Raw genomic sequence first — 52,892 nt, forward strand, 5'->3', positions numbered from 1 at the left:
GAGGCGCGGGAGACTGCGGCGCCCGGGCCGGGGCAAAAAGGAAGGGACACCTGCGGTTTCCCTTCCTCTTTGAACTCCTACCTTTCCCTTGCTTCCCAATCTGGCGCAGATTTCCTATATGTGACCGCTGCGAAATAAAGGAACGGCAGTCGGGTTACTCTTGCGTTTGTTTCGCAAAATATTCGCAGTTCACAGACAGCGTACTGCTACACAGGCGGTTTAGTCAACGCAGGCGCGGCATAACAGTGCCGCACAATTCGTAAGTCTGGAGATTACAGACAGCACCTACGAATTAAGCGTTTGGTGCAAGTTATCCTGCGCAGGCCCTGTCTATCATAACGCGCTCACGAATTGCGCGACACGGGTATGTCGCGCCTGCGTAGAGTAGCTGGTCTGTGTAGCAGAACGGTATCCGACACTGCGAATATGCGGATACATGAGCGCACGCAGTGCGTCTCTGCGGAAGAAAAACTCCTCTGCCGCTCCCCTGCTTCGCAGCGGTCACATGTCGGCAATCTGCGCCGTGCCCTCTAAGGAAATGGGTGATTCTCAAGAGGGTAGAAACCTTGGTGTCTACCCTCTTGTGCGCCTGCCGCGCAGGCAAGAACCGTTCGCCTCGAAGGCGAAAAACCATCGTTTATCAAAAGATTATATCATGATAAAGGAGTCCTAACCTTGACCATCGAAGAAATCCTCAAGCTGCGGCAGGAAGCCGGCGGCTTAAACAAACTGATGCACATGCACGTTGTGACGCTCGACAAGGACGGCGGCGCAACCGTAGAACTCGACCTGACCCCCGAGCTGCTCAATCCGCTCGGCATGGCGCACGGCGGCACGATCTTCACGCTGTGCGATATTGCGGCAGGCTCTGCGGCAGCGTCTCAGGGCACGGTGGCCGTCACGCTCGACAGCACCATCCACTACTACCGTCCGGGTCGCTGCGGCAAAAAGCTGACCGCTGTGGCGTACGAGCGCAAGCGCGGCCGCAAGGTGTCGGTCTACATGGTCGAGGTGCACGACGACGAGGGCAAGCACATTGCCGACGCAACCTTCACCATGTTCTACACCGGCGCTACGCTGGATGACATGAAATATTGAGCGGGGTAAGCAAGGCCATCGTGCAGCCGCTGCTGAGCTGGTATGACGCCGGGCACCGCGACCTGCCGTGGCGGTCTGAGCCTGCTCCCTATCGCGTCTGGGTGAGCGAGATCATGCTGCAGCAGACGCGCGTGGAGGCCGTGCGCGGCTATTTTTCCCGCTGGATGAACGCGCTGCCCGATATTCCCGCTCTCGCGGCGGCGGACGAGGCTGTTTACACCAAGCTCTGGGAGGGGCTCGGCTACTACAGCCGCGTGCGCAACCTGCACCGAGCAGCGGTCCTGCTGTGCGAAGAATACGGCGGCGAACTGCCTGCTGATTACGACAGGCTGCTTGCTCTGCCCGGCGTTGGCGAGTACACGGCAGGCGCGGTGGCGTCTATCGCGTTCGGACTGCCCGTTCCGGCGGTGGACGGCAATGTTCTGCGTGTGGCGGTGCGGCTGGATAACGATTTCACGCCGATCACGGACGCAAAATTCAAAAAGCAGACGCGCGAACGGTTCGCCGCACTCATGCCGTCCGACCGTCCCGGCGACCTCAACCAGTCGCTGATGGAGCTCGGTGCAACCGTCTGTCTGCCGAACGGCGCACCGCGCTGTGACGACTGCCCGATTCAGCATCTCTGCGAGGGCTTTCACCGCGGGAACGCGGCTGTGCTGCCGCTCCGAGCCGCAAAAAAGGCGCGGAGAGTGGAAAACCGCACCGTGCTTGTTGTGCGCTGCGGCGAACTGGTCGGTCTGCGGCAGCGACCGAAAAAGGGTCTGCTTGCCGGTCTGTGGGAGCTGCCCTCGCTGGACGGTCATCTCTCGCCGGACGAGCTGCGCGCGGCGCTCACCGAAATGGGATGGAGCGTGCGAAAGCTGCTCTCTCTGCGGCCTGCCAAGCATATTTTCACCCATGTGGAGTGGCACATGAACGGCGTGTATGTCGAACTGGACGCACCTGCACCCGCTCTCACCTTTGTCACACCTGCCGAGCTGCGCGACGCTTATGCGCTGCCGAGCGCGTTCCGCAGCTTTGTTTCCGTACTGGAGGACTGATCCATGCAACTGCAAACCATCGTTCACACCATTCCGCCGCTGTACGACAGCGAGTCGCGCGTGCTGCTGCTCGGCTCGATTCCAAGCCCGAAATCCCGCGAGGTCGGGTTCTTTTACGGCCACCCGCAGAACCGGTTCTGGCGCGTGCTGGCGGCTGTGCTTGGCGAGGAGGTGCCGGTCTCCATCGAGGACAAGCGCGCGATGTGCCTGCGGCATCATGTGGCGCTGTGGGACACCATCGCCAAATGCGATATTGCGGGCGCGTCCGACACGTCTATCCGCAACGCCGAGCCGAACGACATAGGCCGCCTGCTCCGCGAGAGCAAAATTACGCGCATTTTTGCCACCGGCGGCAAGTCGGCGCAGCTGTACCGCAGGCTGATCGAGCCGAAAACCGGCGTTCCCATCACGCAGCTGCCCTCCACCAGTCCGGCGAACGCCGCATGGTCGCTCGAACGGCTGATAGAAGCGTACCGCGTTATTCTTTGATTCGAGGTGTATTTTTTACGAGTAAAGAGTTATTTCCCAATGCCGCACTCAAAAAGCTGATTTTGCCGCTCGTTATCGAGCAGGTGCTCGCCATCACGGTCGGTCTGGCCGACACGATGATGGTCTCCTCGGTCGGTGAAGCGGCGGTCTCCGGCGTATCGCTGGTCGATATGCTCAACGTGCTCATCATCAACATCTTTTCCGCACTGGCGACTGGCGGCGCTGTCGTGGTCGCGCAGCTGCTCGGCGCGAGAAAGAACGACCGTGCATGCGACGCCTCCAAGCAGCTGTACTTAGTTGTGACGGTCATTGCGCTGATCATCTCGGCACTCGTCATGCTGTTCCGCGCACCACTGCTGCGGCTGCTGTTCGGCACCATCGAGGACAGCGTGATGGACAGTGCGCTCACCTATCTGACGGTCAGCGTGTTCTCCTACCCCGTTCTGGCGATTTACAACGCAGGTGCGGCGCTGTTCCGCGCACAGGGCAACTCGCGTATCTCCATGCTGATTGCGGGACTGATCAACATCGTCAACCTCATCGGCAACTCGCTGTTCATTTTCGTGTTCAAGTGGGGCGTCGGAGGCGCAGCGCTTTCGTCCGTGCTGTCGCGCGGCACGGCGGCTGTCGCTATCACGATTCTGCTGCTGAACCCCGAGCACACGGTCTCCCTGCGGCGCGGACAGCGGTTTCGACCGGATAAGGAGCTTATCCGCCGCATTCTGCAGATCGGTGTGCCGAACGGTCTGGAAAACAGCCTGTTTCAGCTTGGCCGCGTGCTCGTCGTGAGCATGATCTCGCTGTTCGGCACGACGCAGATTACCGCAAATGCGCTTGCGAACAATCTGGACGCCGTAGCCGTCATTCCGGGTCAGGCGATGAGCCTGTCGATGATCACGGTTATCGGGCAGTGCATCGGCTCGGGCGACGAGCCGCAGACGCGCCGCATGGCGAAAAAGCTGATGGTCATCACCTACGCCGTTACCGCGAGCACCTGCCTTGTCACGATTGCGTGCACGCCGCTTATCCTCAAGATTTACAGCGTGTCTGCGGAGGCGCTTGCGCTTGGCATGACGCTGATTATGATCCACAACGGCTGCGCGATCTTCCTGTGGCCGACCTCGTTCGCCATGCCGAATATCCTGCGTGCGGCGAATGACGTAAGGTATCCGATGGTGTGCTCGATTATCTCCATGCTGGGATTGCGGCTTGTCGCGGGATATATTCTCGCGGTGCACTTCGGCATGGGCGCGATCGGCATCTGGATTGCCATGATCGGTGACTGGCTGTGCCGGTCGATCTGCTTCTTCCTGCGGCTCAAGAGCGGGAAATGGCTGAGGTATGCGCCGGGATTACGGGTAGCCGCCGGACAAAAATAATGCACCGGCTTCTGTGCAAAATCCCTTTACAAGCCGTGAATATCTGTTAATATATAGATATAAGCCGTAAACTCCCCGAGGTGAAAATTACCGTTATAACTGAGGAGGGAAATCATATGACACCTAAACAGAGATGGTATTGTTTCTGGGTGATAATCGTAGTGACTGTCCTTTTAACGGCGGGCTTTGTATGGATTGCCATTCACAATCCGCAGGCGTCATTCGAGGACTTGCTTTACGCTCTTTGGAAAGGTATTGTAACCCTTGTTAACGGATAACTGAATAACAGTGCCCCGGCTCTGTCGCTTGACAAAACCGGGGCACTGCGTTATAATGGTATCAACAACGATGGCTCTCTGCGAAAGAGCGGTCGTTCCTAAAAAACTTGGTTAATTGAGGAAACGCCGCTCCTTTTCAGGGGCGGTTATCTTCTATGTTTCAGACATAGACTGATGATAGCAACGATCAGAAGACCGAACTGGAACAGATCGGAATAAGTGACCATGTCATCACCTCCCTTATGTTGGGAGGAACAACCTGTTTCACATCGTTGTTGACATTCTGAGTATAGCATATATTGCAATAGCTTGTCAATCAACCGCCTTTTATGGCGGTTTTTGTTTTATCTGCATACAAAAGGCGAACCTTACGGTTCGCCTTTTTGTCTTACGTTTTTTCGGTAATCAGGAGAAAATCCACTCCTGCTCCTGCTCCTCGCCGCAGTACTTCTGCAGCGTCTCGCGGACAGCGTGCGGGCCGCGGTTCATCTCACCAAACATGCGGACAACGGTCTCGCCTACGCCGATCTCAAACAGGTTGACACCGAAGTAGTAGCGGTTTGCCAGCAGCGGATACAGCTGAGCCTCGCTTACGTCATCGCCCAGCTTCGGGTTGCCCATCAGCGCGCGGACATGCTCGATATTCGCGTCGGGGCTGAGGGTGAACTCGCTGCCGTTATCGTCCACACCTTCCAGATAGCGCAGCCAGCCGGCCAGTACCAGCGGAATGTAAATCAGCCTGGTGGCACGGTGTGCGGGCAGCATGGAGTTATAGTAAGCGTACAGCGTGGTGCCGAAGCGCGGCGCAATCTTACGCGAGGTATCGGTTGCGGTACGCTGCGGGGAATCCTGCAGGAACGGGTTCGGATAACGTTCGCCGAGAACCTCGTGCAGGAATGCCTCCGGGTCGATAACGCCCGGGTCGGCTACCATCGGCATTGCCTCCTGCTCGCTCAGGCGCGTGATGAGGTTGACCAGCTCGGTGTCCTTCATCTCGTCGCTGATGCGGGTGTAGCCGAGCATGCAGCCGAATACGCCGAGGGCGGTATCCATCGGGTTCATGCAGGTGCTTACCTTCATCATCGCAGACTTCTCAACGATGTCGCGGCGGGTGATGATAACGCCGCACTGCTCGAGAGCCGGATGACCGTTCGGGAATGCGTTCTCGATGAGCAGGTAGTGCGGGCTTTCGGAGTTGACGTAAACAGCCGCGTGCGTGCCCTTTTCGGTTACGAACGGCTTTGCGTTCTCCAGACCGTCAGCCGCCAGCTTGTCTGCGATGCGGTTATCCGGATGCGGGGTAATCTTATCAATCATGGACAGCGGGAAGGTATTCTTTTTGAGCAGGAAGTAATACTCATCCTCGGTGATGAAGCCGTTTCTCTGCCATGCGCGTGCCATGTGACGGACAGCACGCTCCAGACGGGTGCCGTTATCCGAGCAGTTATCCAGCGAAACAAGTGCCAGCGGAGGCAGACCGGCGCGGCAGCGAGCGAGGCACAGTGCGGTCAGCTTGCCGAAAAAGGACTGGCAGCCTTCCGGACCGTTCTCGCGGTCATGCTTGTAGTCCGGCAGGAACTCACGGGTGTCGTCCTGGATGATATAGCCCTTCTCGGTCAGCGTAAAGCTGATCATCTGCAGGCTCGGCGCCAGGAAAATGTCCTTCAGGCGCAGCATGTCCTCGCTCAGCTTGAGGCTTTCGGTAACGGACGCAACCACTTCCTTGTTGATCGTGCCGTTGGAATACAGGGTGACAACCAGCGACAGATGATCGCAGGCGCGGTAGCAGCGGTCGATCAGCTCCTCATCGTAGCCGTCGCAGCAGATAATGCCGGTGTCGGACAGACCGGCGGTCAGCAGGCGCTGCGCCAGTACAGCCGGGAAGGCGCGGAACAGGTTGCCGGCGCCGAAATGCAGCCAAGTCGGTGCCTTGTGGGTGTTTTCGCGCACAGCGTCAATGTCGTACTGCGGCAGACGATAACCCTTCCATGCCACGTTATGTTTAATACTCTCTTTTGTAAGTTTCATAAAGAGGTCACTCCCTTTCAGCGAACGGACTGTACCGTTCTTCTCCAATCATATATAGTATAACAAAAAATCAGCCGTTTGCATAGGGAAAAACAGAATTATTCACAAAAAGCTGAAAGCATGCTGCCAATGTTTTCAAATAAAACAAAAACCGCCCGAAAAGGCGGCTGATTGACTTTATTCGGTGTTATATGCTATAATCATTGCGGACACTGTTACATAAGGCGGTCAGACCCTCTTTTCCTTTCCCGCAGTCCGCGGCAGGAAGGAGGTGGCGCAAGTGCAGAAGAAAGCATTTCAGCTTTTTGTATGTGCGGTCATTGTACTGTACATTTTCTGTATAAAAGCGCGATGACCGTCCGGCTGGTACCCGAAACGGTCATCAAAATTTAACTGATGAAAGTACAAGGGCCTGACTGCTGTAACAGTGTCCCTTTGGCTTTATTATAGCATATCCCCCGGTTTTGTCAAGCGACAGGCCGAGGGACTGTTTTTATCTTACGGATCATTCTCCATTTTCAATTCTCGATTTCCGTCGCCGCTTTTCCATTCGGCAGCGCGCCATAGATACGGTTGACCAGCTTCATGCCGAAGTAGACCAGCACGATCTCGATCGGCAGCAGAATAAGGTTCTTCGGCACGCGCGTAACGAGCAGCACGCTCATCGCCTTGCCGCCGGTGACGGTCAGCCACAGGGTGTTCAGGCAGATATTGCAGAACAGGTTGATGCAGGTCTTTGCGCCGATGGCACGCCATACGGTGATCTTGCGCGGATACAGCCACAGACCCCAGATCAGACCGCCGACAACGGCTGTCAGCGTATAGCCCGGGAAATACGCGCCCATGGACAGGTTGCCCGCAAAGTAGCCGAGCACGTCGGTGCACACGCCGGCCATCATGCCGACGACCGGGCCGAACAGCATGCCGATCGACGCATTGCACAGGAAGCCGAAGCCGATACGCAGGTTGGGCGGCAGCTTGATCGACAGACCGAGCAGATCCAGCGTGACGTTGATCGCAATGAGCAGCGCCGTGACCGCCAGACAGCGGGTGGACTTCAGCTCACGCAGCGAGCGGACAAAGATATTCGGAGTTTTAGACATAGAAAAAGACACCTCCTAATCAAATTCATCTGTTGCCACAGCGATTTAGGAAAGTGCCTAAACAGTTGCAGCAGCGGGATGCGACCACAATACCGCAAGGAAAAGGCTCCCTTTCGTCCGCCGAACAACTCCCCGTTTCAGCGGCACTTAACGCATTGTGCTCTACTCTGCTTTTTCTGTTATAATTGTACCACGGTTTGAGCAGGTGTCAATACAGAAAATCTGTGTTCTGTCGGCTTGGTTTTGGTGCATTCTGTGGAATTGGGTGAAATGGCAGACAATCTGTTAGACAAGGGGATTGGACAGCCTCCTCCCTGCTCCGGCGGGTTTTCCGGAAAGTACAGAAAAAGAGCTCCAAACATAAGTTTGAAGCTCTTTAACTTGGTGCGGATGGGGGGACTTGAACCCCCACGTCCTTGCGAACACTAGCACCTGAAGCTAGCGCGTCTGCCATTCCGCCACATCCGCATATTTGGTTGTTGAAAGAAGGTGGTGCGAGTGACGGGACTTGAACCCGTACGTCGATCGACACACGCCCCTCAAACGTGCCTGTCTACCAGTTCCAGCACACTCGCATTGATCTCTCGCGGTGAACCGCTTGTCTCTCAGCGACAAGATATATTATAGCAGGGGTATCCCCCTTTGTCAACAAAATTTTCGAAAAAATTTGAGAAATTTTCAAACGCTGAAAATTATTTTCAAAACAGGCGAAAATCGACACTTTTCCGCGCTTTGTCTTCGGCTTTTGGCGGCATGAAAAACTGCCGCCCTTCGGGAAATTCCGTCAGCCGGCAGAAATTTTTTATTTTTTTACAGAGATGTTACGCAAGCACCTCATGCACTCTGCCCCGCCCATCCCTCCGTATGGAGCGGGCGCTGAGATCTGGGCGGTGGGATTCCATTTGCTGCGGCAAGCAACCATTAAATATTTCAGAGGTTGTCGGCCTGCGGGCTCCCACGGCGGTAGCAGAGTGCCGCCGGCACTCTGCTAAGAGCCGCCTTTCGAATCCCACCTCGGAGTAAAAAATAAGGACCATCCGGATGGATGGTCTTTATTTTGGCGGAGAAGGTGGGATTCGAACCCACGTGGCGTGTTACCGCCAACTCGATTTCGAGTCGAGCTCGTTATGACCACTTCGATACTTCTCCGTATCGCGCCTGTCTTACAGGCGCTTATTTATTCTATCATGCAATGACGGAAAATACAAGTGCTTTTTCCGAAATCGTGATAATTTTTATTTCACCAGAAAGGCATCCGGCAGATAACGGCCTTCCTCATTCTGGGAAAGCGTAGTCGGACTGGTGATCTCGCGGCCGCGGTAGACCATAACGGAGGACGAACCGCCGTCCAGCATGGATGCCTGATATGCGCCGTACTGCTCCATGATCTCGCCGCAGCGCTCGATCGAAATGCCGAACGAGTGCATCTGACGGCCGTCAACGACCATCATGATAACCGTGCCGTCCTTCGCCTGACCGATGGCCGTGCGCGGCTGCTGCTCGTTCAGGCCGGTGCCTGCGACCAGATTCTCGCCGTTGATGATGAGCGCCGGGTGGAACTCCACCGCGTCGCGCAGACTGGAGGTATCGTTGAACGCACCGACCTGCAGATGATCCTCATTGTCAAAGCCGATGATCTTCCAGCCGTTGCCCACTGCGTCCTGATACTTCTCTCCCTGGCTTTTCAGAAAGCCGTACACGGTGCCGCCCGTGCCGTTGCCGTCAAAATCGGCAAAGCCGGAGGCGTTGATGCCCAGAACGGCGTCATAATCTCTCACCATATCGGATACGAACGAGCCGTAATCGCCAAGGCCCTCGCTCGTGCCGACAAAGATATTCTCAGGCTTTTTGCAGAGCGCGATCTTGCCCGCGTACTCCATGCCGAGCGTGTCCTCGCCGGTCTGCTCGACGATCAGAATGCCGTGCTCGGCGTTGACCGCCAACACCGTGTCGCCCTGCTTCGTCTTGAGGCCGGTGTCGTAGTGTGTCTGGCTCGGCTCACCGATCAGATCGATGTTGATCTCGTCGTAGCCGTTTTCCAGATACTCCGGATTATCCGCCAGAAAGCTCTCAAATTCGCTCTCGTTCAGCTCACTGAACATGGCATAGAATTTGTCCTTCGGCGTTTCGGCGGTGTCCTTCTCCTCCCATGCGCCGTCCCAGTTGCTGACGATACCCTCCTGCTTCTGGTTCATCAGGTAGCGCTTGGTCATCACCTCGTTGATGATGTTCTCCGGGATGAACCAGGTGGCCAGCCACTGGTGCGTCATGGTGCCCATTGCGGTTTCGATGTACCACTCACGCCAGCGAGTGACGAACGCGTTCGGTGTGTACAGCAGAAACGGATACACAACCGTGATGCCGATCAGAAAAAAGCAGGTCAGTCCCAGTGCGAAGCGGTGTTTTGCGCCGTTCATTCGTGTTGCTCCTTCTCTCTCAATCCGGGAACCGCGGGATACGGTTCGGGTTTGTCTCTATCACTATCTCTTAACCTTTACGGTTATTATTGGGTGCTCTGCGGGAATGATGACGGCGGTGATTGGTCGTCTTGCTCTGTGCCGTCTTGCTCTGTGCCGTCTTGTTCTGCTGCTGTGCGGGCTTCTGCGCAGACTTGCTGCCGTGTCCTCTGCCCTTCTTCTCCTGCTGCGGAGCGGCCTTGCCGTCCGCCTTTGCGGCACGAGCGGCCAGTGCGGCCTCGACCTTCCTGCGGATGCGCGCGGCAGCCTCATCGCTGAGCGCATACGCGCGGCTCGGCGTGTGAGCGTCTACGCGCGGCTCGTTCTTCTCGAAGCGGGCGTACGGGTCGCTGCGGCGGCCTCTGCGGCTCGAATCATTTCGGTCGTTTCTGCCCTTGCGAGAGCGCGGCGCGGCTGCCTTCGCCTGCTGCTCGGTCTGCTTCTCGGCGGCCTTCTCGCGGCGGGACGGACGCTTGGCATTCGCTCTCGCCTGACGCGCCTTCTTCTTGGCTTCCTTCTCACGAGCAACGTCTGCGGCGACCTCCTCGGCGGTGGCGTTCTCGGAGACCGGCTTGCGGCGGGAGCGCTTGTTGGTCATCCTGCGCTGACCGGACTCGCGCTTCTCCTCCTCCTTTTCCTCGTGCGGAATCTCACCGGCAACCGGAATGCGCTTGCCGATCAGCTTTTCGATATCCTTGAGGTACGGACGCTCGGAGCGGTCGCAGAAGGAAATCGCGGTGCCCTCCTGACCGGCACGGCCGGTGCGGCCGATACGGTGCACATAGGTTTCCGGAATGTTCGGCAAGTCAAAGTTGATAACGAGCGGCAGGTCGTTGATGTCGATGCCGCGTGCGGCAATGTCGGTCGCAACCAGAACCGCGATCTTGCACTCCTTAAAGTCCGCGAGCGCACGCTGACGCTGATTCTGCGACTTGTCGCCGTGGATGGACTTGGTCTTGATGCCCGCACGGTTGAGGTCGCGTGCGACCCTGTCTGCGCCGTGCTTGGTGCGGGTGAACACCAGAACCTGGTGTACATTGCTTTGACGGATGATATCCGGCAGAAGTTCCCGCTTTTCCTGCTTTTCTACAAAATAAAGCTGCTGCTCGATCTTGTCCGCCGGTTTTGCACTCGGCGTTACCGAGATATGCTCCGGCTCATGCAGCATTTTCTCTGCCAGATCGGCAATCTCTGCCGGAATGGTAGCCGAGAACAGCAGGGTCTGGCGCTTTTTCGGCAGGAACTTGACGATGCGCTTGACATCCGGGAAAAAGCCCATATCGAGCATGCGGTCGGCCTCGTCGAGCACGAAAAACTCTGCCTTGTCCAGCTTTACGATCTTCTGACCCATCAGATCCCACAGACGGCCCGGCGTGGCAATGAGAATATCCACACCGCGTTCGATCGCCTCGACCTGCGGCACCTGCGATACGCCGCCGAAGATGACCGCCGCACTGCACGGCATGTAGCGCGCGTACTGGCACACGTTTTCGTAAATCTGCAGCGCAAGCTCGCGCGTCGGCGTGAGGATGAGCGCACGGATGGTGCCCTTTCCGCCCTCGTTCTTTGCCAGGCGCTGGATGATCGGCACTGCGAACGCACAGGTCTTGCCCGTGCCGGTCTGGGCGCAGCCCATCAGGTCGCGGCCCTCGAGCACCGGCGGGATCGCCTGCTGCTGAATGGGCGTCGGCTCGGAATAGCCCGCCTCCTTCAGTGCTTTGAGGATGTTTTTCTCCAACTTGAGTTCGTTAAATTTCATGGTAAATATTCGATTCCTTTTGCTATCTTTGGTATGCAGTCCGACAAATCCCGCTTGCCTGTGGACTGGGTTCTGTGCTATACTTATTATAATTGTCTCTGAGACAATACGAATGTTATCAACCCACAGATCAACTATGAGGTGACCTATTTGTTAGAAATTATCCATCACGTTCTGCCGGAAGCATTTTTCGATGTACTCAAGACCGTACCGCTGCTGCTTATCGTGTACGCACTGCTGTACTACATTGAAAACCGGCTGACCAACACGCCGGAGCTGCTCTCACGTGCGGCGCAGTTCGGTCCGGTGGTCGGCGCGCTCGCCGGCTCTATTCCCCAGTGCGGATTTTCCGCAGCAGCGTCCGCGCTGTTCTCGGCAGGCTTTCTTGCACCGGCAACGCTGGTTGCCGTGTTCCTTGCCACCTCGGATGAGGCGGTGCCCATCATGCTGGCAGGCGGCGCAAGCGTACAGCAGGTCGTGCTGCTGCTCGTGGTCAAGTTTGCGATCGCGGTCATCGGCGGCTATATTCTGCGCTGCACCGTGTTCCGTAAGCACAAGTCCGGAACCGACGGCCCGCTCGAGATCGAGATGGGCGACTGCGGCTGTGAGACCTCGCCGGTGGCGAACATCCTGTCCCACACCATCAAGACCACCATCTTCCTGTTTGTCGTGCTGTTCGCGCTCAACATGGTCGTACACGGCATCGGTGAGGAGCGTGTCGCTTCCCTCATGCTGACCAACAGCATCTTCCAGCCGCTGCTGTGCGCAGTGCTCGGTCTGATCCCGAGCTGTGCGATGAGCGTGCTGCTCAGCGAGCTGTTTGTCGGCGGCACGATCAGCTTCGGCGCTCTGGTTGCCGGCCTTTCCACCGGCGCAGGCTTCGGCTACATCGTTCTGCTCGAGGAGAAGGAAGGCCGTCATCGCGCCCTGCCGGTCATCGCGGCAACGTTTGCCACCGCCGTGATCGGCGGTACGCTGGTGCAGCTGCTTATCGGCTGAGAATGAAAAAATCTAAGGCAATGCCGCATAATTGAACAAGATCAATTTGTGAACAAATTGTGCGGTGTTGCCCTAAGGATGTGTCAAAACGGCACATCCTTTTTTATGCCCTGCGGAGAAGGCAAGCCGTCAGCCCATCTCGTGCAGCAGCTCGAGTGCCTGATGCGCCCACGTCATATCAATGCGCGAGAACTCGCCGCCCGGCGTGTACAGATAGGTCTCCACATCCGCGTGCAGGCGCTGATACGCCGCGCCCGGCATAGCGGCATACTGCTCCGCGCCGTCGGAAAGCACGGCCACGAAGCGGAAATCGCCCGTGCGCTCGTCTAATTCATGGAAGAGCAATTCGACAACATCGAGGTCGCGGTTCAGCTGTGCGAACAGCAGCAGCTTCATGATCTCGATGGTACGGTCGTCCAGACCACGCTCGAGGATGTTGATCTTCTCACGGAAGGTGTTGAGGCTGTCGGTCACGCGCAGGGTGTAGCCTGCCAGCGGATCGAACTCCGCCTTGGGAACCTGACCGTCCTCGGTCCACAGCCATACCATAAACTGGTTTGCCATGTCATGGTACAGGCACGGGTGTACGGCGAGCAGTGTCTCGCCGCAGTTTGGACATTTTACACGAAAGACAGACAGATCCTGTACCTTTGCCCGCAGCTCGGGATTTCGGTCGATATTGATATGGTCGATCACCTTGTGTTCGGTTTCCATATGACAGTGCGGACATTCGATCATCATAACAGTGATTCCTCCCTTGTGTTTGTCCAATTAAACTTTATTATAACACATTTATATAGCTGTAAGCAAGTTCGGATCATCAGTAATTCGGAATTAGCAGTTAGGAATTGTCGCTATCCTTGCGCGAGTTCCGTCTGCGCTGCGTCGAGTAATCGCCGGCTTTACCGCAGGGGCGAACAGTGTTCGCCCGCAAACCATTCAATCTCGGTATCAAAAGAAAGCACCTGCCGACCGCAGGTGCTCCTTGTCTATTCCGCCTTGTAAATGCTGCCTTGTGCGACCGCAATACTCGAACCATTCATCGTGCCGCTGTATGAATCGTACCAGCGCGGAATCTCCTTGCCGTTTTTATCATAAAAACGGAACATATCCTCCGACGGGAGCAACTCATCCGGCATGTATCCGGTCAGATCGGTGCAGAGCAGAAAATACGGCTTTGCACTCTCATTCGTCATCTCATAGGTCTGTCCATACCAGTTGAGCGTCACCTTTGCAACCTGCTGTTCCGGTTCCTTGCCGCTCAGCAGCAAAAAATTGTGTCCGCCGCAGCAGGTGATATCGTAGTTAATGCCGGAATCGCCGGAGCCCATACTGTAAAATTTCCATGTACCGAGCCAGCTGCGTTTCGCAGTCATTTCGCCCAGAAAGCATTCCTGCTCGATGCCCTCCTGCGTCATTACATAATACGCCGTGTCACCGATCACGATACCATCGTATATCGTTACACCGGAAAACATCGTCAGATTGTTCTCCTTGAGCATCTGCACCTGCTGTGCAAGCGTGTCCTCATCCAGTCGGTACGGTTTTACCGCGTAACTCGATTTGCCCGCCGCCCACACACAGACTGCTGTCACAGCCGCCATCACAAGGATTCGTTTTCCCAGTCCTTTCATAAAATACACCTCCCTATCCTGCCTCAAGTATAACAAATTTTTTCGGCGCAGAATATGGAAAAAGCGACAAAATGCAACGGCAGTTTTATAGAAGTGTACTATCTATCCCGTAGGGGCACAGTGTGCGCCCGCACTATGGTTAAACGTATGCTTGGCCGTTCCTTGCACAGGCTCCGGTTGTGCTGCGGGCGAACAATGTTCGCCCCTACGGTTACACATCTGCAGAAGGTAAAAGAAAAGCACCGCAGAAAAATCTGCGGTGCTATGGCATGACTGGTGCGTAAGCCGGGTTCTGTCGTGGACGGTCATCTATCTCGAATGCACGTTGCCGTGCATCTCAAGCCGCCAGTCGGGACGATCGGGCAAATCATAGTCCCAGTCGGCGTTGCTGCGGATAGAGTTTACAGACCTCCCATGTTGCCATGGGACGTGGTGAGCTCTTACCTCGCCTTTCCACCCTTACCGTTCAAAAAACGGCGGTATATCTCTGTTGCACTATTCCTAAGGTCACCCTCGGCGGACGTTATCCGTTATCCTTGCCCTGTGCAGCCCGGACTTTCCTCATGCCCGAAGGCACGCGACCGTCTGCACCAGTCATAAATAGCATTATACCGTAAAAATCGCCTGCCGTCAAACCGGACTTGCAAAATCGTGAAAAATCATGTATACTGTTCCTCGTACAAAGGCGGTGTTACGCATTTATGACAGCATTAGAACAATACCTCGGCGGCCTGTCGGATAAGCGGGTCGGCGTAATCGGCGCGGGCGTGAGCAATATGCCGCTCATCCGTATGCTGCGCGCTGCAGGCGTGCGCGTTACCGTGCATGACAAAAAAGAACCCACCGAGCTTGGCGACGGCTATGCTACCCTCGCTACCCTCGGCGTAGACTTCGTTCTCGGCCCGCATTACCTTGATGCGCTCGATGAGGACGTTATCTTCCGTACTCCGGGTGTTCACCCGCGTTTTCTTGAGAAGGCGCGCGCAAACGGCTCGGAGATCACCAGCGAGATGGAGCTTTTCTTCGCGGTCTGCCCGTGTCCGATCATCGGCATCACCGGCTCGGACGGCAAGACCACGACCACCACGCTCGTCAGCGAGATTTTGAAGCACGCGGGCTATACCGTGCATCTCGGCGGCAATATCGGCACGCCCCTGCTCCCCCGCGTGGACACGATGACCGAAAACGACCTTGCAGTTGTCGAGCTGTCCTCGTTCCAGCTGATGGGCATGAAGCACTCTCCGCACATTGCGGCGATCACCAATCTGACGCCCAATCATCTGGACTACCACAAGGATTTTGACGAGTATGTGCAGGCCAAGACTGCCATTTACCGCAATCAGGGCGAGAACGACAAGCTGATCCTCAATCTCGACGACGAGGTCACCCGTTCGCTCAAGGCATCCGGCAACCTGTTCTGCACCAGCAAAACGCAGGAGCTGGCCAACGGCGTGTTCCTCAAGGACGACGTTATCTACATCGCGGACGGCGGCGTGCGCCGTGAGCTGATGCCCGCATCCGACATCCGCATTCCGGGCGCGCACAACGTGTACAACATGATGATGGCGGCTGCTGTCGTGCAGGGTTACGCCTCTGACGACGATATCCGCGCCGTGGCGACCACGTTCGGCGGCGTTGAGCATCGCATCGAGTTCGTGCGCGAGAAGGACGGCGTGAAGTACTATAACGACTCCATCGCCTCCAGTCCGACGAGAACCATCGCAGGACTGAATTCCTTCCAGCAGAAGGTCATCCTGATCGCAGGCGGCTACGACAAGCATATCCCGTATGACGTGCTCGGTCAGCCTATCTGCGACCATGTAAAGCTGCTGCTGCTCACCGGCGCTACTGCACCCAAGATTCGCGAGTGCGTGGAGAATATCGAGGGCGAGCATCCCCCGATTATCGAGGTGGAAAACCTCGAAACAGCCGTGCAGGAGGCCGCTGCCCACGCAGAAAGCGGCGATGTTGTTATCATGAGTCCAGCCAGCGCGTCGTTCGACCGCTTTAAGAATTTCATGGAACGCGGCAAGCTGTTTAAGGCGCTTGTGGAAGAGCTGTAAGGTTAACAGGATAAACGCTTGCATTATTTCGCAATCAGTGCTATACTATAAGCAACGATATGAATTAGTTCACTTGGCGAAAACCCCCGGAGAGTACCAGTCTCCGGGGGTTTTCTATTCCGTTTTTCGGTGGCTTAAGCCGGGGCTGATGTTGCCTTACTTCTGCTCATCCAGCCACTTGCAAATGTAGTGTGCAATTACATTTGCCATAATGGAGCAGATTAACGATACGGTGAAGTTCACTTGGCGCACCTCCTTCCCGTTGCCGGGAATAAGTAGGGCAACACCAGTATTATACCATACAGATGAAATCCTGTTAAGCGAAAGACGTGCAATGCACGTCTTTTTCGCTGTTTTATGGCACATTATACAGTTTTACAGATTGATTATTGTTAAAAAAGGGCGGACACATTGGTCCGCCCCTACGGTAATCTGCACCTTCGAGGAAAACTCCTGCCTCGCACAATTACTAATTCTTAATGATGTACTTCCGCGCCCAGACGAGTGCGGCGACCGCCGTGACCAGCTCCACCATCGGGAACGTCAGCCAGACGCCATCGACGCCGAGCACCCACGCAAGTGGGAACAGGATCGGCGGCACAGCAATCACGCCGCGCAGCAGCGAAATGGCAAAGCCCTGCACGGTCTTATCCGACGCGCTGAAAAACGCGGCCGTGACCATGTTCACGCCCGCGAACAAAAAGCCTGTGAAGTAGATCCGCAGGCCGCTCTCCGCGTAAGCGGCAAGCTCCGGGTCATGCTCACTGTTGAACACCGCCGTCAGCGGCTCCGCGCCGAGGAAAACCGACACGCACAGCACGGCTGCAATCCCGAGCGCGGTGCAGATGCCCCAGCGGAACAGCCGCCGCAGCTGTTCCCTGTCACCGAGACCCGAGCTGCGGCTGACCAGCGGCTGTATGCCGGTGCACAGTCCGGTAAAGACAGCGATTCCCACCAGAGCAAGATTTGCCACCACGCCGTAAGCCGCCACGCCGGTATTGCCGCTGAGGCGCAGCAGCACCAGATTGAACAGCAGCAGCACCACACCGGAGGCGATTTCACCGATGAGCGAGGACAGACCGGGCGCGCACAGGCTCGGCACACGGCTGACGCGCAGCGGCGTTTTGACGAGATGGAAGCCGCGGGACGGTCTCCGCAGGTGCGTCAGCAGCACCAGAATGCTGACAAACGGCGAGAAGCCGGTCGCAAGCGCCGCACCGAACATGCCCAGTCCGCACGGGAAAATGAAAATGTAATCGAACACGATGTTGAACAGGCTGCCCGCGACCATGCCGCACATGGCAACGGTCGGCGCACCGTCATTGCGCGTGAACGCCAGCAGCACGTTGTTCATCACAAAGAACGGCCCGAAGCACCACAGCATGCGCAGGTAGGTTGTCGTCATGCCGAGTGTATGCGCGTCCGCGCCGAGCAGCCGCGCGATCGGCTGCGCAAAGCACAGTCCGCCGAGCAGGAACAGCACGCCGAGCAGCAGCCCGAGTGCCGCCGCGTGCGTGAATACGCTGTCCGCCTGTCTCTGATCGTTCTGCGCCCGCGCGATCATGTACTGCGTTGCCGCGCCCACGCCGAGCATCAGGCCGATGCCGTTCATCAGGTTGTACGCCGGTATGGCGATGTTGAGCGCCGCCAATCCGAGCGAGCCCGTGCCCTGTGCGACAAAAAATGTATCCGCGAGAATGTAGCACGAAATGCCGATCATCCCCAGGATGTTCATCGCGGCATAGTGCCCGAATTCGCGCAAAGCTCCCTGTTTGTGCAATTCCTTCTCCCCCTCAAATTTTTATATAAAAAGTGATCGACCCTTCCCGGAATACACCGAAAAGGGCCGATCCGCAATGCTATCGACGGAAAACATTGCTTATTTACGAAGCAGTTATAATATACCATCTTCCCATAGAAATGTCAAGTGGCTTATTCGGTCGGAAAAGCACTTTTGGGGTCGGATGCTGCAAAACAGTCCAGTCCGTGCCACATCAACCCCATCAAAAGCGATACGACCTGCTCGGTCGGCGTGTCCTGCGCTCTGGTCGCCCAGGTGGACAGCATGGATACCATGCCCGAAATGATATACGAAAACACAAGCAGCTTCCGCTGCTCGCTCATTTCCGGCATCATGTGCATATCCCAGCCGTCGAGGAAGGCTTCATACGTCATGGTCTGCAGCTTGCGTACAAAATACGGGTCTCCCTGCTCGCTGCACAGCACCTGAATCACCTTCATTATGCGCGGATTGCTCCGGATCTGCTCCAGAAAGTCGATAAAGAATCCCTTGATCTCCTGCAGATCGCGGCACTCCCGTTCGTGCATCGGCGCATGCTCGTGCATGTGCTCGATGATCTCGTCCTCGGTCGTGCGAAGGATGTCGGTCACGTCCTTGAAATGCAGGTAGAAGGTCGAGCGGTTGATGTCCGCTCTCGCGCAGATATCCTTGACCGTGATAGAGACCAGCGGCTTCTCCAGAATCAGGTCAATCAGGGCTTCACGCAGCGCAGACCGTGTAAAGCGCACTCTGCGGTTGTTTTTGGCTTCGGGCATGAGCATTTTCCTCCTTGGTGCTCATCAGGACGGTTTTCTGTGGATGGTACTTATTTTATCAGCGTTGTGTCCGCAAGTCAATACCGTGTCGAAAATCAAATGTTACCAAAGTGTTAAAAAACCAGCAGGGAAACCTGCTGGTTTCAGTCTGTCGATAAAGTCAATCTATCGTTTTTATTTTTCGTGCGGCAGCACGCATAAAATAGAATTTGCACAGCAAATTCATAATTCCCGGGGGCGTGTACCTCGGGAATTATACAAGGGACGAAAAATTGTGCCCGTAGGGCGCGGCTTTTCGTCAAGATTCGATTGAAAGCGTGGTTTCAATCGAGAGGATGCTCGAAAAACGGAGTTTTTCGACAGCCTCAAACCAGCAGGGAAACCTGCTGGTTTTCTTATGCTGCAAGCGAAAGCACCTCATCCGTGCCGAAGATACGGTGCAGGTCGGAACGTCCCTGCTTCATTCGGTCATATACCGACCGGTTTACAACCGACGTATCCCCCTGCTCAAAATCCTGCATGGATTTCCGAATATCCAGCAGGCGGTAGCGTCCCTCGTTGGAGTCGCTTGCGTGCAGCATGAACATGGGCGCGTACTCCGCGCCGGAAACCGTCACCTGTCCGGTCTCGCCGCTTCTGGTGAGTGTCAGCGTGACAGCTGCCGTCAGGTTGGTGTACGGGTCAAACTGGTTGGAGATCAGGTTGCCGAGACAGTAGCACAGATAGCCGGTGCGTCCGTCCGGCAGCGTCCGCAGCTCCATCGGCTGCGGCACATGCGCATGCCCGCCGAGCACCAATGTCGCGCCGTGCGCAAACAGGTAGTCCGCCAGCTGCTCCTGCTGCTCGGACGGCTCGGTGTGGTACTCGTTGCCCCAGTGTACATACACGGCGATCGCATCCGCACCGGACTGCCCCGCCTTGTCCAGATCCGACTGGATGAGGTCGTAATCCACCACACTGCAGTCGGTCATGTAGTCGGTCGTGTAGACGCTGACGCAGTACGGGTGCTCGCTGTCCACCGGCAGACCGTTTGTGCTGAAGGTATACGCCAGCATGGCCAGTTTGATGCCGCCCACGTCGATGATCTTCACCGTGTCGCGCTCCTGCTGTGTGCGGTAAGTGCCGACGTGCTCCAGACCGGCGGCGTCCAGCACATCCAGTGTGCGAACAAGACCGCTGTACCAGGTATCCATGCTGTGGTTGCTCGCCGTGGAGAGCAGGTTAAACCCGACCGTTTTCAGACCGTAGGCCAGCGCATCCGGTGCGCAGAACTGCGGATAGCCCGAATACGGCGGACCGTTGAACGTGGTCTCCAAACAGGCCGTTGTGTAATCCGCAGCCTCGTAATACGGTCTTGCGTCCGCAAATAGGTGCGTAAAATCATACGCTTCGCCGTTCCACGCATCCGCGACAAGCGGCATGTGCGCCACAATATCGCCCGCCACGCACAGGGTCGCTGTGGTGTCCGGCTGCACCTCCGGCTCCTGCCGAACGGTCTCCTCCGGCTCCTGCAGGCGCGGTGCCGCCTCCGGCAGATTCCGCCAGATCAGCACGCCCGCTCCCGCCAGCAGCACCACCAGCACGCCTGCCAGAATTTTGGTACCGATGTGCTTCATGCTCATCCCTTCGGCGCCTTGCGCGAGGCCTCAAACGACTCCGCGCGCACGCGCATCACCTCAGTGACGGACAGAGCCGCGTCCGTGTATGTCCAGCCGCCCCTGCCGGTCTGGTGCTGCATGATAACGTCCAAGCCCTGCCGTTTCTCCTCATTGTCCTTTGCAAATTTCACCTTGCCGTACCCCACGATGGACGAGAACGCATAGCTGTACCGGCAGGCCAAGTCGCCCTCGCCGGTCAGACCCTCCTCACAGTCCATCTCGAAGCACACGCGTGAGTCGGCTTTCAGCGAATCGATCTTCTTGCCCTTCACGCCGCCGTGAAAGTAGAGCGTCAGCCCGTCCTCATCCCAGGTGTAGCCAAAGTTCATCGGAATGACGTACGGCCAGCCGTCCGTGCCGGTCATGGCGACGCGGCAGACCTTGCAGGCCTGCAGGATCGGCTCGATATTCTCTCGGCCGGTGATTTCTCTGTCTTTTCTGCGCATGAATTTCACCTCTGTTCAAGTATTTGTATCATCATATCATATTCCCGCCAACAATACAACAAACCCTGTGCAAAATATGCACAGGGCTGTCTTATGCTGTCAGCTATCAGGTATTGTGGTCGGAAACGTGGAATTTCTTCAGGTTGCCGATCTTCTGGGCGCGGATGTCCATTTCCTTGCAGACATCCTCCATGGTCACGCCGCACTCGTTCATCATTACCATCATGTGGTAGAATACGTCGTTGATCTCACCGACCAGCTCGGCCTTGTCGCCGTTCTTGGCTGCAATGATGGTCTCGGCGCACTCCTCACCGACCTTCTTGAGAATCTTGTCAATGCCCTTCTCGAACAGATAGCAGGTGTATGAGCCTTCCTGCGGCTCGGCGCGGCGCTGCGCGATAACGGCTTCCATTTGCTCAAACGAATTCATAATACTGCTCTCCTTTTACTTTTCTTCCGGCTTCTCCCACAGCGTGGTGAAAAAGCAGGTGCGGTGTCCGGTGTGGCAGACCGGACCCTTGGGCGTGCCGACATAGATGAGCGTGTCATCGTCGCAGTCGGACAGAATCCTGCTGACAAAGATAAAATTGCCCGAGGTCTCGCCCTTGTTCCACAGCTTCTGGCGCGAGCGCGAGAAAAACCACGCCGTGCCGGTGTCCATCGTCAGCTGCAGGGCCTCCTCGTTCGCGTAGCCGAGCATCAGGACTTCGCCGTTTCGCTCGTCCTGGCAGATAATCGGCACCAGAGGAGCCTTTTTGAAAAATTTAGATAATTCCATTGTATTCACCTTTTAATTGAGAATGGAGAATGGAAAATGAATGTGCCGCGCAAAGCGCGGAATTTAATGCGGTGCTTCGCACCGTTCCTTAATTCTCAATTCTCCATTTTCAATTCTCAATTACTTCACCGTCTTACAGGAATGTTACGTTCCTGCAAATGTTCCTTCACCTCGCCCACGGTCAATTCCCGATAATGGAACAGGCTGGCCGCGAGAGCGGCATCACACCCGGTTTTCTCGAACACCTCGGAGAAATGCTCGAGCGAGCCGCAGCCGCCGGACGCGATGACCGGAATGCCGACCACCTCCACGACCGCCTTGGTCAGCTTTAGGTCAAAGCCGGACTTGGTGCCGTCCTTGTCCATCGAGGTCAGCAGGATCTCGCCTGCGCCGCGCTCGTAAACCTCTTTCGCCCACGCGACCGCGTCCTTGCCGGTCGGGGTGCGGCCGCCTGCAACGTAAACCTCAAAGCCGGACGGCATTTCGGCGTTCGCACGCGCGTCGATCGCGACCACAACGCACTGGCTGCCGTACTTCTCCGCAGCGGCATTCACCAGATCGGGATTCTTGACCGCCGAGGAATTGATGGAAATTTTATCTGCACCGGCGCGTAAAATCTCGCGGAAATCGTCCACGGTGCGAATGCCGCCGCCGACCGTGACCGGCACGAATACCTCACGGCAGGTGCGGCGCACAACGTCGGCAATGGTGTCGCGGTTGTCGCTCGTGGCGGTGATGTCGAGGAACACGATCTCGTCCGCGCCCTCCTGCGAGTAGAACTTCGCCAGCTCGACCGGGTCGCCCGCGTCGCGCAGCCCGACAAAGTTCACGCCCTTTACCACGCGCCCGTCCTTTACGTCCAGACAGGGATGATGCGTTTTGCTAACAAGTTTTTCACTCCGTTCAAATCGAGGTCAATCGTAACCGTAGGGCGGTTACTTGGCCTGTTCGATAGCCTTTGCCAAATCGAGGGTGCCGGTATACACCGCCTTGCCTGCGATAGCACCGTCGATGCCGAGCTTTTTCAGGCCGGCAATATCCTCGAGGGTGGACACGCCGCCGGACGCGATGATCTCGCAGGAGACCGAGGCGCGCAGCGCCGCCAGCTGGTCAAAGTTCGGACCTGCGAGCATGCCGTCCTTGTCAATGTCGGTGAAGATGATGTGGCGCACGCCGATGGACTCCATGCGCTCCGCGAACGCGATGTAGTTCTCGCCGCTGTCGCCCAGCCAGCCGTCCGTGCGGACGGTCTCGCTCCTGGCGTCGATGCCGACAACGATCTTGTCGCCGTACTTTTTTACAGCCTCGGCTACGAATTCCGGGTCGCGGACAGCCGCCGAGCCGATGATAACGCGCGAAACGCCCAGTGCAAGCACGGTCTCCACATCCTGCATGGAGCGGATGCCGCCGCCAAGCTCCACGGTCGCGCCGGTCTCGCGGATGACCTGCTCCACCACGCCGTAGTTCGCGTGCGAGCCGTCCTTAGCGGCGTCAAGGTCAACCATGTGTACAAGGTCTGCACCGGCATCGAGGAACCGCTGTGCGGTCTCGACCGGGTTTTCTGCTACTTTATGTGCAGTGCCGTAGTCGCCTTTCTGCAGGCGCACGCACTGACCGTCTTTCAAATCAATCGCGGGGATAACTCTCATTTTCCCACCTCCGTCAGTTTTGCAAAGTTGCGAAGCATCACAAGTCCCACTTCACCGCTCTTTTCCGGGTGAAACTGGCAGCCGAACAGGTTCCCTCGTGCCACCATAGCAGGCACGCGCGTGCCGTAATCCGTCACGGCGGCAAGGTCGTTTTCGTCCGCCGGATGCGCCATGAAGCTGTGCACGAAATACACATAGCTGCCGTTTTCCAGACCCTCGGTCATGGCATTCGGACGCAGAATGTCCAGCGCATTCCAGCCGATCTGCGGCAGCTTGAGCGCCGTTTCAATGCGCTCAATGCGTCCCGGCAGCAACCCCAGACCCTTGCACGGACGCACCTCGTCCGATTCCTCGAACAGCATCTGCATACCAAGGCAGATGCCGAGGAACGGTTTTTCCTTTGCAGCCTTCAGCACCGTCTCCGTCAAACCGGAGTGCTCCAAAGCCGCCATCGCATCCGGAAACGCGCCGACACCGGGCAGGATAACGCCCGCCGCATTCTCGATCACGTCCGCCGAAGCCGCGATTTTATTTTCATAACCCAGGTAATCGAGCGTGTTGTGTACGCTCATCAGATTGCCTGCGCCATAATCTACGATTGCAATATAACTCATGTTGTACCTCTCGGAATCTGTTCCGCAGGGCGGGATGACCTCATCCTGCCGTAACGGTTGGCACCATGTTTATGAAATTCAGAGAACACCCTTCGCACTCAAAACGCCGCCGCCGGTAACCGCAACGGCCTGCTTGAGCGCGCGTGCAAGCGCCTTGAACAGCGCCTCTGTGATATGGTGCGCGTTCTCGCCGTACTCGCACTTGAGGTGCAGCGTCAGTCCGGCGTGTACCGCCAGCGCACGCATGAACTCGACCGTCAGGCAGGTGTCGTACTGACCGCACATCGGCTGCGGCATGGATGCGTCGAACACGAGGTACGGGCGGCCGGAAATATCCAGCGCGCAGAAGCCGAGCGCCTCATCCATCGGCACGAACGCCTGTCCGAAACGCGCGATACCCGCCTTGTCACCGACGCACTGTGCCAGTGCCTGACCGAGCGCGATGCCGCAGTCCTCGACCGAATGGTGACCGTCCACCTCGAGGTCGCCCTTGCAGGTCAGTTCCAGACCGAAGCCGGAATGCACAGCAAAGCTGTTCAGCATATGGTCGAAAAAGCCGATGCCGGTGTCGATCTTGCGGTCGCCGCCCTCGAGCGTCAGCTTAAGCGAAATGTCGGTTTCCTTGGTCTTTCGTTTGATTTCAGCGGTTCTCATTGTCGTTTTCCTCCGCAAAGCGCACCGCGATGGAGTTTGCGTGCGCGTCCAAGTGCTCGCTCTGCGCGAGCGCGATAATATCCTGTGCATAGCTTTCGAGCGCGTCCCGCGTGTACTCGATAACGCTGGTTTTCTTCAAAAACGTGTCGGTAGACAGCGGCGAGAAGAATCTTGCCGTGCCCGAGGTCGGCAGAACGTGACACGGGCCTGCCATGTAGTCACCGAGCGGCTCCGGCGCGTACTGACCGAGGAAGATCGCGCCTGCGTTGTGCAGGTACGGCAGCAGCTCACGCGGAGCGGCGGTTACGATCTCCAGATGCTCGGGTGCGACCACATCAGCCATCCTGCAGGCGTCCTTCAGGTCGTCAAACACGATAGCGCAGCCGTAGTTCGCCACGCTCTCCTTGATGATGTCCCAGCGCGGGAGCTGCTTTGCCTGCCGCTCCATCTCGCACGAAATCGCCTGCGCCTGCGCCATGGAATCGGTCAGCAGGACGGCGGAAGCCAGCTTGTCGTGCTCGGCCTGACTGAGCAGGTCGGCGGCAACGTAGGTCGGGTTGGCGGTGTGATCGGCAATGACCAGCACCTCGGACGGACCGGCGATCATGTCGATATCGACTGTGCCGAACGCCAGCTTCTTGGCTGCCGCAACAAAGGCGTTGCCCGGGCCGACGATCTTATCCACCTGCGGGATAAAGCCCGCGCCGTAGGTCAGCGCGGCAATCGCCTGCGTGCCGCCGATGGCAATAACGGTATCCACACCGGCGATCTTTGCCGCCGCAAGCACTTCGTTGGACATGTTCTCGGTCGGCGGCGTGACCATAATCAACTCACCGACACCGGCAACCTTGGCCGGAATGGCGTTCATCAGCACGCTTGACGGGTATGCTGCCGTGCCGCCCGGCACATAAATGCCGACGCGAGAAAGCCCGCGCACGGTCTGGCCGAGCGTTTCGCCTTTGGAGCGATTCCACTCCCACGTTTTGACGAGCATCTGCTCGTGGTAGTCGCGGATGTTCGCCGCCGCCTTTTCCAGCGCCGCGATCAGCTTCGGGTCGCAGGCGTTGTACGCATCGTCAAGCACCTTCGGCTCGACAATGTACGGCGCCTTGCCGTCAAACCGCTCGGCGTACTCCACGACCGCGTCCCAGCCGCGCTGCTGTACGTCCGCCATCACACCGCGGACAATCTGCTCAATATCGCCGCGCGCACCAGCCGCACGGGCTTTCATTTCGCGGATGACCTGCTGCTCTGCCTGTCCGTCCGCGAGAACTGTTTTCATAAACATTGTGGTATTCCCCTTTTGTGTCAACCGTTTTCGTCCACCGGCATTGGTATAAATATTCCGCAGGGCACCCCGCCCTATGGATATGATTTATATTATATATGTATTGGCTTACTTCTCCAGGCCACTTTCCAGTTCGGCAATAACCTTCTGAATCGCTGCCTTCTTCATCTTGGCGCTTGCGAGATTGACGATAACTCTTGCCGAGATGGGCGCTACATTCTCAACGACCTCGAGGCCGTTCTCCTTGAGCGTCGTGCCGGTCTCCACGATATCCACAATGCCGTCCGCCAGCTCGAGCAGCGGCGCCAGCTCGACCGAGCCCTCGATCTTGATGGTCTCAACGTCCATATTCTTCTTATTGAAAAAGGCCTTGGTGACCGCCGGATACTTGGTAGCGATAACCGGGGTCTTATAGCCGCCGTACACGTCCTTGCCCTTCTTGGTAGCGAGGGCGAAGCGGCATTTGCCGAAGCCGAGGTCTACCATTTCGTAGAAGCTGCCGCCCTTTTCCATGATGGTATCCTTGCCGACCACGCCCATGTCGCACACGCCGTGCTCAACGTAGGTAATTACGTCCGCGGCCTTGGAAAGCACGATCTCCACGCCGCTGTCCGGCAGGGTGAAGATGAGCTTGCGCGTTCCGGCCTCCAGCTCGGAGATATCGTAGCCTGCGGCCTTGAGCAGCGCGAGCGTTTTCTTCTCCAGACGGCCCTTGGTCAGTGCGATACGCACGGTATCCCGGCGGGTTGCGACCTCGGGACGGCTCGCGCCTGCAAGGCTCTCCGCGACGCTCTCCACGTCAATGCCGAAGCCGCCCGCGGGCATATCCTTGCCGAACTTGGCGCACAGCGCGTTGTAACGGCCGCCTGCGAGAATCGCCGCGCCCGCACCGCCGATATAGCCGCGGAACATGATGCCGGTGTAGTAATCCATCTCGTGGACAAGACCGAGGTCGATCATGATGCGGTCGCCGTAGCCTGCCTCATCCAGTGCCTGATACAGTCGGCGCAGATAAGCGGTCGCGCCGAGCACGCGCACGTTGCCGGTGAGCGACTCGACCTCGTCAAGCACCTCGATACCGCCGAACAGATTCGGCATAGCGCCGAGCGCCTTTGCGGCGGGCTTGCCCTTAAACGGCTCGAGCGCGTCACCGAGCGCGGCAAACGACTTGTTTTCGATCAGGCGGCGGATGCCCTCGGCGGACTGTGCATCCGCGCCAAGCTCATCCATCAGCGCCTTGTAGATCTCGGCGTGGCCGAGCTCTACGCGGAAGTTGTCCGCGCCGGTCTTGCTGAGTGCGGCAAACGCAGCCGTGAGAATGTCCTTGTCGGCCTCCAGACCGTCCGCGCCGATAAATTCCGCGCCGACCTGCAGGAACTCGCCCTTGTGGCCGTGGTCGCCGGACACCGAACGGAACACCTTCTGGCTGTAATACAGGCGGACCGGCAGCGCCGCGTCATCCAGTCGGGTGGCTGCGATACGCGCGATCGGCGTGGTGTTATCCGGACGCGCCACGCAAATGCGGCCGGACTTGTCGATGATCTTCAGCATCTGATCCTGATCCAGCTCGGGGTTTGCCTGCGCAAATACATCAAAATACTCAACCGCCGGGGTGATGATCTCGCTGTAGCCGCGCTCCTCCAGCGCGTCGCGCACAGCGTTTTCCGTCTGCCGCAGCGCACGGCACGAGGAAAATAACAGATCTCGGGTACCCTCCGGGGTGGAAATACGAAAACGGTTCATTGCTCCGCCGCTCCTTTATCACTTTATCATGATGAAATCATACCATAGTTCCCTATATACTGTCAAGACCCTTTTTAGAGAGCGGAGCCTACACAGTGGGCAGCCTTTTCCGCTTCGAACTCCCGTTTTTGAGTGAAAAAGAAAGAGTGAAGAGCGGAGATGAAGCAGAGGCGGCTTTTTTCTCTCCGCCCTCCCGCTTCCTCCCATCTCTTCACTCTCAACTCCTCACTCTACTCTCTTTTTATAGTTTTCCACGATCGGCACCAGCTTTTCCAGAAAGCTCTCCTCGCCGAGGGTATTGAGCTTGAAGAACACGGCCGAACTGCCACCTGAAGTGATGGCGGAGAAAAACAGGTCGCGGTCGTTGCCGACCAGAGTGACATTCATGCTGACGCGGTTGCCGCCCATGTAGCTGTAACGCTCGAACACGCGCACCGCGCAGCGGACCGTGCCGTTTGTCCAATCCGAGCCGTCCTCGTAGGACGCAGACATGCTGCCGTTCAGCACGCCGTCCGTTACAAGCTCCAGCAGCTCGTCAAAATTTCCCGTCAGATGCTTTTCGTACTTTGCCACAATCGTCACACCTTTCTAAAAGAGGGTCATCTGCGTTGTTTTCGGCATGGAGCCAAGCGCGCCGATCTGCTCGAGCAGCTCGACGACCGCCTTGGACGCCTTCGGGCACCGGACGATCAGCTCTTCTGCCGAGAGGAACTTACCGTTCTTTCTCTCCTCCACGATGCTGAGCGCCGCCTGCTCACCGATGCCCGGCATGGATGTAAACGGCGGAATCAAACCGGTTTCCGTCACGAGAAAGCGCGTTGCGTCCGATTTGTAAACATCCATCGGCTCAAACGTAAATCCGCGCCGGTAAAACTCGTGGCAGACCTCAAGGGTCGTCATCATATCCTTTTCCGCCGCTGAAATCGTCTTATCGCGCTCCTTGCCGCGCAGCTCGGTCATCTTGTCCAGACAAACCTTATCGCCCTTGATCATACAGGACGCATCAAAGCCTTTCGCGCGGATGGAAAAGTACGCCGAATAGAACGCAAGCGGACGGTGCACCTTGAACCACGCGATACGGAACGCCATCATGACATACGCGACCGCGTGCGCCTTCGGGAACATATACTTGATCTTCTTGCACGAGTCGATGTACCACTCGGGCACATGCTGCTCGTTCATGGCGGCTTCCATTTCCTCAGTCAGTCCCTTGCCCTTTCGGACGGACTCCATCGTCTTGAACGACAGCTTGGGCTTGACGCCCTGCAGGATCAGGTAGTTCATAATATCGTCTCGGCAGCAGATACAGCCGGACAGCGGAATGCCCTTGCGGACCAGCTCTGCGGCATTGCCGAGCCAAACGTCCGTGCCGTGCGACAGGCCGGAAATCGAAACCAGCTCCGCGAACGTAGATGGGTGCGTCTCCTTTACCATGCCGCGCACGAACTTGGTGCCGAACTCGGGCACCGCCACACAGCCGAGGTCACCGAGGATCGGGTCGGTATCCGGGTTTTCGCCCTTGTACTTAAGCGCCTTGCACGAGTGGAACAGGCTCATGGTCTCCGGGTCGTCAAGCGGGATCTCCTGCGCGTTCACGCCGGTGAGGTTCTCCAGATGCTTGATAATGGTCGGATCATCGTGTCCCAGCTCGTCCAGCTTGAGCAGGTTCGCGTCAATGGAGTGATACTCGAAATGGGTGGTGATGATGTCGGAATCCGGGTCGTCTGCCGGATGCTGAATCGGACAGACGTCGTAAATCTCAATCTCCTTGGGCACAACGACAACGCCGCCCGGGTGCTGACCCGAGGTGCGGCGCACGCCCGTGCAGCCTGCGGCAAGGCGGTTTTCCTCCGCGCGGGAGCACTCAACGCCGCGCTCCTCCATGTACTTTTTGACGTAGCCGAACGCGGTTTTTTCGGCAACCGTGCCGATGGTGCCCGCTCGGAACACATGGTCGTGTCCGAAGATCTCGCCGGTGTACCAGTGGATGCGCGACTGATACTCGCCCGCAAAGTTCAGGTCGATATCCGGCACCTTGTCGCCCTCAAAGCCGAGGAAGGTCTCGAACGGAATGTTGAAGCCCTGTTTGGTGAGCGGCTTGCCGCATTTCGGGCAGATCTTATCGGGTAGATCGACACCGCAGGAGTAATCCTCGTGCCACTCGAGATATTTGTCGTCCGGGCACAGATAGTGCGGGGCGAGCGAATTAACCTCGGTGATATCCGACATGAACGCCGCGAGCGACGAGCCGACCGAACCACGCGAGCCGACCAGATAGCCGTCCGCAAGGGACTTGGTAACCAGCTTCTGCGCGATGATGTACATAACCGCGTAGCCGTTGCCGATGATGGAGCCAAGCTCACGGTCAAGCCGCGCCTGCACCGGCTCGGGCAGCGGATCGCCGTAGATACGCTTGGCCTTGTCGTAGCACATGTTGCGCAGGTCGTCCTCACAGCCGTCGATGTGCGGCGGGTAGTTTTCCCTCGGCACCGGACGAATCACGTCACACATATCGGCGATCATGTTGGTGTTCTTCACGACCACCTCATACGCCCGGTCCTCCCCGAGATAGGAGAACTCCTTCAGCATTTCATCCGTGCTCTTAAAGTACAGCGGCGCCTGATTGTCCGCATCGGAGAAGCCCTGACCCGCCATCAGAATACGGCGGAACGCCTCGTCCTCGGGCTCAAGGAAGTGTACGTCACCGGTGGCGCAGCACGGTTTCCCCAATTCATCCGCCAGACGGAGAATATCGCGGTTCCAGTCGCGCAGCTGCTCCTCGTCCTTCGCCATACCCTTTGCGATCATGAAGTTGTTGTTGCCGATCGGCTGAATCTCCAGATAGTCGTAGAACGACGCCAGCCGCTTGATTTCCTCCCACGGCTCGCCCTTGGTCAATGCGCGGAATACCTCGCCCGCCTCACACGCGGAGCCGAAAATCAGTCCCTCACGGTGACGGATGAGTTCGCTGCGCGGCATAATGGGGCGCTTGTTGTAATATTCCAGAAAGCTCTTGGAAATCAGCTGATACAGGTTGCGCAGTCCCGCCTGGTTCTTCACCAGAATGATAAAGTGATAGCGCGGCAGGTTTTTCAGCTTGTTCTTGCGGTCGGTCGTCGCCGCCAGCACCGGATTGATATCCGCAGTCGTAACCGCGTGCATCTCCTCCCTGAGCCTTTTCAGCAGCTTGACGTAAATGCGGCCGAGCACGGCGGCATCCTCGCTCGCGCGGTGGTGCTCGAACGGGCCGACCTGCAGCTCCTTCGCCAGAATGTTCAGCTTGAATTTGTGCATATGCGGCAGCATCAGGCGGCTCATCTCGAGGGTATCAATGCTCGTAAACTCCCGCTCGATACCCAGTCTCTGGCAGGCCGTCCGCAGGAAGCCCATATCGAAGCCTGCGTTGTGCGCCACGAGCGGGTACTGTCCCTCGCCTGCCCATGCGAGGAATTCCGGCACGGCTTTGTCGAGGTCGGGCGCGTCCGCTACCGTCTCGTCCGAAATGCCGGTCAGCTCGGTGATTTCCGCCGGAATCGGCTTGTGCGGGTTGACATAGGTCTGGAAGGAATCGCGAATCTCGCCCTCCACAACGCGCACAGCGGCAATCTCGGTGATCTCCTCGCTCGCCGGATTGAGTCCGGTGGTCTCAAGGTCGAATACGATGAACGTACCGTCGAGCGGCTCGGCGCTCCTGCCGCGCACGACCGAAATGCTGTTCTCGTCATTGATGTAGTACGCCTCGATGCCATAAATAATCTTCATGTCACCGATGGTGTCCTTCTGCTTGCCCTCCTGCGCGTGCAGCGCTTCGGGGAACGCCTGCGCCACACCGTGTCGGTGATCGCCATCGCGCGGTGTCCCCACTTGGCGGCGCGGCACAGCAGAGACGCGGTGCTGCTCATGCCGTCCATCGCGCTCATGTTGGTGTGCAGATGGAGTTCCACGCGCTTCATGCCCTCGTAGGTGTCCTTTCGCTCCGGCTTTTTCGCCTTGACGATGCCGGTTGGCTCGAGCACCATCTCCTTGGCAAAGGTGTCGTACACCATCTTGCCCTGCACGGTGCAGTAGAGTCCCTTCTTGATTTTAGATGCCGTATCGCCCGCCTTATCCGCCGCAAGGAACTTGGAAACGCGCACGGAATTGGTGCGGTCGGTCATGTCAAACGCAATCTTGACGTAATCCTTGCCGGTTTTCTTGCTGTGAATGTCCTTGTTGTCGGTGAAGAACACCTCGCCCTGAATCGTCACCATATCATAGGCGGCAATCGCCTCGTTGACCGAAACAATGGGGTCCTGAATCAGCTTGCCGAAGATGAGGTCGTCCTCGCGCACCTTTTCGGCACGCGGGCGCTGATAGCCGGTGTGCTGCTGCGGCGCCGGACGCGGCTTTTTCGGCTTGGGCGTTTCCGCTGCGGCTGCCGCTGCCTGCTCCACAGCCTTGTGCAGAATTTCCTCGCGGCTCTCCTCCTGCTCGGGTGCGGGTGCAAAATCCTGTGCGTCCGCGCGTACTGCATGCACCGGACAGCTGCGGCCCAGCTCCCGCTGAATACGCGCCTCCAGATGCCGCAGTGCGTTTGCGAAATGCTTTTCGCTCACCTCGTCCATCGGGATTTGGAGCGCACCGTCCGCAAATTCCCACTTGGTGTGATCGAGCAGACCCTTGGCTGACGGCATGCGGTACGCCATGTCGTCATACAGCGACTTGATGTACGCGTTCGACAGCTCACCCGGCATGTTGTAGCGCGGCTCGATCATCACGCGGTCAAGACCGTAGGTGTCCGCGATCTGCTTTTCCGCCTTGGCAATCACCTTGCGGCTGACAACCTCGTGCAGATTGAGTTCCACGACCATCACCGTGTTATTATCCCCAAATGCCAGAGAACGCACCTCGCCTGCGGCAAGGTGCTTCTCCTCATTTACACATTTGCAGTTTTGAAAAATATCAATCAGCTTTCCAGCCACGATTATTCTCCTTCATAATGTGCGATTTCGTCCATCAGTGCATCCACAAGCTGCTCCTGCGGCACCTTTTTGATGATCTCGCCGCGGCGGAAGATCAGGCCGACGCCGTCGCCGCCCGCAATGCCGAGATCGGCTTCACGCGCTTCGCCCGGACCGTTTACCACGCAGCCCATAACAGCTACCTTCATCTTCTTGCCGCGAATGCTCTGGCAGCGCTGCTCGACCTCTTTGGCAATGTCGATGAGGTTGATGCGCGTGCGGCCGCAGGTCGGGCAGGAAACCACGTTGATGCCCTCTTCCGCTCTGCCGACAGCCTTGAGAATCGCCTTTGCCGCGTAGACCTCCTTGACCGGATCATCGGTCAGGCTCACACGAATGGTGTCGCCCACACCGAGCGCCAGCAGACCGCCGATGCCCGCCGCCGACTTGATCGTGCCCATGTACTCGGTGCCCGCCTCGGTCACGCCGAGGTGCAGCGGATAATCGGTCTTTTCGCTCGCCAGCAGGTAGGCCTGCATGGTGTTCGGCACCGAGGATGACTTGATGGAAATGCAGATGTCGTCAAAATCGCAGTCGTTGAGCAGACCAACATGGTACAGCGCACTTTCCACCATTGCCTCAGGTGTCGGCCCGCCGAATTTCTCGAGAATGTGCTTCTCCACCGAGCCGGAGTTTACGCCGATGCGGATTGGCAGATGGCGTGCCTTTGCCGCCTTCACAACCGCCTGTACGCGGTCTGCGCCGCCGATGTTGCCCGGATTCAGGCGAATCTTGTCCACGCCGGACTCGATCGCCGCCAGCGCGAGACGGTAGTCAAAATGAATGTCCGCCACCACCGGCAGCGGCGAGTTCGCGCAGATTTCGCGCAGCGCCTCCGCCGCCTGCATATCCGGCACGGCACAGCGAACAATGTCGCAGCCCGCGTCCGCCAGTGCGCGAATCTGTGCCAGAGTAGCCTGCGCGTCGCGCGTATCCGTGTTGGTCATGGACTGCACCGCGATGGGGGCGCCGCCGCCAACCAATACGTCCCTTATCTTGATTTGCTTTGTTATTTTCATAGCTCTAACCTCTCACAAATGGAAAATGGAGAATTGTGGTATCGCACTTTACGCCGCACATTCATTTTCCATTTTCCATTCTCAATTCTCAATTACTGCGCATAAAAATGCGCAGTACGTCCTGCCCGGTCACATACACCATCAGCATAAGCAGCAGCATGAGTCCTGCCGCGTGCACATAGCCCTCGTACTTGGGCGGCACGGGCTTGCGGCGGATGCCCTCGATGATGAGGAACACGAGCCGACCGCCGTCCAGTGCAGGCAGCGGCAGTAAGTTCATCACGCCGAGGTTGATCGAGATAAATGCCACAAGCTGGAAGAACGAAATCATGCTGTACTTGGCGGTATCCGCCATGACCTCGGCCACGCCGACCGGACCGGAAAGCTGATCCACGCCGACCTGTCCGCTGACGAGCATGCCCACGCTCGACCAGACGAGCCGCGCGTAGTTGACGGCGGTGCGCACGCTCATGCTGAGGTGCATGCCAAGGCTGTCGGGCAGCTCCGCAAAGGTGATGCCGATGCGCTTGTTGCCGTTCGCATCGGTGACTGTCGCCTCCAGCTTGACGGATGGCAGCGTCACCTTTTCGCCGTTGCGGCGCACGGTAATTTCATGCGTGGTCGAACCGGTTCGCGCAAGCGCGGTATCGAAATCCGTCCGCACGAGGATGTGGTAGCCGTCGATTTTCAGAATCTCGTCGCCTGCCTCCAGACCGCCGTCTGCGGCGGCGGTGCTCGCCGGATTGACCTCGCTGATGGTGGAGACGATATAGCCGCCGTTCGGTCCGTTCGGACGCATGACCGCCAGCACGATGAGGAATCCCACGAGGAAATTCATCAGCGCACCCGCGCACACGATGAGCATGCGGCGCGGCAGCTTCGCCTTGCCGAAGGCGTGCTCGTTTTCACTTTCACCGTCCTCGCCCTCCATAACGCACGCGCCGCCGAACGGCAGCAGCTTGAGACAGTACAGCGTGCCGTGGTACTCGTGCTTGAGGAGGGTCGGACCCATGCCGATCCAGAATTCGTTGACCTGCACACCGCCGCGCTTGGCGGTGATGAAATGTCCGAACTCATGCACGATGACCAGCACACCGAAGGCGAGGATTGCCAGAATGATTTGCAGCAAAGCGTAGCTCCTTTCGGTCAGCCGAGCACGATCTCGCGCGCGGCTTTGTCCGCCGCCAGAACGTCGTCCAGCGTGATGTCCTTCTTGTACGGAATGGTATCGAGTGCGTATGCAACGCGCTCTGCGATGTCGGTAAAACCGATCTTACCATTCAAAAACAGACCGACTGCGGCCTCATTTGCACCGTTGAGCACAGCGCCGCGGTCGCCCTTGAGGGAGGCGGCGTGCTTGGCGAGGTTCAGCGCCGGAAACGCCTCATAGTCGGGTGCGTAGAACGTCAGCTTTGCGACCTCCGCGAGCGACATGCGCGGCACCTTGCACGGCACACGCTGCGGCCATGTCAGCGCCAGCTGGATCGGCAGACGCATATCCGGCAGACCAAGCTGCGCGATTACCGCTCCGTCCGCAAACTCCACCGCCGAGTGCACAATGCTCTCGCGGTGGACAACAATTTCAATGTCCTCCGGCGGCAGATCATACAACCACATGGCTTCGATCAGCTCCAGACCCTTGTTCATCATAGTCGCAGAGTCGATCGTGATTTTTGCACCCATGCTCCAGTTCGGGTGTGCAAGCGCCTGCTCGCGCGTCATGCCGCGCATTTCCTCGAACTTTTTGCCGAAGAACGGACCGCCGGACGCGGTCAGCAGAATTTTATCAATCGGGTTGCCGTTTGCCGCCTGCACGCACTGGAAGATCGCCGAATGCTCGGAATCCACCGGCAGGATGCGCACGCCGTACTGCTTTGCAGCGCTCATCACCAGACCGCCCGCACACACGAGCGTCTCCTTGTTCGCCAGCGCAATGTCCTTGCCCGCCTTGATGGCCGCCATCGTCGGCAGCAGGCCGACCATGCCGACAACCGCCGTTACCACGATGTCCGCGCCGCTCTCCGCGGCACAGGCGATCAGACCGTCCATACCGGTCAGAACCTCAATATTGGTGTCTGCCAGCTTGATTTTCAGCTCTTTGGCTGCGTTTTCGTCCATCGCGCAGACCATTTTCGGATGCAGGGCACGCGCCTGCTCCTCCAATAAGTTTATGCGCCGGTTGGTCGTCAATGCGACGACTTCGGCGTCGATCGAAGGCAGAATATCGACCGTTTGCGTGCCGATCGAACCCGTTGAACCTAAAATCGCAATCTTCTTCATTATTTTTCTCCTGTTAAACGATTTGGGATAATGGAGAATTGAAAATGGAAAATTGAAAATTATGGTGCCGCCCAAAGGGCGGAATTTAATCATCGCGCAAAGCACGATACCACAATTCCCCATTCTCCATTCTCAATTTTCAATTACCAAATGACTCTAAAGAGCAGCTCCGCGAAAGGCGCTACGAACAGCACGCTGTCGAAGCGATCCAGCACTCCTCCGTGGCCCGGGAAAATATGTCCGTAATCCTTAATGCCGGTCTGGCGCTTGATGACCGAGAACGACAGGTCGCCAATCTCTCCGAGCACCGCGCCGACTGCGCCGAGCACGACCGCCGACCAGAGCGGCATTTCAAGGCCGAGCGTCCGGTTCATAATCAAAGCCGCAATCAGCACGAGGACAGCACCGCCGACCACGCCGCCGACTGCGCCCTCTACCGTCTTTTTCGGGCTGACGACCGGCGCCAGCTTATGCTTGCCGAACAGCATGCCCGAGAACAGAGCGCAGGTGTCCGCGCCCCAGGCAGCAAGCAGCGGCAGCAGCACGATGAACGAACCGTGGTGGTAGTGCATCTGGAAAATACGCAGCAGACTGAGCAGCAGGTACGGCACGGCAAGTCCGCCGAAAAATGCCCACGAGACCTGCGAAGCCTTCATGACGTCGTGATATTTCAGCTCAATCGCAAACGAGCCGAACAGCAGCACCAGCACCAGTCCCTGCATTATGCTCTCGAGCCGCAGCGGCAGGATGCTGAAATGACCGACAGCCAGTCCCAGCGAGACGGCCATTGCGAGCAGCAGTTCCAAGTGGTTGCGCACCAGTTTTGTCGAGCCGAGCACCTCATAGGTAGCGAACACGCACAGCGCCGCCACGACAAGCTCCAGCACGATCGGCGGGAACACATACAGCGCCAGCAGCACAAAGGCAAAGCCGAACACGCCAAACAATACTCTTGCTTTCATACGTTTATCACCCTAATTGGATATTATACGCCGCCGAAACGACGGTTTCTGTTGTTAAAATTGTCGATTGCCGCATCCAGATCGGTGGTTTTGAAGTCCGGCCACAGCACATCGGTGAAGTAATACTCCGAGTAGGCAGACTGCCACAGCAGGAAGTTGGACGTGCGGATCTCGCCCGAAGGACGGATGATGAGGTCGGGATCGGGCATATGCGCGGTATACAGGTTGGCGGTGATGGTGTCCTCGGTGATATCCTCGGGTGCCAGTTCGCCGGCTTTCACCTGCTCCGCGATGGCACGGACGGCGTTTTTGATCTCATCACGGCCGCCGTAGTTGATGCACAGCGAAGCTGTTGCCGCGTCCGGACCAAGCCGATCGGCAATCTCATCCACCTCCGCGATCTGCGCGCGGATATCCTCCGGCAGAACGGTCAGGTCGCCCAGCACGCGCACGGCTACGCCGCGCTCGAACATGGTTTCCGCCGCTTCCTTCAGATAGGAGCGGAACAGGTTCATCAGCGCGTCCACCTCGTCCTGCGGACGCTTCCAGTTTTCGGTAGAGAATGCATAGACCGTGAAATACTGCACGCCAATGTCCTTGCAGTAGGTGGCAATGGTGCGGAACGTCTCCGCGCCGACCTTGTGACCGGCCTTGCGCGGCAGACCGCGTTTCTTGGCCCAGCGGCCGTTACCGTCCATGATGACCGCAATATGACGCGGCACCGGACGGTTTTCGGGCGCGTTATCCTTCTTTTTTCGTGTGAACAGACCCAACCTGTTTCCTCCCTGTTTATCCCTCTTGCGGCAGGTTTTCCTGCCAATTTCATGCAAAAGGGCGACGAATCCGCCGCCCCCAATGTCGCTTCGCTCCTCGACCGAAAACACGTTTTCGGTCGATCGGAACGTACCGAGCATACGCTCGGATACGTCCTGCGAGCACATCTGCGCGCCGCTTTGCGGCACACAGCTATGCTCCCTTGTGTAAAAAGCGAGATACATGCTCCCGCTTTTTACGGATTTTCTGCGAAAATCCGATTTTATGCCGCTGCAAGCAGCGGACTTCCCCCTGGATTAAACCTCTGCGAGTTCTTTAGACTTTTTCGCTACCATAGCGTCGATTTCCTTGACGTACTTATCGGTCAGCTTCTGCATCTTGTCCTCGCCGTCGTGCAGCTCGTCCTCGGTGATCTCGCTCTTCTTCTGCGCTGCCTTGAACTTATCCAGTGCATCGCGGCGGATGTTGCGGAGCGCAACCTTTGCCTCCTCACCGGTCTTGGAAACGCCCTTGATAAGCTCCTTGCGGCGCTCCTCGGTCAGCGGCGGGAAGTTCAGACGAATCTGCTTGCCGTCGTTCTGCGGGTTGATGCCGAGGTCGGAGACCTGGATCGCCTTCTCGATGGCCTTGAGCACCGAGCCGTCCCACGGCTGGATGGCCAGCGTGCGCGGGTCGGGAGTAGAAATTGCCGCAACCTGATTCAGCGGGGTCGGTGCACCGTAATACTCAACGGTGATCTTATCGAGAACCGCCGGGTTTGCGCGGCCTGCGCGGACTGCTGCCAGCTCCTTGGAGAGCACGTCCAGCGTTTTCTGCATTTTTGCCTCGTGGGACTTGATCTGTTCCTTCATTTTTTTACCTCCTCAACGATCGTGCCGATCTTTTCGCCGTTAACAGCGCGGTGAATATTTTCGGGGTCGGAAAGCGCGAATACCAGAATCGGGATATGGTTATCCATAGACAGCGAGGTTGCCGTGGAATCCATAACGCCGAGACCCTGATTGAGCACGTCCATGTAGCTCAGCTGGTCGTACTTCTTGGCATCCGGATTGACAGCCGGATCGGAATCGTACACGCCGTCTACGTTCTTTGCCAGCAGGATAACATCCGCGCCGATCTCTGCCGCACGCAGAACCGCTGCGGTGTCGGTCGAGAAGAACGGGCAGCCGGTGCCGCAGCCGAAGATAACGACACGGCCCTTTTCCAGATGGCGGGTCGCGCGAGAACGGATGTACGGCTCAGCGATCTTGTTCATCTCGATAGCGGTCTGCACGCGAACGTCCACGCCGCGCTGCTCCAGTGCATCCTGCAGAGCCAGTGCGTTGATGGTGGTTGCCAGCATGCCCATGTGGTCCGCGCGGGTGCGCTCCATCTTGCCGCCGCCGTCCTTTACGCCGCGCCAGAAGTTGCCGCCGCCGACAACAATGCCGATCTCGCAGCCCTCTTCGTTGCATTTTTTGATCACATCGCATACCGGACCGATGACATCAAAGTTCAGGCCGAAATGCTTATCGCCCGCAAGGCTTCGCCGCTGATCTTGATCAGTACGCGCTTATATTTCTGTGCTTCCATGCTCCACACTCCTTATTCTATTCCTGTTTACTATTCTACCCTATTTTCGGAGAATTTGCAACGATTTATATAGCGGCAAATGAATAAAAGGCGAAGCGGTTTGCGCCCTCCGGACGGTTGCAAGCCCCCCTGAAAGGGGAGCTGGCGCAGCTTGCTGCGACTGAGGGGTTTCGGCACCGGTTTTCGGGGCATCCGAACCGCGCAGGCGGTTCACCACTTCCGGGCGAAGAGTTGTGCCGTAGACTGCGGCGGGGATTGCCGCTACGCGCGGCATAACAGTGCCGCGCAACTCGTTTTCCGGCACAAACCGGCTGCAATCGCAGGATTTGGATAATCTGCACAGGTAAAAATGTTGCGCGGCACGGGTATGCCGCGCCTGCGTAGACTAAACCGTATGTGTAGCAGAAAGGTATCTGACATTGCGTATAGGTAAAGAAATGGGCAGACACATTGGTCTGCCCTACGGAACGGTAACCCGACTGCCGTTCCCCTTTTTCATGCTTACGCAGTCTACCATCTGCACCCAAGCCTTGCGGGAAAAGGGGTGATTCACAAGAGGGTGGAAAACCGCAGGTTGTCTACCCTCTTGTGCACCCGCCGCGCGCAGCGGCAACATTCCCGCACGCCGCAGCGTGCGAAATCCTCTGCCGTGGGTACGGCAAACCCCTCCACCGCCGTTCGGCGGTTCCCCTCTCCTTTCAGGGGAGGCTTCCGGTCGGTGCAAACGGTTCTTAACGACATATATCCTTTGGGGAACGCAAAAAACCGAGGGCAAATGCCCTCGGTTTCGTGTTTTATTGCGCGATATGCGAAGAATTACTTCTTCAGAACAACCTCGCCGCCCAGACCGGTGTGTGCAGTGATGTACTCACGGCCCATCTTAGCGTACTCGAACGGATTAGCCTTAGCCGGATCCTGCTCAGCCTCTACCATGATCCAGCCGGTGTAGCCAGCCTTGTCAAGCAGATCGAATACAGCGTCGAACTCTACACAGCCGTCCGGATCGCCCGGTACGGTGAATGCGCCTGCGCGAACTGCATCCAGGAAGGACCAGTGCTCAGCGCGAGCCTTCTCAACCAGCGGCATACGCATGTTCTTCAGATGAACGTGGCCAACACGGTCAGCAAACTTCTCGAGCATCTTTACCGGATCCTCGCCAGCGAAAGTGAAGTGGCCGGTATCGAAGCACAGGAATACATACTTCGGATCGGTGTTCTCCATCAGGCGGGTAGTCTCCTCAACGGTCTGGCATACGGTGCCCATGTGATGATGGAAGCAGGTGCGGATGCCGTACTTCTCCATGGACAGCTTGCCCAGCTTGTTCAGGCCGGTGGTGAAGCGATCCCACTCCTCGTCGGTCAGAACGCGCTTCTTGTCGTCCAGAACCGGGGTGTCCAGCTGGCCCTGGATAGAACCGGACTGCTCGGATACGTTGATTGCGGTAGCGCCAACGTAGGACAGGTAATCCAGCTCCTTGATGAACTCAGCCTCTACCTCTTCGTACGGCTTGTCAACCAGGAAAGAGGAGAACCACTTGGAAGCGATGGTCAGGTTGCGTGCGTCCAGCATGTGCTTGAGGACAGTCTTGTCCTCCGGATACTTGTGACCTACTTCGCAGCCGTCAAAACCAGCGAGCTTCATCTCAGAGATGCACTGCTGGAAGGTGTTCTCGTCGCCGAGATCCCACATATCATCATTGGACCAGCCGATCGGGCAGATACCCAGTCTTACTTTCTTCGGATCTAACATAGTTATTCCCTCCATAATCTTCTCTCTGCGTCTGCGCAGAACAAACGCATTTTTGTTATTCTTATTGTACCCTTATGCACTGTAAATGTCAAACGCATTTTTTCACAAAGCCGAGTTGTGCAATCCGCTGTTTTTGTCATTCCGCGAACTTGTGCGTGTGCGTGCACGCACTTTTGCGCAAAAACCGCGCGAGATTGTTCCCGCGCGGTTGATTTTGTCTTATCTGTAACTTTTCGTCTGCTGCGCTCAGATACGGGCCACACCGGAATCGCGGGCAGCCTGTGCAACGGCATCGGCTACCGAACGGATGACCTTTTTGTCGAACGCCATCGGCATGATATACTCCGCGTTCAGCTCCTCATCGGAAACGCAGGCCGCGATCGCCTTAGCCGCTGCCAGCTTCATCTCCTCATTGATGTCGCTTGCGCGAACATCGAGTGCGCCGCGGAAAATGCCCGGGAACGCAAGCACGTTGTTGATCTGGTTCGGGTAGTCCGAACGGCCGGTGCCGACAACGGCAGCGCCGCCCTTCTTTGCGTCCTCCGGCCAGATTTCGGGCACCGGATTTGCCATAGCGAATACCATCGGGTCCTTGGCCATGGTGGAGACCATCTCTGCAGTAAGCACCTGCGGAGCGGACATGCCGAAGAATACATCCGCACCCTTGACAGCATCGGCCAGCGTGCCGGTCATGTGCTCGCGGTTGGTGACCTTGGCCATCTCCTGCTGTGCCGGATTCAGGCGCTCATCGCCCTCGCAGACGATGCCGAAGCGCTCAACCATCGTGATGTGCTTGACACCGAGGAACATCAGGAACTTGGTAACGGCGATAGCAGCCGCGCCGCAGCCGTTGACAACCATCTTGATCTCATCCACCTTGCGGCCGGTCAGGCGGCAGGCGTTGAGCAGAGCCGCACCGCAGCAGACAGCCGTGCCGTGCTGGTCATCGTGGAATACCGGAATGTCGCAGACCTCTTTCAGACGGCGCTCGATCTCAAAGCAGCGCGGAGCCGCGATGTCCTCGAGGTTGATGCCGCCGAACGAGCCGGAGATCAGCTGAATGGTGCGGACGATCTCGTCCACATCCTTGGAAGCCACACAGAGCGGGAACGCGTCCACGTCAGCGAACGCCTTGAACAGCGCGCACTTGCCCTCCATAACCGGCATGCCGGCAATCGGACCGATATCGCCCAGACCGAGCACCGCGGTGCCGTCCGTGATGACCGCAACCAGATTGTGGCGGCGCGTATAGGTGTAGCTGAGAGACGGATCGTCCTTGATCTTGAGGCACGGCTCGGCAACACCCGGCGTGTACGCGATCGACAGATCGTCCTTGCTGTTTACCTCACAGCGGGCCACGACCTCAATCTTGCCGCCCCATTTTTCGTGTGCCTGCAGTGCACGTTCCTTAACGTCCATGTTCTGTTCCTCCGTTATCGTTCTTGTTCCGTTCGACGGAAAGAGTTTTCTATCTTACTTTATTATACAGAGTGAAAATGCGTTCGTAAAGAGGTAGTTTGTACAAAGAGTGGAGAGTAATCGAGCATGAAAAATGGAGGATGGAGGATGAACATGAAGAAGGTTAAGGCAACACACACTCTTCACTCTGCTTGCAGCACTGTTTTCTGACCAGCTTCGGCAAGAGGAACATGGCCGCGCAGCCGGAGAACACCGCCGACACGACATCGGACAGCGGCTCGGAAAACATAACGGCTGTTGCCCCGAAAATCGGCGGCAGGACGAACACGCTGACGAGGAAAATACCCTTGCGGATCATGGAAAACGTCAGTCCCCATTTGACAAGGCCCATGCCGGTCATGCCGTCCACGAACGGGTACTGGATGGTCAGTCCGAGCACGCCGAGCGAGTAGGTGCGGATCATATACGCCGCCATATCAATATACGCCGGGTCTTTGGTGAAGATTTTGACAAAAGCACCCGAGACCGTCTGCGCGAGCAGGAACATGATACCGCAGAACACGAGGCACAGCAGCACAATGCACCGAAACGCCTTCATGACGCGTTTTTCGTCGCACGCACCGTAGTTATAGCCGAGAATGGACTGCGTGCCCGCCGTCATTCCGCCGAGCGGCATGGTGATGATGAGCATGAAGCTCTGCATGATGGCGGCACACGCGATGAGCATATCGCTGTCTGCGCCGCCGTATTTTCGCAGCATGACGTTGATGGAGATGAGCAGCACGTTATCAAGCGCGATGATGAGCGCAGGCGACAGACCGACCTGCACGATACGGCGCATCCAGCCGAAATTGATCGGCTGACGGGTAATGCGGACGGCGGCTCTGTCACTCATCAGAAAACGCAGGATGTACGCCGTCGAGCACGCCTGCGACAGCACGGTTGCAAGAGCCGCTCCGCGCACGCCCATGTGCAGCGCAAAAATGAACACCGGGTCAAGTGCGATATTTACGGCCGCTCCGAGCATAACCGACCGCATTGCGGTACCGGAAAATCCCTGACTCATTGTAATTTGATTGAGTCCGTAGCTCAGCAATGCGAACACCGTGCCGGAAACGTAGGTCGTAAAATACGCCTGCGCGTAATCCCACAGGACCTCGCTGCACCCGAAAGCGAACAGGATCTGCCGCTTGAAAATAAGCAGCGGCACGGTCGCCAGCACGCTCAGCGCCAGCAAAAGGTAGAAGCTGTTCGTAATGATCTGACGGGCGCCGTCCATGTCGCGCCGCCCCATGCGGATGCTCATCAGCGGTCCGCCGCCGAAGCCAATGAGCGCACCGATGGCGGTTATCATGGTCACCACAGGCGCGCACACGCCGACACCAGCCAGCGCCGCATCGCCCGCACCCGCGATATGGCCGACATACATACGATCGACCACGCTGTATAGAATATTGACAAACTGTGCCAGCATCGCCGGTATCGCAAGCTGCAGAACCAGCTTGCCGACCGGTGCTGTGCCCAGTGGGCTGTCTGTTTGGGACATGGTTCTCTCCCCTTTCCGCTCCCTCTATTATAGTGAAATTCGCGGTTGGCGTAAAGAGAAAAATGCCCTGACGAGAGGTCAGGGCATTTCGCGTTTACAGATTATCGTTCTTTACAAATTTTACGGTATATGCCTCCGCATAGCTGCTGTATTTGACCGCCGCGCTGTTTTCCGGGTCAGTGAATGCATCAATCGCCACCAGAACCTGCGTTCCATCTGTGCGGAACGTGCGTACAAGCAGTGGAATCTCTACATCGAGCGCCAGATCGTCAATCTTTTCCTCCTGCATGGCCACTGCCGAGGTCAGCCACTCCGTCGGTAGACCGCTCAGCGCAGGAGATTCCGCAAACTGTATAGAATTTCCCGATTCCGGTGTCTGCGCATCAATGATAACGATATATTCCGCATTGAGTACATCACTCTCCGGCTGAAATCGAATCGTTCCCTCGTTTTCTTCGACTTTATCCAAATTAACGGTAAACGTCCCGCCCTCGTTCTCCCATGCGCTGCCGTCCCAGATGTAACGCCGGAACTCCATTCCGTTTACATCCGCATGATTGCCGGCGAAATCGTACTTCACCGCCATATCCATCTGCGGTCCATTGGTTTTCCGCTCCACCGGCGTGATGGAAATCGTATTATCCGCCGGCTGTGTCTTCGCCTGTCCGCACCCGCTCAAAATCCCCACAAGAGCTAGCGCCAGTCCTGCTGCGTATCGTTTTTTCATGTGGTACACCTCCGTTTCAGCATTTACATTTCATAACAGAAAATTACAGTGTACGCTTCCGCATACACGCTTTTCTGTACGGCTTTGCTGTTTTCCGGTTCCGAAAACGCATCAATAGATACCGGAATGATCGTACCGTCCGTGCGGAACACACGCACGAGCAACGGAATTTCCGTGTCGACTGCCAAGCCATTGACAGGTTCCTCCCATGCAGCAACAGTTGCCGTCAATCCCTCCATCGGCAGACTGTTTCTCTCGGGCGAATCCATAACCTGTGCATATCCGCCAAGCTGTGGCGAATCCATTCCAATCTTATAGTTCGCATTCGCCGCATCGCCGTCACGCTCGAATTTGATCGTGCCCTTGCCGCTGCCCAGTGTCGCCGAACAACGCAACCCAAACGTGGCATCCTCATCTTTCTGCCATGTGCTGCCATCCCATATATAACAGCCAAACAATACGCCCTCGGCTTCGCTCCTGTGGCCGGAAAAATTATACTCAATCAGTCTGCCACTCTGGTCTGCGGTCGTTTCCTCCACCGGTGTAAGGCTGATTGTGTTGTCTGCCGCCGGCTGTCCGCACACGCTCAAAATCCCCACAAGAGCCAGTGCCAGTCCTGCCGCGTACCGTTTTTTCATGCGGTACACCTCCTCCTTTTACTGTTGTGCTTACAGTGTAGCAGATTTGGGTGATATTGTCTATTTCCAGACCATGCAAAATCTGCGTTTGCTTCTGTGCAATGTAACGACAAAAAAGCGTTCCGACATACGTCGGAACGCTTTTCGATGCAATTTTACTTCGCGTATCTGCGGGAAAACTTAGCCGTTCTTGCGAGCGATAGCCTTCTTAGCAGCCTCTACGATGTGAGCAGCGGTCAGACCGTACTCCTCGCGCAGGAAGGACTCAGCGCCTACCTGGCCGAAGCGATCCTCAACGCCTACCATCTCCATCGGAACCGGGTTGTTCTTGATAACAACGTTAGCAACAGCAGAACCCAGACCAACCTTTACCTGATGGTTCTCAGCGGTTACGATAGCGCCGCACTCAGCAGCGGAATCGAGGATGAGCTGCTCGTCGAGCGGCTTCCAGGTGAACATATCGATAACCTTGGCAGAGATACCCTCAGCAGCCAGCTGCTCCTGAGCCTTCAGTGCCTCGTCTACCATGATGCCGGAAGCGATGATAGCTACGTCCTTGCCTTCCTTCAGGGTAACGCCCTTGCCGATCTCGAAGTCAGAGCCATCGCCGTAAACGGTGGTGAAGCCCTTGCGGATCATGCGCATGTAGGAGAACTTGCCGGATGCTGCCAGCTTCTTGGTCAGGCAGTTGATCTGAGCGTAGTCAACCGGGTCGATGACAACTGCTTCCGGTACGGACATGTACAGAGCGCAGTCCTCGAACGGCATGTGGGTACCGCCGTTGTATGCAGCGCATACGCCGGGGTCGGAACCGATAACGTGTACCGGCAGCTTAGCGTAAGCTGCGGACATGAATGCCTGGTCAAATGCACGGCGGGAAGCGAAGCAGCCGAAGGAGTGCATGAATACGGTGCGGCCGGTAGCAACCAGACCTGCAGCAACGCCCATAGCGTTAGCCTCTGCGATACCTGCGTTTACGGTCTGCTCCGGGAAAGCCTTAGCCAGCTTGCCGGTATTGATGCAGTTCTCGAGGTCGCAGTCAACGTGCATAACCTTGCTGTCCTTCTCCATCAGGTCCAGCATAGCGGTAACAAAACCGTCACGGTTGTTACGAGAATCCTTCTCGTGCTTGCCAATCAAAGTAAAGCTCATGTTCAATACCCTCCCTTACTGTGCCTTGATCTCAGCGAGCTTCTTCTCAGCAGCAGCAATGGCTTCATCCCACTGCTCCTTAGTCGGCTGAGAGGAGTGCGCGCCAGTGCCTTCAGCAAAGGTGGCGCCCAGGCCCTTAACGGTGTTCAGGACGATGCAAGTCGGTACGCCCTTGGTGTCGTAAGCGAGCTGAACAGCGTCGTAGATCTGCTCTACGTCATTGCCGTCCTGCAGCTCGATAACGTTCCAGCCAAATGCTGCGAACTTAGCACCGATGCCCTTGCCGTGGCTCATAACCTTGTCAACAGCACCGTCGAGCTGGTACTTGTTGTCGTCTACGAAGCAAACGAGGTTGTCCAGCTTGTAGTGAGCTGCGAACTGAGCAGCCTCCCAAACCTGGCCCTCATCGCACTCGCCGTCGCCAACGAATACGAATACGTGGCTGTCGCGGCCGTCGAGCTTGTTGCCCAGAGCAGCACCGGTAGCGGTGGACATGCCCTGACCGAGAGAACCGGTCGTCAGGTCAACACCGGGGGTCTTGGTACGGTCGGTATGGGACGGGAAGTTGGTGTGCGGCTGATTGAGGGTATAAGCGTCCTCAACCGGGTAGAAACCCTTCAGACCGAGGGTAGCGTACATAGCCGGACCAGCGTGGCCCTTGGACAGTACGCACCAGTCACGATCTTCCCAATGCGGGTTCTTCGGATCAACCTTCATTACTTCGCCGTACAGAACTGCCAGCGCATCAATAACGGACATTGCACCCGGAACGTGGCCGAAGCCAAGCGAACCGACGGTCTTCAGGGTCTCCACACGGATTTCCTGAGCAAATACACGAAGCTCCTGCATCTTTTCTGCTTTCTGCATTGCATACACCTGCCTAATTCAAAATATAATTTTCTCTCCGCGGAACAGGTTCCAGCGTACAGCGGCACAATGCCACTGTTTTACGAATACAAGTGTATCACCAAACCGCCGAAATTTCAACCGAAATTCCTGCATTTGTTCGCAAAATTCCAATTTCATTCAAACGTCTTATAAAAAATATCCAATTTATTTCGAGTAAAATTAGGTAATTTGTTGGTTATCTGCTGGTTATATGTATTTATTTTGTTGGTAAACCTCTTGCAAACGGTGAAAAATATATTTTCAAAAGGGGTATCCCGCCCTGTTTCCGCCGTTTATCTGCGTATCTCTTCCCCCGAAGCCGGGTTGCCGCTCCTCTCCCCGCTCACTGCCAGAAATTATTTTCGAGAGGCGGTTTTACGGATTTCGCTTACTTTTCATCGTTCTTCGCCGAGGGTTTTCATATATTTTCGACCTTTTTCGCCAAATCCATGCCGTTTTACCATTCTTCGGAGCGGTGGACATCTGGTTACAAATTTGATAAACTAAAGAAAACATTGTGGATACATTCGGATACTACTGGGCGGATATATTATATAGTGGGAGCTGTGAATATGAAAGTCAGCCGTCTCAATTCGATAGAGCAATATGTCATCTCGCGCGAGACCGTCAGCATTGACGAGCTGTGCGAGGTTTTTGGCGTGTCCAAGAATACCATCCGCCGCGACCTGAACGAGCTTGAGCAGCGCGGCCACATCACCAAGGTATACGGCGGCGTGACCGCTACGGTTCCCTCGGGTGCCGTGCCGACGCCCATCCGTTCGGGTCTTAACCAGATCGACAAGTCTCTCATCGGCCGTCTGGCCGCCGAGGAGGTCGCGGACGGTGATACCATCTTTATCGACTCCGGCACGACCACCCTGTGTCTGCTGCGGTTTCTCGTGGCAAAAAAGCGGATTACGATCATTACCCACTCGCTCGGTGCGCTGAGTGAGGCCTCCAAGTACGATAACCTCAATATTATCTCGCTCGGCGGCATTTACAGCCCGACTACGGATTCGTTCGTCGGCCTGTCCGCGATCGAAGCGCTGTCCTCCATGCGTATTAACAAGGCGTTCATGGGCGCGACCGGCGTATCGCTGACCGCAGGCATGACCAACACCACCTTCCTTGAAGCCGAGATCAAGCGTGCCGTTGTCCACCGCGCGGATAACATCTACGGCATGGTCGATTCGTCCAAGATCGGCAAGGAAGCGATCGTCACGTTCTGCCACCTCAAGGACCTGACCGCCTTCATCACCGACTGCGAACCGCCGAAGGAGTACGTTGATCTGTGCAATGCAGAAAACGTAAAGCTGAGATATGAGTAACATAAAGGGAGCAAATCACACGATTTGCTCCCTTTTTATTTTTCCAAACGTATCATCTTAGCAGCTCGCACGTCAGTGCATATTCAATAGAATTTGCCGTGCAAATTCATAAAAACCGTGAGCATGTATCGGCGCAGCGCGTCCAAGAAACCGCGCAAGGATAGCGCAGGTTTTTATACCCTAAGAGGGAGAAAGTTTCCGCATGGGAACTTTCGGACGACTTTGGAACGGCCTACGGTCCGTTCCTGCTTGTCGGCGGAACTGTAGTTCCGCGACAGCCTCGTAAAGGGAGCAAATCACACAATTTGCTCCCTTTTATTTATTCAGGAACCAGACACCGGCATTGAGATACGCCGCGTATATCAGCCAGGCCAAGTACGGCACAAGAAGCCATCCCGCCTGCTTGTCAATACGGTAAAACGCCCTTGCTGTGACAAGCACAAGCGCCAGCAGCAGAATCAGCCACCAGAACGCCGTTCCGTACAGTCCAACGCGAAAAAACAGCAGCGGCCACACGAAATTCACTGTAAGCTGCGTGTAATACAGCGCAAGTGCGTTCTTATGCTCCGGCGAGCCGGACTGCCGCACGCGCAGGCTCGCCCAGCCCATGAGCACATAGAGAATCGTCCACGCAATGGGGAATATCCATGCCGGCGGTGCAAGCGGCGGCTGCACCAGCGCCGCATACTGCGACATGCTGCCCATCGTCAGCCACGCCGCAAGTCCGCCGACCGCCAGAGGCAGTGTAAAACTGAAAATCTTCAATCTCCGTCCCTCCCGTTCCTATTTATATGGAGCGAGAGGGATTTTATGCATTTACAGCTCTCTTTTCCGGTAAATGCCCACACCGATGCGCCAGCATACCGCGTACACGATGGCCCCGACGATCAACAGTCCGCCGAAGAACGCCGCAAGCTGTCCGACCGGCCAGCTGTCCATGCCGCCGACCGCCTGTACGAGCTTGCCGAACGCCGGATGCTTTTTGACAACGGTCAGCAGGAGGATCGGCACCCACACCACGCCAATGAGGAAATACCGACCGCGCTCCGGACCAAACCGTAAAACGAGTACAATTTCAATACCCATCAGCGTCAGGCCGACCGCCTCACAGGCCAGCATGCCCATCATATCCTCCGCCATTGCATCACCGCCGAAGGCATTCATGCCCGCAATACATATCATGCCCAGTGCCACAACCGTCAGATTGACCAGCAGGCTGATTGCAAATTTGCTGCTCACCACATCGCGCCGAGAGACCGGAAGCGACAGACTCAGCTTATCCCATCCGTAGGCATAATCGCTGCTCATAAGCGTTGCGGGCACCATAAGCGACAGCATGCACAGCATAGCCGGCACAAACGACAGCCCGTTTCCGGAGACGATCGAGGCCAGCGCAATTACAACTGTTGCGATCACCATTGCCTTCATCGACCGGCGCAGATTCATCCAGTCCGCATACAGCATTGCTTTCATCTTGCGTCCTCCCCTCTCGTCAGGAACAGCATGATCTGTTCGATGTTGACCGGCTCGACCGACCAGTTCGCCGGTACGCCGTCGCGTCTTACCAATGCCTCACAGCCAAACGCACCCACGCGCTTCGCCCGCACGGCGGACGGGTCAAGGGCATCCAGCTGATCGGCGGTACAGCGCAGTATACCGCAGGTGTCGAGCAGTTCGTCGCGCGGCTCGCTCAGCAGCACCTCTCCCTTGTGGATGAAGGTGATCTCGTCCGCGATTTTGTCCAAATCGCTCGTGATGTGGCTGGACAGCAGGATCGCGTGATTTTCGTCCTGCATGAAGTCGTACAGCAGATCGAGCACCTCATCCCGCACGACCGGGTCAAGGCCACTCGTCGGCTCGTCAAGCAGCAGCAGCTCCGCGCCATGCGACAGCGCCGCCGCGATATTCAGCTTGGTTTTCATGCCCTTGGAGTAGTCCCTGATGGCCTTCTCTCGGTCAATGCCGAATTTTTCGATGTACGACGCAAACTGCTCCGCATTCCAGTTTTTGTACGCTCTGCCGAGCAGCGTGCTCACCTGTGCGGCGCTCATCGCGCTCGGGAAACCGCCGTCCTCGAGCACCACGCCGATTTTTTCACGGACGGACGGATTCGAGCCGTGTTCCCCCAGCACGGTAATCTCGCCGCTGTCCGGCCGGATGAGGTCGAGCACCGCCTTGATGGTCGTTGTCTTTCCGGCACCGTTTTCTCCTATTAAACCCATTACCGTGCCTCTCGGCAGGGTAAATCCCACATTGTGGAGCGCAAATCCGCCGTATTTCTTGCAGACGCCGTGCAGCTCCAGTGCATTCTCTCTCATAATCCTTCCTCCTCAAACAGTGTCCGTGCCAACTCTGCAAACTCGTCCGCAGACAGTCCGGCCAGTCTCGCCGCTTGCACAGCGTCCGTCAGGTGCTGCTCTGCCGTGCGAAGCTGCGCTTCCCGCAAACGTTCGCTGCTGACCGGTGCAACAAAGCTGCCGCGTCCGGTCTGGCTGGTGATCAAGCCCTCGCGCTCAAGCTCCTCATACGCACGCTTGGTCGTGATAACGCTGATGCGCAGTTCCTTCGCCAGCAGGCGCATAGACGGCAGCGCCTCCCCCGGCTGCAGCTCTCCGCCGAGGATTTTCGCCTTGATCTGACGTGTGATCTGCTCGTAGATCGGCGTGCTGTCCATGTTGGATACTATGATGTCCATGCCGTCCCTCCCTCTTTTATTGTATATACTCATTATATACAATATGAGCAATATGTCAAGGGATAGATTTCCACCAGACGCGATTTTTCACAAACGAAGCGGTTTGAGAGACGGCGGTTTTTCACACGCTCAACGCAAAGCACAATTCCCGCCGAAAAATTTTATAGTATTTTCATACAAACTGCCGAACATTTTTTCTTGCATTTTGACGAAAACCACGCTATACTGTAATTGTTCAAAGAAAGTGCTTAAAAACAGCACAAACACTGTAAAACACAGCTTTACTAATTGACTATCTCTCTTTTTCCTTTCTTTTTTACTCTTTTCTTCTTTGTGATCGGATCACACCTCCCGATCACAGCAAAGCAGGCTCGGTTTATCCGAGCCTGTTTTGTTTTTGTCTGAAATTTTATTTCCCGTGTTGCAAACGGAGAATTGAAAACAGAAAATAAATGATGAATATACTGGTAAACCTCGTGAAAACGGCACCCGTTCTACATACTCCGTAGGGTTGAGTGCCCTCAGAGGGTGAATCGCCCAAAATGCAAGAGACCACTCCGGAGCGCCCCGCCATTTGTCAATTCATTTGCAAACACCTAACCGTAGAGGCACCCAAAACACCGTTAACCGGGCGCGTTCGGTCGTGCTATGGGCGCACACTGTACTCCCATACGATACACCCTGCACAAACCAGAAAGAAACTGCGTTCATTTTCCATTCTCAATTCTCCATTCTCAATTACACACAAAAAGAACCCGAAACCAAGGCTTAACAGTCGTAAGGAACTATAAGTCTTGCGGTTGGGGCAGAGAACGGTGTGACCGTGAAGGTCACGCCGTTTTTCTGCGTCCAAGGGTAGATTCTGCGATCATGGGTCTGCCAGCACGGGGATCCCCACATCGTCCACGAAGTTGAAGAAAATCTCAACCTTCTGTCGGCGCTTGCCGTCAGACTTATCCGGTGCGTGAATGATGATCTTCTTGATATACTCGTTGACAATCGTCTGCGTCAGCTCCGTGACATCCACATACTTTTTCGTCAGCGCAATGAAAGCGTCCAGATCATCGCCCATTGCCTGCCGCTGCTCGACCCATTCTTCCGTTGTTTCAATTTCGAGCTTTAACCGTTCCTGCTCCGCTTCATAATCAGCCGTCATTTTCTTATACTTCTCCTTGCCGATCTCACCGAGAGCATAATCCTCATAGAGCCGGGACATGACCACATCAAGATTGGCAAGGCGTTTTATTGCCTGCTCCACGCGCTTCTGATCTTCCCGGATGTCTCATTCCTGATCGGCGCGGCGGTAATGCAGCCACTCCTCTTGAAAGCCCTCCACATCGCTGCGGATATACGCATTGACCGCCTGAATCCGTTCCTGTACCAGTTCCCGCAGTACATCTTCCCGGATATAGTGTGCGCTGCATTCGCCCC

The 52,892-nt window shown here is 56.8% G+C and carries 47 protein-coding genes, 3 tRNA genes, 1 other RNA gene, 2 pseudogenes and 1 riboswitch; of the genes and pseudogenes, 7 read left to right on the forward strand and 46 right to left on the reverse strand.

All coding sequences use genetic code 11. From position 1 onward, the window contains the following. Positions 1–675: 675 nt before the first annotated feature. The 4 genes from DXB00_RS11685 to DXB00_RS11700 are packed head-to-tail and all read left to right on the forward strand — an operon-like array spanning position 676 to position 4,006. Entirely contained in the window at positions 676–1,098 is a 423-nt protein-coding gene (locus DXB00_RS11685) for a PaaI family thioesterase (RefSeq protein WP_110436509.1), read from the forward strand. Next, positions 1,095–2,138, forward strand: a complete 1,044-nt coding sequence (locus DXB00_RS11690) for an A/G-specific adenine glycosylase (protein WP_119214966.1) — start codon at positions 1,095–1,097, stop codon at positions 2,136–2,138. Before DXB00_RS11685 ends, DXB00_RS11690 begins: the two co-directional genes overlap by 4 nt. A gap of 3 nt (positions 2,139–2,141) precedes the next feature. Continuing rightward, positions 2,142–2,627: a DNA-deoxyinosine glycosylase gene (locus DXB00_RS11695; RefSeq protein ID WP_119214967.1), complete on the forward strand. Its 486-nt coding sequence runs from the start codon at positions 2,142–2,144 to the stop codon at positions 2,625–2,627. Next, positions 2,582–4,006 carry an MATE family efflux transporter gene (locus DXB00_RS11700; protein WP_119214968.1) on the forward strand — a complete coding sequence of 475 codons (1,425 nt, stop codon included), beginning with the start codon at positions 2,582–2,584 and terminating at the stop codon, positions 4,004–4,006. The genes DXB00_RS11695 and DXB00_RS11700 overlap by 46 nt, the downstream gene beginning before the upstream one ends. Before the next feature lie 424 nt (positions 4,007–4,430). Here the strand turns inward: DXB00_RS11700 and DXB00_RS18280 are convergent, their stop codons facing one another. The 8 genes from DXB00_RS18280 to DXB00_RS11735 form a co-directional block, all read right to left on the reverse strand. Further along, a complete protein-coding gene (locus DXB00_RS18280) occupies positions 4,431–4,580 on the reverse strand; it encodes a putative holin-like toxin (protein WP_413814495.1) in 150 nt (49 codons plus the stop codon). Positions 4,581–4,689: 109 nt separating this feature from the next. Then, positions 4,690–6,312, reverse strand: coding sequence for a mannitol dehydrogenase family protein (locus DXB00_RS11705; RefSeq protein ID WP_119214969.1), 1,623 nt, complete (start codon positions 6,310–6,312; stop codon positions 4,690–4,692). 518 nt (positions 6,313–6,830) lie between these two features. Next, positions 6,831–7,415 (reverse strand): folate family ECF transporter S component, encoded by a 585-nt coding sequence (locus DXB00_RS11710; protein ID WP_110436503.1) that lies wholly within the window; start codon positions 7,413–7,415, stop codon positions 6,831–6,833. A gap of 69 nt (positions 7,416–7,484) precedes the next feature. Further along, positions 7,485–7,587, reverse strand: a riboswitch (THF riboswitch). Positions 7,588–7,797: 210 nt separating this feature from the next. Next, a tRNA-Leu gene (locus DXB00_RS11715) sits at positions 7,798–7,883 on the reverse strand. Between the two features lie 22 nt (positions 7,884–7,905). After that, a tRNA-Leu gene (locus DXB00_RS11720) sits at positions 7,906–7,990 on the reverse strand. 483 nt (positions 7,991–8,473) lie between these two features. Further along, a tRNA-Ser gene (locus DXB00_RS11725) sits at positions 8,474–8,564 on the reverse strand. Positions 8,565–8,650: 86 nt separating this feature from the next. Further along, positions 8,651–9,832 carry a phosphodiester glycosidase family protein gene (locus DXB00_RS11730; RefSeq protein WP_118729397.1) on the reverse strand — a complete coding sequence of 394 codons (1,182 nt, stop codon included), beginning with the start codon at positions 9,830–9,832 and terminating at the stop codon, positions 8,651–8,653. 70 nt (positions 9,833–9,902) lie between these two features. Next, entirely contained in the window at positions 9,903–11,630 is a 1,728-nt protein-coding gene (locus DXB00_RS11735; protein WP_118729398.1) for a DEAD/DEAH box helicase, read from the reverse strand. A gap of 150 nt (positions 11,631–11,780) precedes the next feature. On the opposite strand from DXB00_RS11735, the gene DXB00_RS11740 reads away from it, so the two are divergent. Next, on the forward strand, positions 11,781–12,629 hold the full coding sequence (locus DXB00_RS11740) for a putative manganese transporter (RefSeq protein ID WP_147358083.1): 849 nt from the start codon (positions 11,781–11,783) through the stop codon (positions 12,627–12,629). 129 nt (positions 12,630–12,758) lie between these two features. On the opposite strand, the gene DXB00_RS11745 is transcribed toward DXB00_RS11740, so the two are convergent. The 3 genes from DXB00_RS11745 to rnpB all read right to left on the reverse strand — a co-directional run bounded on the left by DXB00_RS11745 (position 12,759) and on the right by rnpB (position 14,860). Beyond that, positions 12,759–13,370 (reverse strand): CpXC domain-containing protein, encoded by a 612-nt coding sequence (locus DXB00_RS11745; RefSeq protein WP_117751668.1) that lies wholly within the window; start codon positions 13,368–13,370, stop codon positions 12,759–12,761. A gap of 248 nt (positions 13,371–13,618) precedes the next feature. Next, positions 13,619–14,263 carry a hypothetical protein gene (locus DXB00_RS11750; RefSeq protein WP_118729400.1) on the reverse strand — a complete coding sequence of 215 codons (645 nt, stop codon included), beginning with the start codon at positions 14,261–14,263 and terminating at the stop codon, positions 13,619–13,621. Positions 14,264–14,529: 266 nt separating this feature from the next. Continuing rightward, positions 14,530–14,860, reverse strand: an RNA gene (gene rnpB / locus DXB00_RS11755) — RNase P RNA component class A. Between the two features lie 104 nt (positions 14,861–14,964). Here rnpB and murD point away from each other — a divergent pair. Then, the gene (murD, locus tag DXB00_RS11760) at positions 14,965–16,326 is read left to right on the forward strand and encodes a UDP-N-acetylmuramoyl-L-alanine--D-glutamate ligase (RefSeq protein ID WP_118729401.1); all 1,362 of its coding nucleotides are present in this window, start codon (positions 14,965–14,967) and stop codon (positions 16,324–16,326) included. A 469-nt stretch (positions 16,327–16,795) separates the two neighbouring features. On the opposite strand, the gene DXB00_RS11765 is transcribed toward murD, so the two are convergent. From DXB00_RS11765 to DXB00_RS11900, 30 genes and pseudogenes are all read right to left on the reverse strand, one after another. Beyond that, the gene (locus DXB00_RS11765) at positions 16,796–18,106 is read right to left on the reverse strand and encodes an MATE family efflux transporter (protein WP_243022647.1); all 1,311 of its coding nucleotides are present in this window, start codon (positions 18,104–18,106) and stop codon (positions 16,796–16,798) included. 152 nt (positions 18,107–18,258) lie between these two features. Next, positions 18,259–18,882 (reverse strand): TetR/AcrR family transcriptional regulator, encoded by a 624-nt coding sequence (locus DXB00_RS11770; RefSeq protein WP_158581313.1) that lies wholly within the window; start codon positions 18,880–18,882, stop codon positions 18,259–18,261. Between the two features lie 395 nt (positions 18,883–19,277). After that, positions 19,278–20,498: a CapA family protein gene (locus DXB00_RS11775; protein WP_147359214.1), complete on the reverse strand. Its 1,221-nt coding sequence runs from the start codon at positions 20,496–20,498 to the stop codon at positions 19,278–19,280. A gap of 2 nt (positions 20,499–20,500) precedes the next feature. Then, positions 20,501–20,986 (reverse strand): pyridoxamine 5'-phosphate oxidase family protein, encoded by a 486-nt coding sequence (locus DXB00_RS11780; protein WP_119214972.1) that lies wholly within the window; start codon positions 20,984–20,986, stop codon positions 20,501–20,503. Between the two features lie 106 nt (positions 20,987–21,092). After that, on the reverse strand, positions 21,093–21,416 hold the full coding sequence (gene hisE / locus DXB00_RS11785; RefSeq protein WP_110436493.1) for a phosphoribosyl-ATP diphosphatase: 324 nt from the start codon (positions 21,414–21,416) through the stop codon (positions 21,093–21,095). 15 nt (positions 21,417–21,431) lie between these two features. Continuing rightward, positions 21,432–21,764 carry a phosphoribosyl-AMP cyclohydrolase gene (gene hisI / locus DXB00_RS11790; protein ID WP_110436492.1) on the reverse strand — a complete coding sequence of 111 codons (333 nt, stop codon included), beginning with the start codon at positions 21,762–21,764 and terminating at the stop codon, positions 21,432–21,434. Positions 21,765–21,889: 125 nt separating this feature from the next. Continuing rightward, complete coding sequence (gene hisF / locus DXB00_RS11795) at positions 21,890–22,606, reverse strand: imidazole glycerol phosphate synthase subunit HisF (RefSeq protein ID WP_442861382.1); 717 nt, start codon at positions 22,604–22,606, stop codon at positions 21,890–21,892. Positions 22,607–22,699: 93 nt separating this feature from the next. Next, positions 22,700–23,413 carry a 1-(5-phosphoribosyl)-5-[(5-phosphoribosylamino)methylideneamino]imidazole-4-carboxamide isomerase gene (gene hisA, locus DXB00_RS11800; RefSeq protein ID WP_119214973.1) on the reverse strand — a complete coding sequence of 238 codons (714 nt, stop codon included), beginning with the start codon at positions 23,411–23,413 and terminating at the stop codon, positions 22,700–22,702. Next, a complete protein-coding gene (gene hisH / locus DXB00_RS11805; RefSeq protein ID WP_118729406.1) occupies positions 23,410–24,027 on the reverse strand; it encodes an imidazole glycerol phosphate synthase subunit HisH in 618 nt (205 codons plus the stop codon). Before hisH ends, hisA begins: the two co-directional genes overlap by 4 nt. 78 nt (positions 24,028–24,105) lie before the next feature. Further along, positions 24,106–24,681: an imidazoleglycerol-phosphate dehydratase HisB gene (gene hisB / locus DXB00_RS11810; RefSeq protein WP_118729407.1), complete on the reverse strand. Its 576-nt coding sequence runs from the start codon at positions 24,679–24,681 to the stop codon at positions 24,106–24,108. Further along, a complete protein-coding gene (gene hisD, locus DXB00_RS11815; RefSeq protein ID WP_119214974.1) occupies positions 24,668–25,969 on the reverse strand; it encodes a histidinol dehydrogenase in 1,302 nt (433 codons plus the stop codon). Before hisD ends, hisB begins: the two co-directional genes overlap by 14 nt. Before the next feature lie 108 nt (positions 25,970–26,077). Then, positions 26,078–26,701, reverse strand: coding sequence for an ATP phosphoribosyltransferase (gene hisG / locus DXB00_RS11820; protein WP_242988201.1), 624 nt, complete (start codon positions 26,699–26,701; stop codon positions 26,078–26,080). A gap of 57 nt (positions 26,702–26,758) precedes the next feature. Continuing rightward, a pseudogene (gene hisZ / locus DXB00_RS17315) lies at positions 26,759–27,712 on the reverse strand (ATP phosphoribosyltransferase regulatory subunit); the annotation flags it as partial. Positions 27,713–27,937: 225 nt separating this feature from the next. After that, complete coding sequence (locus DXB00_RS11825) at positions 27,938–28,285, reverse strand: DUF6054 family protein (RefSeq protein WP_116704962.1); 348 nt, start codon at positions 28,283–28,285, stop codon at positions 27,938–27,940. 15 nt (positions 28,286–28,300) lie between these two features. Next, complete coding sequence (locus DXB00_RS11830) at positions 28,301–31,576, reverse strand: PolC-type DNA polymerase III (RefSeq protein ID WP_330427931.1); 3,276 nt, start codon at positions 31,574–31,576, stop codon at positions 28,301–28,303. Beyond that, positions 31,471–32,673, reverse strand: coding sequence for a PHP domain-containing protein (locus DXB00_RS17320; protein ID WP_158557319.1), 1,203 nt, complete (start codon positions 32,671–32,673; stop codon positions 31,471–31,473). Before DXB00_RS17320 ends, DXB00_RS11830 begins: the two co-directional genes overlap by 106 nt. Before the next feature lie 2 nt (positions 32,674–32,675). Continuing rightward, positions 32,676–33,731: a flavodoxin-dependent (E)-4-hydroxy-3-methylbut-2-enyl-diphosphate synthase gene (gene ispG / locus DXB00_RS11835; protein ID WP_118564503.1), complete on the reverse strand. Its 1,056-nt coding sequence runs from the start codon at positions 33,729–33,731 to the stop codon at positions 32,676–32,678. An 88-nt stretch (positions 33,732–33,819) separates the two neighbouring features. Further along, positions 33,820–34,860, reverse strand: a complete 1,041-nt coding sequence (rseP, locus tag DXB00_RS11840; RefSeq protein WP_158578304.1) for an RIP metalloprotease RseP — start codon at positions 34,858–34,860, stop codon at positions 33,820–33,822. Positions 34,861–34,877: 17 nt separating this feature from the next. Then, positions 34,878–36,014: a 1-deoxy-D-xylulose-5-phosphate reductoisomerase gene (locus DXB00_RS11845; protein ID WP_442861383.1), complete on the reverse strand. Its 1,137-nt coding sequence runs from the start codon at positions 36,012–36,014 to the stop codon at positions 34,878–34,880. Positions 36,015–36,154: 140 nt separating this feature from the next. Beyond that, positions 36,155–36,973 carry a phosphatidate cytidylyltransferase gene (locus DXB00_RS11850; RefSeq protein WP_119214977.1) on the reverse strand — a complete coding sequence of 273 codons (819 nt, stop codon included), beginning with the start codon at positions 36,971–36,973 and terminating at the stop codon, positions 36,155–36,157. A 23-nt stretch (positions 36,974–36,996) separates the two neighbouring features. Beyond that, positions 36,997–37,935: an isoprenyl transferase gene (locus tag DXB00_RS11855; protein ID WP_330427930.1), complete on the reverse strand. Its 939-nt coding sequence runs from the start codon at positions 37,933–37,935 to the stop codon at positions 36,997–36,999. A 108-nt stretch (positions 37,936–38,043) separates the two neighbouring features. Then, the gene (gene frr, locus DXB00_RS11860) at positions 38,044–38,598 is read right to left on the reverse strand and encodes a ribosome recycling factor (RefSeq protein WP_118285359.1); all 555 of its coding nucleotides are present in this window, start codon (positions 38,596–38,598) and stop codon (positions 38,044–38,046) included. Then, positions 38,595–39,319, reverse strand: a pseudogene (pyrH, locus tag DXB00_RS11865) (UMP kinase). Before pyrH ends, frr begins: the two are co-directional and overlap by 4 nt. Positions 39,320–40,135: 816 nt before the next feature. Beyond that, entirely contained in the window at positions 40,136–41,068 is a 933-nt protein-coding gene (gene iolE, locus DXB00_RS11870) for a myo-inosose-2 dehydratase (protein ID WP_110436478.1), read from the reverse strand. 246 nt (positions 41,069–41,314) lie between these two features. Beyond that, complete coding sequence (locus DXB00_RS11875) at positions 41,315–42,487, reverse strand: NAD(P)-dependent malic enzyme (protein WP_116704966.1); 1,173 nt, start codon at positions 42,485–42,487, stop codon at positions 41,315–41,317. Between the two features lie 163 nt (positions 42,488–42,650). Beyond that, positions 42,651–44,033 carry an MATE family efflux transporter gene (locus tag DXB00_RS11880; RefSeq protein WP_119214978.1) on the reverse strand — a complete coding sequence of 461 codons (1,383 nt, stop codon included), beginning with the start codon at positions 44,031–44,033 and terminating at the stop codon, positions 42,651–42,653. A 94-nt stretch (positions 44,034–44,127) separates the two neighbouring features. Beyond that, positions 44,128–44,760, reverse strand: coding sequence for a hypothetical protein (locus tag DXB00_RS11885; protein ID WP_119214979.1), 633 nt, complete (start codon positions 44,758–44,760; stop codon positions 44,128–44,130). Positions 44,761–44,783: 23 nt separating this feature from the next. Next, positions 44,784–45,398, reverse strand: a complete 615-nt coding sequence (locus DXB00_RS11890) for a hypothetical protein (protein WP_118729414.1) — start codon at positions 45,396–45,398, stop codon at positions 44,784–44,786. 180 nt (positions 45,399–45,578) lie between these two features. Then, positions 45,579–46,550, reverse strand: coding sequence for a transketolase family protein (locus DXB00_RS11895; protein ID WP_118480412.1), 972 nt, complete (start codon positions 46,548–46,550; stop codon positions 45,579–45,581). Between the two features lie 15 nt (positions 46,551–46,565). Then, the gene (locus DXB00_RS11900; protein ID WP_110436472.1) at positions 46,566–47,417 is read right to left on the reverse strand and encodes a transketolase; all 852 of its coding nucleotides are present in this window, start codon (positions 47,415–47,417) and stop codon (positions 46,566–46,568) included. A gap of 593 nt (positions 47,418–48,010) precedes the next feature. On the opposite strand from DXB00_RS11900, the gene DXB00_RS11905 reads away from it, so the two are divergent. Continuing rightward, the gene (locus DXB00_RS11905; RefSeq protein WP_110436471.1) at positions 48,011–48,766 is read left to right on the forward strand and encodes a DeoR/GlpR family DNA-binding transcription regulator; all 756 of its coding nucleotides are present in this window, start codon (positions 48,011–48,013) and stop codon (positions 48,764–48,766) included. Between the two features lie 315 nt (positions 48,767–49,081). On the opposite strand, the gene DXB00_RS11910 is transcribed toward DXB00_RS11905, so the two are convergent. The 5 genes from DXB00_RS11910 to DXB00_RS17325 all read right to left on the reverse strand — a co-directional run bounded on the left by DXB00_RS11910 (position 49,082) and on the right by DXB00_RS17325 (position 52,719). Then, on the reverse strand, positions 49,082–49,531 hold the full coding sequence (locus DXB00_RS11910; RefSeq protein ID WP_243107215.1) for a TspO/MBR family protein: 450 nt from the start codon (positions 49,529–49,531) through the stop codon (positions 49,082–49,084). Between the two features lie 51 nt (positions 49,532–49,582). Then, complete coding sequence (locus DXB00_RS11915) at positions 49,583–50,239, reverse strand: ABC-2 transporter permease (RefSeq protein WP_119214980.1); 657 nt, start codon at positions 50,237–50,239, stop codon at positions 49,583–49,585. Beyond that, positions 50,236–51,084: an ABC transporter ATP-binding protein gene (locus DXB00_RS11920; RefSeq protein ID WP_119214981.1), complete on the reverse strand. Its 849-nt coding sequence runs from the start codon at positions 51,082–51,084 to the stop codon at positions 50,236–50,238. Before DXB00_RS11920 ends, DXB00_RS11915 begins: the two co-directional genes overlap by 4 nt. Further along, positions 51,081–51,461: a GntR family transcriptional regulator gene (locus DXB00_RS11925; protein WP_118360428.1), complete on the reverse strand. Its 381-nt coding sequence runs from the start codon at positions 51,459–51,461 to the stop codon at positions 51,081–51,083. The genes DXB00_RS11920 and DXB00_RS11925 overlap by 4 nt, the downstream gene beginning before the upstream one ends. Before the next feature lie 868 nt (positions 51,462–52,329). Continuing rightward, the gene (locus DXB00_RS17325; protein ID WP_243107216.1) at positions 52,330–52,719 is read right to left on the reverse strand and encodes a DUF4368 domain-containing protein; all 390 of its coding nucleotides are present in this window, start codon (positions 52,717–52,719) and stop codon (positions 52,330–52,332) included. Positions 52,720–52,892 lie beyond the last annotated feature (173 nt).

Source organism: Butyricicoccus sp. OF10-2 (assembly GCF_003481925.1).
Taxonomy (GTDB): Bacteria; Bacillota; Clostridia; order Oscillospirales; family Butyricicoccaceae; genus Agathobaculum; species Agathobaculum butyriciproducens.

Coding starts and splice junctions, on each gene's coding strand:
- DXB00_RS11695 (WP_119214967.1), top strand. CDS start 2,142: ATGCAACTGCAAACCATCGTTCACACCATTCCGCCGCTGTACGACAGC.
- DXB00_RS11700 (WP_119214968.1), top strand. CDS start 2,582: ATGGTCGCTCGAACGGCTGATAGAAGCGTACCGCGTTATTCTTTGATT.
- DXB00_RS18280 (WP_413814495.1), bottom strand. CDS start 4,580: ATGCTATACTCAGAATGTCAACAACGATGTGAAACAGGTTGTTCCTCC.
- DXB00_RS11705 (WP_119214969.1), bottom strand. CDS start 6,312: ATGAAACTTACAAAAGAGAGTATTAAACATAACGTGGCATGGAAGGGT.
- DXB00_RS11710 (WP_110436503.1), bottom strand. CDS start 7,415: ATGTCTAAAACTCCGAATATCTTTGTCCGCTCGCTGCGTGAGCTGAAG.
- DXB00_RS11730 (WP_118729397.1), bottom strand. CDS start 9,832: ATGAACGGCGCAAAACACCGCTTCGCACTGGGACTGACCTGCTTTTTT.
- DXB00_RS11735 (WP_118729398.1), bottom strand. CDS start 11,630: ATGAAATTTAACGAACTCAAGTTGGAGAAAAACATCCTCAAAGCACTG.
- DXB00_RS11745 (WP_117751668.1), bottom strand. CDS start 13,370: ATGATGATCGAATGTCCGCACTGTCATATGGAAACCGAACACAAGGTG.
- DXB00_RS11750 (WP_118729400.1), bottom strand. CDS start 14,263: ATGAAAGGACTGGGAAAACGAATCCTTGTGATGGCGGCTGTGACAGCA.
- murD (WP_118729401.1), top strand. CDS start 14,965: ATGACAGCATTAGAACAATACCTCGGCGGCCTGTCGGATAAGCGGGTC.
- DXB00_RS11770 (WP_158581313.1), bottom strand. CDS start 18,882: ATGCCCGAAGCCAAAAACAACCGCAGAGTGCGCTTTACACGGTCTGCG.
- DXB00_RS11775 (WP_147359214.1), bottom strand. CDS start 20,498: ATGAAGCACATCGGTACCAAAATTCTGGCAGGCGTGCTGGTGGTGCTG.
- DXB00_RS11780 (WP_119214972.1), bottom strand. CDS start 20,986: ATGCGCAGAAAAGACAGAGAAATCACCGGCCGAGAGAATATCGAGCCG.
- hisE (WP_110436493.1), bottom strand. CDS start 21,416: ATGAATTCGTTTGAGCAAATGGAAGCCGTTATCGCGCAGCGCCGCGCC.
- hisI (WP_110436492.1), bottom strand. CDS start 21,764: ATGGAATTATCTAAATTTTTCAAAAAGGCTCCTCTGGTGCCGATTATC.
- hisA (WP_119214973.1), bottom strand. CDS start 23,413: ATGAGAGTTATCCCCGCGATTGATTTGAAAGACGGTCAGTGCGTGCGC.
- hisH (WP_118729406.1), bottom strand. CDS start 24,027: ATGAGTTATATTGCAATCGTAGATTATGGCGCAGGCAATCTGATGAGC.
- hisB (WP_118729407.1), bottom strand. CDS start 24,681: ATGAGAACCGCTGAAATCAAACGAAAGACCAAGGAAACCGACATTTCG.
- hisD (WP_119214974.1), bottom strand. CDS start 25,969: ATGTTTATGAAAACAGTTCTCGCGGACGGACAGGCAGAGCAGCAGGTC.
- ispG (WP_118564503.1), bottom strand. CDS start 33,731: ATGAAAATAACAAAGCAAATCAAGATAAGGGACGTATTGGTTGGCGGC.
- DXB00_RS11850 (WP_119214977.1), bottom strand. CDS start 36,973: ATGAAAGCAAGAGTATTGTTTGGCGTGTTCGGCTTTGCCTTTGTGCTG.
- frr (WP_118285359.1), bottom strand. CDS start 38,598: ATGAAGGAACAGATCAAGTCCCACGAGGCAAAAATGCAGAAAACGCTG.
- iolE (WP_110436478.1), bottom strand. CDS start 41,068: ATGTTAGATCCGAAGAAAGTAAGACTGGGTATCTGCCCGATCGGCTGG.
- DXB00_RS11875 (WP_116704966.1), bottom strand. CDS start 42,487: ATGGACGTTAAGGAACGTGCACTGCAGGCACACGAAAAATGGGGCGGC.
- DXB00_RS11880 (WP_119214978.1), bottom strand. CDS start 44,033: ATGTCCCAAACAGACAGCCCACTGGGCACAGCACCGGTCGGCAAGCTG.
- DXB00_RS11885 (WP_119214979.1), bottom strand. CDS start 44,760: ATGAAAAAACGATACGCAGCAGGACTGGCGCTAGCTCTTGTGGGGATT.
- DXB00_RS11890 (WP_118729414.1), bottom strand. CDS start 45,398: ATGAAAAAACGGTACGCGGCAGGACTGGCACTGGCTCTTGTGGGGATT.
- DXB00_RS11895 (WP_118480412.1), bottom strand. CDS start 46,550: ATGAGCTTTACTTTGATTGGCAAGCACGAGAAGGATTCTCGTAACAAC.
- DXB00_RS11900 (WP_110436472.1), bottom strand. CDS start 47,417: ATGCAGAAAGCAGAAAAGATGCAGGAGCTTCGTGTATTTGCTCAGGAA.
- DXB00_RS11905 (WP_110436471.1), top strand. CDS start 48,011: ATGAAAGTCAGCCGTCTCAATTCGATAGAGCAATATGTCATCTCGCGC.
- DXB00_RS11915 (WP_119214980.1), bottom strand. CDS start 50,239: ATGAAAGCAATGCTGTATGCGGACTGGATGAATCTGCGCCGGTCGATG.
- DXB00_RS11920 (WP_119214981.1), bottom strand. CDS start 51,084: ATGAGAGAGAATGCACTGGAGCTGCACGGCGTCTGCAAGAAATACGGC.
- DXB00_RS11925 (WP_118360428.1), bottom strand. CDS start 51,461: ATGGACATCATAGTATCCAACATGGACAGCACGCCGATCTACGAGCAG.